General features: G+C 72.7%; 51 protein-coding genes and 2 pseudogenes. 32 read left to right on the plus strand and 21 right to left on the minus strand.

Going from position 1 to position 56,836, the window contains the following annotated elements; translation table 11 throughout:
• Nucleotides 1-148: 148 nt before the first annotated feature.
• The gene (locus SCATT_RS34565; protein WP_014150675.1) at nucleotides 149-745 is read left to right on the plus strand and encodes an MBL fold metallo-hydrolase; all 597 of its coding nucleotides are present in this window, start codon (nucleotides 149-151) and stop codon (nucleotides 743-745) included.
• Between the two features lie 77 nt (nucleotides 746-822).
• Here the strand turns inward: SCATT_RS34565 and SCATT_RS34570 are convergent, their stop codons facing one another.
• Nucleotides 823-1,704 (minus strand): alpha/beta fold hydrolase, encoded by an 882-nt coding sequence (locus SCATT_RS34570; protein ID WP_014150674.1) that lies wholly within the window; start codon nucleotides 1,702-1,704, stop codon nucleotides 823-825.
• Nucleotides 1,705-1,944: 240 nt separating this feature from the next.
• On the opposite strand from SCATT_RS34570, the gene SCATT_RS34575 reads away from it, so the two are divergent.
• Together SCATT_RS34575 and SCATT_RS34580 are read left to right on the plus strand one after the other, a co-directional pair.
• Nucleotides 1,945-2,112 carry a hypothetical protein gene (locus tag SCATT_RS34575; protein ID WP_014150673.1) on the plus strand — a complete coding sequence of 56 codons (168 nt, stop codon included), beginning with the start codon at nucleotides 1,945-1,947 and terminating at the stop codon, nucleotides 2,110-2,112.
• A 266-nt stretch (nucleotides 2,113-2,378) separates the two neighbouring features.
• Nucleotides 2,379-3,221, plus strand: a complete 843-nt coding sequence (locus SCATT_RS34580; RefSeq protein ID WP_014150672.1) for an IS5 family transposase — start codon at nucleotides 2,379-2,381, stop codon at nucleotides 3,219-3,221.
• Between the two features lie 23 nt (nucleotides 3,222-3,244).
• Here the strand turns inward: SCATT_RS34580 and SCATT_RS34585 are convergent, their stop codons facing one another.
• A complete protein-coding gene (locus SCATT_RS34585; protein WP_041823548.1) occupies nucleotides 3,245-3,712 on the minus strand; it encodes a MarR family winged helix-turn-helix transcriptional regulator in 468 nt (155 codons plus the stop codon).
• Between the two features lie 143 nt (nucleotides 3,713-3,855).
• Between SCATT_RS34585 and SCATT_RS34590 the strand changes: the two genes are divergently transcribed.
• The 3 genes from SCATT_RS34590 to SCATT_RS34600 all read left to right on the plus strand — a co-directional run bounded on the left by SCATT_RS34590 (nucleotide 3,856) and on the right by SCATT_RS34600 (nucleotide 7,456).
• Entirely contained in the window at nucleotides 3,856-4,926 is a 1,071-nt protein-coding gene (locus SCATT_RS34590; RefSeq protein WP_014150670.1) for an ABC transporter permease, read from the plus strand.
• A 49-nt stretch (nucleotides 4,927-4,975) separates the two neighbouring features.
• Nucleotides 4,976-5,746, plus strand: coding sequence for a pentapeptide repeat-containing protein (locus SCATT_RS34595; RefSeq protein WP_014150669.1), 771 nt, complete (start codon nucleotides 4,976-4,978; stop codon nucleotides 5,744-5,746).
• A gap of 195 nt (nucleotides 5,747-5,941) precedes the next feature.
• Entirely contained in the window at nucleotides 5,942-7,456 is a 1,515-nt protein-coding gene (locus SCATT_RS34600) for a carboxylesterase/lipase family protein (RefSeq protein WP_014627100.1), read from the plus strand.
• On the opposite strand, the gene SCATT_RS34605 is transcribed toward SCATT_RS34600, so the two are convergent.
• Nucleotides 7,453-8,097: a TetR/AcrR family transcriptional regulator gene (locus SCATT_RS34605; RefSeq protein ID WP_014150667.1), complete on the minus strand. Its 645-nt coding sequence runs from the start codon at nucleotides 8,095-8,097 to the stop codon at nucleotides 7,453-7,455. The two genes, SCATT_RS34600 and SCATT_RS34605, sit on opposite strands and share 4 nt — an antisense overlap.
• A 224-nt stretch (nucleotides 8,098-8,321) precedes the next feature.
• Here SCATT_RS34605 and SCATT_RS34610 point away from each other — a divergent pair, with 224 nt between their 5' ends.
• Both SCATT_RS34610 and SCATT_RS38775 read left to right on the plus strand, forming a co-directional pair.
• Nucleotides 8,322-8,945 carry a DUF6518 family protein gene (locus SCATT_RS34610; protein ID WP_014627101.1) on the plus strand — a complete coding sequence of 208 codons (624 nt, stop codon included), beginning with the start codon at nucleotides 8,322-8,324 and terminating at the stop codon, nucleotides 8,943-8,945.
• A gap of 130 nt (nucleotides 8,946-9,075) precedes the next feature.
• Nucleotides 9,076-9,594, plus strand: coding sequence for a hypothetical protein (locus SCATT_RS38775; protein ID WP_041823543.1), 519 nt, complete (start codon nucleotides 9,076-9,078; stop codon nucleotides 9,592-9,594).
• Nucleotides 9,595-9,718: 124 nt separating this feature from the next.
• On the opposite strand, the gene SCATT_RS40135 is transcribed toward SCATT_RS38775, so the two are convergent.
• The 4 genes and pseudogenes from SCATT_RS40135 to SCATT_RS34635 form a co-directional block, all read right to left on the minus strand.
• Nucleotides 9,719-10,489, minus strand: a complete 771-nt coding sequence (locus tag SCATT_RS40135; protein ID WP_041823541.1) for a hypothetical protein — start codon at nucleotides 10,487-10,489, stop codon at nucleotides 9,719-9,721.
• A 114-nt stretch (nucleotides 10,490-10,603) separates the two neighbouring features.
• Nucleotides 10,604-11,452: pseudogene (locus SCATT_RS40140) on the minus strand (GNAT family N-acetyltransferase); the annotation flags it as partial.
• Nucleotides 11,453-11,470: 18 nt separating this feature from the next.
• The gene (locus tag SCATT_RS34630) at nucleotides 11,471-11,983 is read right to left on the minus strand and encodes an EF-hand domain-containing protein (protein ID WP_014150661.1); all 513 of its coding nucleotides are present in this window, start codon (nucleotides 11,981-11,983) and stop codon (nucleotides 11,471-11,473) included.
• A gap of 179 nt (nucleotides 11,984-12,162) precedes the next feature.
• Nucleotides 12,163-12,747: a TetR/AcrR family transcriptional regulator gene (locus SCATT_RS34635; protein ID WP_014150660.1), complete on the minus strand. Its 585-nt coding sequence runs from the start codon at nucleotides 12,745-12,747 to the stop codon at nucleotides 12,163-12,165.
• 111 nt (nucleotides 12,748-12,858) lie between these two features.
• On the opposite strand from SCATT_RS34635, the pseudogene SCATT_RS34645 reads away from it, so the two are divergent.
• Nucleotides 12,859-13,952: pseudogene (locus tag SCATT_RS34645) on the plus strand (NAD(P)/FAD-dependent oxidoreductase).
• 11 nt (nucleotides 13,953-13,963) lie between these two features.
• Nucleotides 13,964-14,956, plus strand: coding sequence for an aldo/keto reductase (locus SCATT_RS34650; RefSeq protein ID WP_014150657.1), 993 nt, complete (start codon nucleotides 13,964-13,966; stop codon nucleotides 14,954-14,956).
• Between the two features lie 23 nt (nucleotides 14,957-14,979).
• Here SCATT_RS34650 and SCATT_RS34655 read toward each other — a convergent pair whose 3' ends face one another.
• Entirely contained in the window at nucleotides 14,980-15,867 is an 888-nt protein-coding gene (locus tag SCATT_RS34655; RefSeq protein ID WP_014150656.1) for a LysR family transcriptional regulator, read from the minus strand.
• 76 nt (nucleotides 15,868-15,943) lie between these two features.
• Here SCATT_RS34655 and SCATT_RS34660 point away from each other — a divergent pair, with 76 nt between their 5' ends.
• From SCATT_RS34660 to SCATT_RS34680, 5 genes are all read left to right on the plus strand, one after another.
• Nucleotides 15,944-16,663 (plus strand): CTP synthase C-terminal region-related (seleno)protein, encoded by a 720-nt coding sequence (locus SCATT_RS34660; protein ID WP_014150655.1) that lies wholly within the window; start codon nucleotides 15,944-15,946, stop codon nucleotides 16,661-16,663.
• 201 nt (nucleotides 16,664-16,864) lie between these two features.
• Nucleotides 16,865-19,108, plus strand: coding sequence for an MMPL family transporter (locus SCATT_RS34665; protein WP_014150654.1), 2,244 nt, complete (start codon nucleotides 16,865-16,867; stop codon nucleotides 19,106-19,108).
• Between the two features lie 55 nt (nucleotides 19,109-19,163).
• Nucleotides 19,164-20,648, plus strand: a complete 1,485-nt coding sequence (locus SCATT_RS34670) for a streptophobe family protein (RefSeq protein ID WP_014150653.1) — start codon at nucleotides 19,164-19,166, stop codon at nucleotides 20,646-20,648.
• Nucleotides 20,649-20,726: 78 nt separating this feature from the next.
• Entirely contained in the window at nucleotides 20,727-21,467 is a 741-nt protein-coding gene (locus tag SCATT_RS34675) for a response regulator transcription factor (protein ID WP_014150652.1), read from the plus strand.
• Nucleotides 21,464-23,038: a sensor histidine kinase gene (locus SCATT_RS34680; protein WP_014150651.1), complete on the plus strand. Its 1,575-nt coding sequence runs from the start codon at nucleotides 21,464-21,466 to the stop codon at nucleotides 23,036-23,038. The genes SCATT_RS34675 and SCATT_RS34680 overlap by 4 nt, the downstream gene beginning before the upstream one ends.
• Nucleotides 23,039-23,072: 34 nt before the next feature.
• On the opposite strand, the gene SCATT_RS34685 is transcribed toward SCATT_RS34680, so the two are convergent.
• From SCATT_RS34685 to SCATT_RS34695, 3 genes are all read right to left on the minus strand, one after another.
• The gene (locus SCATT_RS34685; RefSeq protein WP_014150650.1) at nucleotides 23,073-24,218 is read right to left on the minus strand and encodes an RNA polymerase sigma factor; all 1,146 of its coding nucleotides are present in this window, start codon (nucleotides 24,216-24,218) and stop codon (nucleotides 23,073-23,075) included.
• 8 nt (nucleotides 24,219-24,226) lie between these two features.
• Entirely contained in the window at nucleotides 24,227-24,634 is a 408-nt protein-coding gene (locus tag SCATT_RS34690) for a YciI family protein (protein ID WP_014150649.1), read from the minus strand.
• Between the two features lie 119 nt (nucleotides 24,635-24,753).
• On the minus strand, nucleotides 24,754-25,713 hold the full coding sequence (locus SCATT_RS34695; protein WP_014150648.1) for a LysR family transcriptional regulator: 960 nt from the start codon (nucleotides 25,711-25,713) through the stop codon (nucleotides 24,754-24,756).
• Between the two features lie 163 nt (nucleotides 25,714-25,876).
• Between SCATT_RS34695 and SCATT_RS34700 the strand changes: the two genes are divergently transcribed.
• Both SCATT_RS34700 and SCATT_RS34705 read left to right on the plus strand, forming a co-directional pair.
• Nucleotides 25,877-26,788 carry an NADP-dependent oxidoreductase gene (locus SCATT_RS34700; protein ID WP_041823538.1) on the plus strand — a complete coding sequence of 304 codons (912 nt, stop codon included), beginning with the start codon at nucleotides 25,877-25,879 and terminating at the stop codon, nucleotides 26,786-26,788.
• Between the two features lie 72 nt (nucleotides 26,789-26,860).
• Nucleotides 26,861-27,910 (plus strand): aldo/keto reductase, encoded by a 1,050-nt coding sequence (locus SCATT_RS34705; RefSeq protein ID WP_041823817.1) that lies wholly within the window; start codon nucleotides 26,861-26,863, stop codon nucleotides 27,908-27,910.
• Nucleotides 27,911-27,951: 41 nt separating this feature from the next.
• Here SCATT_RS34705 and SCATT_RS34710 read toward each other — a convergent pair whose 3' ends face one another.
• Both SCATT_RS34710 and SCATT_RS34715 read right to left on the minus strand, forming a co-directional pair.
• Entirely contained in the window at nucleotides 27,952-28,599 is a 648-nt protein-coding gene (locus SCATT_RS34710) for a class F sortase (protein ID WP_014150645.1), read from the minus strand.
• Between the two features lie 106 nt (nucleotides 28,600-28,705).
• Nucleotides 28,706-29,713 (minus strand): hypothetical protein, encoded by a 1,008-nt coding sequence (locus SCATT_RS34715; RefSeq protein WP_014150644.1) that lies wholly within the window; start codon nucleotides 29,711-29,713, stop codon nucleotides 28,706-28,708.
• A 421-nt stretch (nucleotides 29,714-30,134) separates the two neighbouring features.
• Between SCATT_RS34715 and SCATT_RS34720 the strand changes: the two genes are divergently transcribed.
• Nucleotides 30,135-31,325 carry a methyltransferase domain-containing protein gene (locus tag SCATT_RS34720; RefSeq protein ID WP_014627106.1) on the plus strand — a complete coding sequence of 397 codons (1,191 nt, stop codon included), beginning with the start codon at nucleotides 30,135-30,137 and terminating at the stop codon, nucleotides 31,323-31,325.
• 30 nt (nucleotides 31,326-31,355) lie between these two features.
• Here the strand turns inward: SCATT_RS34720 and SCATT_RS34725 are convergent, their stop codons facing one another.
• The 4 genes from SCATT_RS34725 to SCATT_RS34740 all read right to left on the minus strand — a co-directional run bounded on the left by SCATT_RS34725 (nucleotide 31,356) and on the right by SCATT_RS34740 (nucleotide 33,735).
• The gene (locus tag SCATT_RS34725; protein WP_014150642.1) at nucleotides 31,356-31,604 is read right to left on the minus strand and encodes a hypothetical protein; all 249 of its coding nucleotides are present in this window, start codon (nucleotides 31,602-31,604) and stop codon (nucleotides 31,356-31,358) included.
• A gap of 123 nt (nucleotides 31,605-31,727) precedes the next feature.
• A complete protein-coding gene (locus SCATT_RS34730) occupies nucleotides 31,728-32,048 on the minus strand; it encodes a hypothetical protein (protein ID WP_014150641.1) in 321 nt (106 codons plus the stop codon).
• A 95-nt stretch (nucleotides 32,049-32,143) separates the two neighbouring features.
• Nucleotides 32,144-33,367, minus strand: coding sequence for an RNA polymerase sigma factor (locus tag SCATT_RS34735; RefSeq protein ID WP_014150640.1), 1,224 nt, complete (start codon nucleotides 33,365-33,367; stop codon nucleotides 32,144-32,146).
• Nucleotides 33,364-33,735, minus strand: coding sequence for a YciI family protein (locus SCATT_RS34740; protein WP_014150639.1), 372 nt, complete (start codon nucleotides 33,733-33,735; stop codon nucleotides 33,364-33,366). Before SCATT_RS34740 ends, SCATT_RS34735 begins: the two co-directional genes overlap by 4 nt.
• A gap of 211 nt (nucleotides 33,736-33,946) precedes the next feature.
• On the opposite strand from SCATT_RS34740, the gene SCATT_RS34745 reads away from it, so the two are divergent.
• From SCATT_RS34745 to SCATT_RS34785, 9 genes are all read left to right on the plus strand, one after another.
• Complete coding sequence (locus SCATT_RS34745) at nucleotides 33,947-34,411, plus strand: cupin domain-containing protein (RefSeq protein WP_014150638.1); 465 nt, start codon at nucleotides 33,947-33,949, stop codon at nucleotides 34,409-34,411.
• A 65-nt stretch (nucleotides 34,412-34,476) separates the two neighbouring features.
• Nucleotides 34,477-35,346, plus strand: coding sequence for an AraC family transcriptional regulator (locus SCATT_RS34750; RefSeq protein ID WP_014150637.1), 870 nt, complete (start codon nucleotides 34,477-34,479; stop codon nucleotides 35,344-35,346).
• Between the two features lie 34 nt (nucleotides 35,347-35,380).
• Nucleotides 35,381-35,821 (plus strand): VOC family protein, encoded by a 441-nt coding sequence (locus SCATT_RS34755; RefSeq protein ID WP_014150636.1) that lies wholly within the window; start codon nucleotides 35,381-35,383, stop codon nucleotides 35,819-35,821.
• 686 nt (nucleotides 35,822-36,507) lie between these two features.
• Entirely contained in the window at nucleotides 36,508-41,655 is a 5,148-nt protein-coding gene (locus SCATT_RS34760; RefSeq protein ID WP_014150635.1) for a non-ribosomal peptide synthetase, read from the plus strand.
• A 1-nt stretch (nucleotide 41,656) separates the two neighbouring features.
• Nucleotides 41,657-46,177 (plus strand): non-ribosomal peptide synthetase, encoded by a 4,521-nt coding sequence (locus tag SCATT_RS34765; protein ID WP_014150634.1) that lies wholly within the window; start codon nucleotides 41,657-41,659, stop codon nucleotides 46,175-46,177.
• On the plus strand, nucleotides 46,174-46,353 hold the full coding sequence (locus SCATT_RS34770; protein ID WP_014150633.1) for an MbtH family protein: 180 nt from the start codon (nucleotides 46,174-46,176) through the stop codon (nucleotides 46,351-46,353). The genes SCATT_RS34765 and SCATT_RS34770 overlap by 4 nt, the downstream gene beginning before the upstream one ends.
• A gap of 38 nt (nucleotides 46,354-46,391) precedes the next feature.
• Nucleotides 46,392-47,066, plus strand: coding sequence for a class I SAM-dependent methyltransferase (locus tag SCATT_RS34775; protein ID WP_014150632.1), 675 nt, complete (start codon nucleotides 46,392-46,394; stop codon nucleotides 47,064-47,066).
• 89 nt (nucleotides 47,067-47,155) lie between these two features.
• Nucleotides 47,156-47,938, plus strand: coding sequence for a thioesterase II family protein (locus tag SCATT_RS35765; RefSeq protein WP_014150631.1), 783 nt, complete (start codon nucleotides 47,156-47,158; stop codon nucleotides 47,936-47,938).
• A 34-nt stretch (nucleotides 47,939-47,972) separates the two neighbouring features.
• Nucleotides 47,973-49,184: a cytochrome P450 gene (locus tag SCATT_RS34785; RefSeq protein ID WP_014150630.1), complete on the plus strand. Its 1,212-nt coding sequence runs from the start codon at nucleotides 47,973-47,975 to the stop codon at nucleotides 49,182-49,184.
• A 79-nt stretch (nucleotides 49,185-49,263) separates the two neighbouring features.
• Here SCATT_RS34785 and SCATT_RS34790 read toward each other — a convergent pair whose 3' ends face one another.
• Entirely contained in the window at nucleotides 49,264-50,100 is an 837-nt protein-coding gene (locus SCATT_RS34790; RefSeq protein ID WP_014150629.1) for a LysR family transcriptional regulator, read from the minus strand.
• A 70-nt stretch (nucleotides 50,101-50,170) separates the two neighbouring features.
• On the opposite strand from SCATT_RS34790, the gene SCATT_RS34795 reads away from it, so the two are divergent.
• From SCATT_RS34795 to SCATT_RS34805, 3 genes are all read left to right on the plus strand, one after another.
• Nucleotides 50,171-50,488 carry a hypothetical protein gene (locus SCATT_RS34795; RefSeq protein ID WP_014150628.1) on the plus strand — a complete coding sequence of 106 codons (318 nt, stop codon included), beginning with the start codon at nucleotides 50,171-50,173 and terminating at the stop codon, nucleotides 50,486-50,488.
• Nucleotides 50,485-51,234, plus strand: coding sequence for an SDR family NAD(P)-dependent oxidoreductase (locus SCATT_RS34800; RefSeq protein WP_014150627.1), 750 nt, complete (start codon nucleotides 50,485-50,487; stop codon nucleotides 51,232-51,234). Before SCATT_RS34795 ends, SCATT_RS34800 begins: the two co-directional genes overlap by 4 nt.
• A 232-nt stretch (nucleotides 51,235-51,466) precedes the next feature.
• On the plus strand, nucleotides 51,467-52,753 hold the full coding sequence (locus SCATT_RS34805) for an MFS transporter (RefSeq protein WP_050990265.1): 1,287 nt from the start codon (nucleotides 51,467-51,469) through the stop codon (nucleotides 52,751-52,753).
• Between the two features lie 207 nt (nucleotides 52,754-52,960).
• Here the strand turns inward: SCATT_RS34805 and SCATT_RS34810 are convergent, their stop codons facing one another.
• The gene (locus SCATT_RS34810; protein WP_014150625.1) at nucleotides 52,961-53,977 is read right to left on the minus strand and encodes a LacI family DNA-binding transcriptional regulator; all 1,017 of its coding nucleotides are present in this window, start codon (nucleotides 53,975-53,977) and stop codon (nucleotides 52,961-52,963) included.
• 476 nt (nucleotides 53,978-54,453) lie between these two features.
• Here SCATT_RS34810 and SCATT_RS34815 point away from each other — a divergent pair, with 476 nt between their 5' ends.
• Nucleotides 54,454-54,663: a hypothetical protein gene (locus SCATT_RS34815; protein ID WP_014150624.1), complete on the plus strand. Its 210-nt coding sequence runs from the start codon at nucleotides 54,454-54,456 to the stop codon at nucleotides 54,661-54,663.
• Between the two features lie 69 nt (nucleotides 54,664-54,732).
• Here SCATT_RS34815 and SCATT_RS34820 read toward each other — a convergent pair whose 3' ends face one another.
• Nucleotides 54,733-55,695: a zinc-binding dehydrogenase gene (locus tag SCATT_RS34820; RefSeq protein WP_014150623.1), complete on the minus strand. Its 963-nt coding sequence runs from the start codon at nucleotides 55,693-55,695 to the stop codon at nucleotides 54,733-54,735.
• Between the two features lie 151 nt (nucleotides 55,696-55,846).
• On the opposite strand from SCATT_RS34820, the gene SCATT_RS34825 reads away from it, so the two are divergent.
• Nucleotides 55,847-56,491, plus strand: a complete 645-nt coding sequence (locus SCATT_RS34825; protein WP_014150622.1) for a TetR/AcrR family transcriptional regulator — start codon at nucleotides 55,847-55,849, stop codon at nucleotides 56,489-56,491.
• Here the strand turns inward: SCATT_RS34825 and SCATT_RS38780 are convergent.
• Nucleotides 56,389-56,826 carry an MFS transporter gene (locus tag SCATT_RS38780; RefSeq protein WP_014150621.1) on the minus strand — a complete coding sequence of 146 codons (438 nt, stop codon included), beginning with the start codon at nucleotides 56,824-56,826 and terminating at the stop codon, nucleotides 56,389-56,391. The two genes, SCATT_RS34825 and SCATT_RS38780, sit on opposite strands and share 103 nt — an antisense overlap.
• Nucleotides 56,827-56,836 lie beyond the last annotated feature (10 nt).

The raw sequence follows: 56,836 nt of genomic DNA on the forward strand, positions 1-56,836 counted from the left end.
GAGGTGGCGCGGAGATCCTGCACCGGCCGGGGCGCAGGACGCATGGGCCTGCCACCGTGAACACGTCGCGCCTGACGGGACCCTCCAGCTGCCGCTCGGCGGGTTCTGCGTCCGCACCGGCGACCGTGTCGTCCTGGTCGACGCCGGAGTGGGTGACTTCGACAACGGCAAGTACGTGGGGGGCGCCCTGCCCGCCTCGCTGAGGGCGCACGGGATCGAACCGGGTGATGTGACCGACGTCGTCTTCACCCATCTGCACTTCGACCACATCGGCTGGGCGACCGACCGCGGCGAGGTCGTCTTCCCCAACGCCACCTACCGGGCCCACCGCGCCGACTGGGAACACTTCGTCACCGGACCGTCCGCGGACCCCCACGCCGTCGACAAGCTCACCCCGCTCGGGTCCCGACTCTACCTCTTCGACACGGACTTCACCGTCGCACCGGGGCTCGACGCCCTCCACGTGCCCGGCCACACGCCCGGCTCGACGACCTACGTCGTCTCCTCCGGCGGCAGACGGGCCCTTCTGCTGGGTGATGTGGTGCACTCGGTGGTGCAACTGTCCGAACGCGACTGGCAGGTGATCTGGGACGTCGACCCGGCGGCGGCCTCCGCCGTACGCAATCGCCTGGCCGACGAGGCCGCCGACACCGACGACCTCCTGGTCGCGTCCCACTTCCCCGGCATGCGGTTCGGACGTGTCGTCACGCTCGACGGCTCACGCCGGTTCGTCTCGGTGGAGTAGCGGGCACACGACCTCCGCCGTGCCCTTGACCGGTGGGTCGCCGGGGCCGGGCCGCGCGCCCGGCCCCGGCGCCCGCCTCATCGGCCCCGCTCGACCCTTCGCGGATCACCGCCCTCCTGGGACGGGACCGGTTCGGCCAGGAAGGCGCCGATCTCGCGGGTGACGCGTTCCGGCGCGTCCTCCATCACGAAGTGCCCGGCGTCGGGGACGACGACGAGGTCGGCCCGCGGGATGTCGTCGCGCAGTCGTTCCGCGTAGGTGACAGGCTGCCACTGGTCACGTTCGCCCCACAGGATGCGGACGGGCATGCGCAGGGACGGGAGTTCGTCGGCGATCTCTTCGGTGTAGGTGGAGTCGTAGTGACGTACCTGGTGCTCGAAGAAGGACAGCCGCCCGAGCGGTGATTGGTGTGGCCTCAGGTAGTCGTGGAGGAGTTCGCCGGTCATCAGTGTCGTGTCCGACACGGTCATGGTCAGCTGCCGGGTCAGCAGGGTGTTGAACGCCTCCTGGGACAGGCTGGCGCAGTCGTCGAGTTCTTCGTCGATGATCTTCCGCCAGGTCGCGGAGGGCCAGGAGTCGTAGGAGACGGTGTCGATGAGCATCAGCCGGCGGACGCGCTCGGGGTGGGCGATGGCGAAGCGCTGGGCGATGGCGCCGCCGATGTCGTGGGCGACGAGGTTGACGGTGTCGACGGAGAGTGTGTCGAGGACGGCTTCGAGCAGATCGGTCTGCGCGGCGACCGAGGTGTCGCGGTGTGCGGGCCGTTCGGACAGGCCGTATCCCAGCAGGTCGTAGGCGATGGTCCGGTAGCCGTCGGCCTCGATCCGCGGCACGATGTGACGCCATTCGCCTGCGTGCGAAGGTGTGCCGTGGATGAAGAGCACCGGCTCGCCACGGCCCTGGTCGCGGTAGGCGATGCGTACTCCGTCAGCGAGAAGGTTCGAGGTCAGGAAGGTCACGTTCGCTCCTTGCGGATGCCGCGCGTTGTCGGGTACGGCACGCCCGGGGCCTGCCGGGCGGCAGTTGGGCGGCCGTACGGGATCGGGCGGGGGATCCGGGGTGTCGCGGTGCCAACAGGCCACGGATTCCCGCCCGACACCTTGCGGCTGCCCGGCTGTGACGTGCTCGAACCGGGGGTTCCGTTGATCGCTCGCATACGACCGGGGGCGCCGGGTATGCGCGGGCCAGGAGGTTATGACATGGGACCGTTGCTTCTCGTTCTGTTGCTCGCTCTGATCCTGTTCGGGGCCGGGTTCGCTCTGAAGGTGTTGTGGTGGGTGGCGATCGCCGTGTTGGTGGTGTGGGCGCTCGGGTTCGTCTTCCGGGCCGCCGACGGTGGCGGGCGGCGCCGTTGGTACAGATGGTGAGTGCCACCACGCGTGACGCGGGGCGGGGTCCGGCCGGGAACACCGGCCGGACCCCGCCCCGCGTGCCTGCGCACCTGCCGCACGTGGGGGAACGGGGACGCGCCACCCGGGGGCGAGGGCGCTCGGATCGGGGGAGAAGGTTGTCCGGAACCGGTAACGGGTAAGAGGGAGCGCGGATAGGCGCGATTGTGGTACTTCGGCAGTAAGACAGGCACAGGTCTTGGCGATCATGGAGTTGCGACGCTCTGTGATCACCGGGGAGACCTGTGCCTGTACTGCCAGCGTGGCTGACTGAACCGCTCTGGGACCAATTCGCCGCCCTGCTACCTGAACGATCGACCTACGCGCCGACCCACCCGCTGGGCTGCCACCGCCCACGCATCAGCGACCGAATCGTCTTCGACAAGATGCTGCAGCTGCTGCGATTCGGCTGCTCCTACCAGGCGATCGCCGACACGACGTGCTCAGCCACCACGATCCGCAACCGTCGCGACGAGTGGATCCGGCTCGGCGTCTTCGCCAAGCTCAAGCGGATCGCGCTGGAGTCGTACGACCGGATCGTCGGCCTCGTCCTCGACCATATCGCCGTCGATGGCTCCATCACCAAAGCCCCCGGCGGTGGTGAGGTCGCAGGGCGTTCACCAGTCGATCGCGGCAAACAGGGCTTGAAACGCTCGGGCATGACGGACGGTTATGGAATCCCGCTGGGCCGCGTGCTGGCTGGAGCGAACCGTCACGACTCTCCGCTGCTCGGCCCAACGCTGGACCGCTTGGCCGACCTGGGACCGCTCCCCGACGACATCACCGTGCACCTGGACGCCGGCTACGACTCGGACAACACCCGCGCCCTGCTCGACGAACGCGGCCTGTACGGCCGCGTCGCGAACAAGGGCGAGAAGGCACCTATCCAGGCAAGTCGCAGGTGGCACGTCGAACGGACCCACGCCTGGCAGAACGCTTTCCACCGCCTCGCCCGGTGCTACGAGCGCCGGGCCGCCGTCATCAACGCCTTCTTCGACCTCGCCGACACCATCATCACCGTGCGCAGCCTGATCCGTAGGGCATGGACGTCCCATCGCTGGGGCGAACGGCCGAGCCGTCGCCCATGAGCATGCACCTACCGGCGCGGACCTTACCGAGGCCGACCGTTCGACTGGAGGTCGGTACCGCTGGAGGCGTCTGGCCACGCTTGGTCCAGGGCGCTGTTGAGTGTTTTCAGTGCGGCGATCACCGTGTCGACCTCTGCGTCGGGGAGTCCTGGGAGCAGCTGCCGCAGCGTCGGTTCGGCATCCCGGCTCCTGGCTTCGCGGGCCTGTCCGCGGGCGTGTTCGGCGATCTTGGCGACGGTCCGGCGTCGGTCGGCGGGGTCGGCTCCCAGCTCGACCAGGCCCCGCTTGTTTAGTGCCGCCACCACCGTGGATACCCGGCTTTGGGCGAAGCCGGTGCGCTGGGCGATGGCGCCCACCGGCTGCGGACCAGCGGTGTAGAGGCACTCCAGCACCAGTAGCTCGGTGGGGCCCAGGTCGGAGGCGTCCTTCATCGCCGAGGTCGCCGTAGCGGTAAGACGCCTGCCGAGATGGTGCAGGTCAGCGAGGCTCATGGGGCTGTTCGGCGGCACCGTGCACACCCTCCTTCGGGGAACATCTCCGATGATACATCTACGATAATGCAGCGCAAGAGATGTATCTTGAGAGATGCATGGAGCGCGCCCATGAGGGCGCCCAGACATTCCGAGGAGGAGACATGGTCCGGCCGATAGCCCGAATGCTGCTGTTCCCGTTCGCGATGGCCGTCCTGCTGGTCGGCATCTACACCGCCGCGATGCACGCCCCGACCCCGCACCACCTGAAAGTCGCGGTCGCCGGATCACCGGCGCAGACCAGCCCGCTGGCCGCTTCCCTGCGCACGGCTCTGGGCGACAAGTACGACGTCAGCACCGTCGCTTCCACCGAACAGGCCCGGCAACTGGTAGCGCACCGGGCTGTGGCGGCCGCCTATGTCCCCACGCCGACGCCCGGTGACCGCGACGCGGGTGCGCCCGGCACGGCCTTCGCTCAACCGCCGCATCCCAGCGGTCCTTTGCTGTATATCGCTTCGGCCGCCGGTGCCGCCCAGGTCAACCTGGCTGCCGTGCCGTTCGAGAACGTTGCCGTTCAGCAGCACCAGTTCCTCCAGGTCCGCGACCTGGTACCGCTCAGCACCGACGACACCAGCGACACCAGCACCATGTACGCCGCGATCGGTCTGACCCTGTCGGGCTACCTGTCGGCGGTCATGCTCTCGACCGTCTTCGGCACCGCCCTCACCCGTCGGCGCACGGTGGCCGCCCTTGCCGCCTTCGGCGCCGTCGCCGCGCTCACTGTCTGGCTCATCACCGGTCCGATCCTGGGTGCCGTGCACGGCTTCGCCCCCGCCATCCTCATCACCGGCTGGCTCACCGTGATGGCCGTCGGCCTGGCCACCGTGTTCCTGTCCCGCTTCTGCGGGCGCATGACCCCGCTGCCCGCCGTCGGGATCTTCATGTTCCTCGGCATGCCCGCCTCCGGAGCGGCCCTGCCCATCGCGACCATGCCCGCACCCATCCGCGCCCTGCACGACCTGCTGCCGATGACCTCAACCACCGGCAGCCTGCGCCAGATCATGTACTTCGACAGCGACGGCATCACCCGCTACTGGCTCGCCCTCGGCCTCTGGGCGATCGCCGGCCTCGCCCTGACCCTCGCCCACGACACCCTCAAGGCCCACCGCACCAGCCACCGCAACAACACAACCGCCCAACCCCGACAGACCGCCGAACCCGTCCCCTCCCGCTGACCGCACCCCGCCGTGCACTTACCCCGACACCCACAGCGAGGCCGAACCCATGACCGAAGCACCCCTGCCCTTCCACCACCACGGCCACGACACCGAGCCGGCCGCCCGGCCGGAAGACCCACTGACACTGCTCGCGACCCAAACCGAGCTCACCGGCGTCGACTTCACCGGCCTGGACCTACGCCCGGCCTTGAGGCGCAAGCAGCATCCCCGCACGTTCACCCGCTGCACCTTCACCGATGCCAACCTGCGCGGCTCCCACCTCGCCGAGACCGTCTTCACCGAGTGCACCGCTACGGCAGCCGACTTCACCGGCGCCGTGCTCGATCAGGCCCGCTGGCAGGGCGGCAGCGCCGCCAAGGCCAACTTCACCGACGCCGACTGCGGCGACCTCGCCTGCGACGGCGTCGACCTGGCCAACACCAAGTGGAGCGGCGCCCTGCTCGCCGATGCCACCTTCACCGGCTGCCGCATGATCGGAGCCCGCCTCACCGGCCACCGCGGACTGGGCCTCCAACTCGCCCGCTGCAACCTGGCCGTCGCCAACCTCAACGGCCTGAGCCTGCGCGGCACCCACCTCGTCGGGATCCGCTTCACCGAAGCCGACCTCGGCGGCGTCGACTTCCGCGACTCCACCTTCGAAGACTGCCGACTCGCCGACGCCAACCTACGAGCCGCCGACTTCACCGGCGCCGACCTGCGCGGCGCCGACCTCGGCGAACTCACCCTCGCCACCGCCGCACAGTTCTGCGGCGCCGTCATCTCGCCCAGCCAAGCCGCCCAAATCTGCGCCGCCCTCGGCCTGAACGTCATCGGCTGATCCCCAATGGAAAGACAGGCACGGGTCTCCCTTGGTGATCACAGAGCGTCGCAAGTCCGTGATCGCCAAGACCTGTGCCTGCATTGCCGGCGGGTGCCACCACCACGCCTATCTGCGCGGCCTCTAATTGAGTTGTCCGTCCGGGGGGAGCGTGATGGGGTCGGTGGTGAACGATCGGCACCATTGTGAGGCTCCATGTACATCACCGTCCCCACCACGGCAGGCCGGATTCGCGGACGGCGAAAAGGCGAAGTCACGGGGTTCGCGGGCATCCCGTACGCGGCGCCGCCGTTCGGCCCGCGTCGCCTGCGTCCGCCGCAGCCGCCACAGCCGTGGGAGGGTGTGCGTGACGCGTTCACCCCCGGCCCCTCCGCACCTCAGCCCGGTTATCTTCCGGCCATGGCGGGGCTGTTGGAGGAGGCGGCCGAGCCGGGCGAGGACTGTCTGAGTGTCAACGTGTGGACGCCGAGCCCGGGCCGGACCGGGGGACGGCTCCCGGTGATGGTGTGGATCCACGGTGGTGCGTTCCGCAACGGGGCCGGCTCCCTGCCCTCCTACGACGGGGCGCGACTGGCCGCCGACGGTGTCGTATGCGTCACCCTCAACTACCGGCTGGGCGCGGAGGGTTTCCTCCTGCTGCCCGACGGGACGTCCAACCTCGGCCTCCTCGATCAGATCGCCGCGCTGGAATGGGTCCGGGACAACATCGCCGGTTTCGGCGGCGACCCGGACAACGTCACCGTCTTCGGCCAGTCAGCCGGGGCCATCAGCATCACGGCGCTGATGACCATGGCGCGCGCCCGCGGTCTGTTCCGCCGTGCCATCACCCAAAGCGGTGCCGGACACCACAGCCATCCCGAACACATCGCCCGGCGCGTCACCGAGCGGCTGGCCGCCCTCGCCGGGGTCGAGCCGACCCGCGAGGGCCTGGCCACGGTGTCACCCGAACGCCTGGTGGCCGCCGACGCGGCCCTCGGCCGGGAGATCGCGCAGGCCACCGATCCCGGACAGTGGGGCGAGTCGGCGGGCGGCGGCACCACCGTACTGCCCGTGGTGGACGGGGCAACGCTGCCGCGGCGCCCGATCGACGCGCTCGCCGACGGAGCCGGCCGCGACATCGATCTGCTCACCGGCACGACCAGCGACGAGTTCCGTCTCTTCCTCGTCCCGCTCGGCATCGGCCCGCGTGTCACGGAGGACGTGCTCCAGGGGTTCCTCGCCGGGTTCGGACTCGACCCCGCCGAGGCCCGCGCCGCGTACGCGGCGGCGCACCCCGGTGCGACCCCCGGCGACCTGCTGTCGGCGGCCATGAGCGACCAGGCCTACCGCGTGCCCGCGCTCCGGGTTGCCGAGGCCCGCGCCGCCCACGGAGCGAGCACCTACGTCTACGAGTTCGCGTGGCCCTCGCCCGTTCTCGACGGTGCCCTCGGTGCCTGTCACATGGCGGAGATCGGCTTTGTCTTCGGCAACCTCTCCACCCCTCTCACCGGCGCGGACGCCCCATCGGAACTCTCCGACACCCTGCGCGAGGCGTGGACCTCCTTCGCCCGCACCGGCCACCCCACCGCCCCCGGCACGCCCGGCGGCCGGCTGCCGCACTGGCCCGCCTACGCCGGACGGCGTTCCGTGATGCGCCTGGGCGACGGTGCCCCCGCCGTGTGCGAGGACCCCGCGGCGCGGACACGCCGGCTCTGGGAGGGCCGGCGCTAAGCGCGGCGCGACGACTTCCGTGACGGTGTCTTCGGCAACGGCTCGGACACCGCGTCGATCAGCAGCGGGAGGTATGTGACCGCCAGCTGCTCGGGGGCCAGGCGGTCCGGCTCGACGAGGCTCTGGGCCAGGGAACCCTCGTGGACGGCGGCGGTGAGGCGGGCCAGGGAGTCCAGATCGACGGTCGGCCGGCGTTCGAGGCGGTCGAAGAGGCGGCCGAGGAGGCGGACGATCTCCTCACGCAGCAGGCGGTCGTGGTCGGCGAGCGTGCGTGCCGTGTCGGGGTGGCGGATGGCGTGCAGGGTGAACTCCGTGGACAGCAGATACCAACGGTGTTCGGTCTCGTCCAGGGTGCTCATCCGGGTGAGCACGGCCCATACCGGGTCGTCGGTGTCGTCGATGTCGTCCACGGCCCGCGCCAGCCGCTCCACGACCCGCTGCGCGTGCAGGTCGAACAGGGCGAAGAACAGGGCTTCCTTGGTACGGAAGTTGGAGTGGAACGCCCCGCGGGTGAACCCGGCCCGCTCGCAGATCTCCTCGATGGAGGCCCCGTGGAAGCCGCGTTCGGCGAACGTCTCCAGGGCGGCCTCCAGCAGCCGCGCGGTGGTCTGCGGGCGCCGTTTGGTGGGCCCCTTCGGCACCTCGCGCCTCCCAGGCGTTGACACCTCAACGTTACTCGCCTCACGGTATAGGACCGTATGCGATACGGAGTCGTATCCCAGGTGGGTGCGTACCGAGGGGGAGTCCGCGCCGCGCGTGCTGTGCGGGCGGCCGGAGAGCTATGCATCACATGTATACATCACATGTATAGTTGCGGGAGTACACGGAGGATGTGGCACGTTCGAGCCCGACCGCGGAGGCCGGCATGACGGTACGGAAGAGTGGTCCCGGTGCGTGGGTCGCCGCGGCGACGGCGACGGTCGGCGGGGTGCTGCTCGGCGTGCTCACCAACCTGGCCCAGGGGTGGCTTCCGGGAGACTGGAACCAGCTTGCCAACTCGGCCGCCGTCTGGTCGGCCGTGGCGTTCGCCGCCGGCGCCCTGATCGCCAGGCGGGGCACGCTGCTGCGGGCCGCCCTTGGCGGACTCGGCGCGGAGACCGGGCTCGTCGCGGGGTACTACGGTTACGCCGAGTTCGGGCGCGATGGCATGGGCGCTCTGCTCTTCCCGCTCGTCTGGCTCGCCATGGCATGCGTGGCCGGGCCGCTCTTCGGCGTCGCGGCGTACGCGTGGCGACGCGGCAGAGGTATACGGAGCCGTACCGCCGGCCTGGCCGCGTTCGCCGGACTCTTCGGAATGGAGGCGATGACGGCGGCCCGGGACCTCCACCACACGGCACAAGCCTGGACCTGCGGCACGGCGTTCCTCCTCATCCCCCTGCTCATGGCCCCCACACACCGCGTCCGCGCCCTCACCCTGGCGGCAGCCGTACCCTGCGCGCTCCTCGCCTACGCGATCGTCGGCCTGCCACTCAAGGCCGTGTCGTCCTGAGTGCTCGCCCGGCGTCGACCGGAACGGTCGCTGTCGGCCGATCTCACGCCTGGTCCGGACGAACCGGCACAGCGGCTCATCGGCAACTGTACGCTCAACGTGGCGAGTTGCTCACTCGGGGAGGGACGCGGTGGCAGGAACGACTGGACCGGCGTGGCGTGCGACGGCCGCGACGGTAGCGATCGGCGGCGTGTTATGCGGCATGCTGACAGCGTGCGGCGCCGGCCACTCCGGTAGGCCCGGCGGCACCGGCCACGCGGTTCCGCGCACGCCGTCCACCGCACCGGATTCCGTCACGGCGCTGACCCAGAGCCAAGCGCGAGACGCGCTGCCGGACGCAAGGGCCGTAGCAGGCCTGCGTGTCCTGGGCGCCCCCGACGCGTACGCCGGGGGCAAGGGAACCTGGCTGGGTAACGCCCAGCACGCCCTGGCCAAACCGGCCGTGGGAAACGGAAGCGTTGCCTACGTCGAGAAGGACGGAGGAACTCGCCGTGAATGCATCACCTTCCGCGTCGACACCGTGATGGCCACGACATCCGTCGAGGGCGGCATCGGCGAACCGGTGCTCACCCAGGGGGCGAGGATGTTCGCGGAACGGATCGCGCAGGTGGAAGCCGGCCACCGGGCCACGGCGACCCTGGCCCGGTAGAACCCGTGCGGGCGACCGCTTGGCGACCGGGAACGCCGTCGCCGCCTTCGTCGTGGACCGCGGGTGTCACGCCCTGAGCCGGCTCAAGCGGTTCGGCCGACCCGGGGCCCCCGTCCCCGCCGAGTCAGGTGGCCCGGCGGTTCGTGCCGTGCCGGATCCATACGTTGGGCTCGACGTAGACCGCGCGGTCGTGCGTGGTGTCGCAGCGCACCGGGACGAGGGCGCCCGGGACGTCGAGGTCACCGTCGCTGTCGAAGGGCAGGCCGGTCCACTGCCGCCACTCGGCCAGGGAGCCGCTGACCGTCATCGATGCCGGAGCGACCTTCTCGATCCTGCCACCGGCCCTGACGTGCACGCGCAGCCACGGGTCGGTGGGCAGCCCGTCGTCGCGGCGTCGACGGATGTAGTCGGCCATGGGCACGCGCGGTTCGAGGTGCTTGGCGGTGGGACGAACCGGGGCCAGCAGTACGTCGTGGCCCTGGCGGGCGGCGGCGTCCCGCAACGCGGCCAGCATGCGGTAGGACAGGCCGCGGCCGAGATATCCGGTGTCCACCGTGATCTCCAGCGCGCTGACGGCTGTGGGGGAGTGCCCGCCGTGCCGGTCGTGGAAGGCCCACACGAGCACCTGGTCCCACCCCCGGTCCGGCGTCTCCGTACGGCCGTCCGTCGTCGCGGCGTCGAACGGCGCGCTCAGCCCACGGGCGACGACGCGGTCCCCGTCCGTCGCCACCACGCAGTAGTGGGGGAAGTCCTCGGGCACCCGGCCGAGCAAGGCAGCCGCGACCGGATCGTGCGGGACGAAGGCCGGCCAGGCGCCGACGATCTCGTAGATCCGGGATGCCAACGCCGGACGCTCGGCGAGCGGGGTGATCACGATGCCATCTGTCTTCGTCACGGCGAAACCTTGCCACGGGAACCCCCCTCCTGGCCAAGCGGTTTGCTCGCCCTGCGGCGGTCGGGCGCCGCGCTGTGGTGTGGACGTACGGCCCCCGCGTTCCGGAGCGCCGTAGGAGAAGGTGTATCCGGCGAAGTCGGCCAGGTGGACGAACCCGATGCGCTGGTACAGCGCGTTGCTGGTGGTGTTGGCCGGATCCGCGAAGAGGACGACGTCGGTCGCGCCCGCGGTCAGGGCGGCTCGGCTCACCTCGACGGTCACGGCGGCTGCGTAGCCGCGTCCCCGGCGGTGGGCCGGGGTGTGGACGGGGTCCACCCGGACCATGCCGCCGACCATCGGTGTCGAGCCAGCCATGGAGACCGGCACACCGTCCGGGTCCTCCCAGAAAGTGAAGTGCTTGTCCGCGAAACGGGTGTCGGACCAGGAGCCGGAGTCGATGGCGTCCGCGGTGGCGTTCTCCGCGACCTCCACGCAGAACTCACGGCACCAGCGCACGACGTGCTCCTGATCCTCCTCTCCGGCGGCACGGGCCCGGCCCGCGGCGGACGGCCGCGGTGGGACGAGGGTGCCCAGACGGTAGAGGCGGGACCGCCAGAAGAGTGCCGGTGCCGCGCCTGTGTGCCGCTGCCATGTCCGCGCGAAGGCGGTGGCGGTGTCGTGGTCCGCGATGACGCCGGAAGGGGAGCGCCCGAGGCCGGCCAGGTGATCGGCGAGGGCCCCGGCCTGCCCGGCGGGGAGTGGCGTGACGTTGAGGAAGCCGCGCGGAGTGCGATGGCAGACGGCGCGGACCTCGCCTCCTGACTCCAGCCGGCCGAAGACGGTGGCGTCCGCCCCGCGTGTTCGCAGTTTGTCGATGTACGTCAGCGGTGTGTTGTGCAGGGCGGGGCGGGAGCGCAGGAAGTCCCCGGCCCGGGTGAGGAAGTCGTCGATGTCTTCGGTGAGGTGCCAGCCGTCCGGGCGCATGCCTCATGATGGCACCCGTCAGTAGAGGGCTTGGCCCATCGGGAAGTTGTCGCCGGTGACGTAGGCGCGGATCGCCGCCAGGTAGGCGGTACGGGTGACGCGCCCGTCGCCGTCGGTGTCGAGTGCGTCGAACGCGGCGCGGGCGTTGCCGGGCGGGTTGTTGAGGGCGGTGCGCAGGGTGGTGAACTCGGCCTGGTCCACGGCGCCGTCGCCGTCCGTGTCGACGAGGTCGAACAGCGAGCCGAGCGCGAAGCGGCAGATGGTGTCGAACTTCTCGCCGTCCACCCAGGCGTCGTACTCCTCGAAGGTCAGGCGGCCGTCGCCGTTGGTGTCCATGGCCGTCCATGCCGTGCGTCCTTGGGCGCGGGCGGTGGCGACGAGGGGGTCGTCGTCCGGGCGTCCGGTCGCCTTGACCGCCCGTTCGATGCGGGAGAGGTAGTCGTCGGCCGTGATGACGCCGTCGGCGTCGGTGTCCATCATCGCGAAGACACGCTGGGTGGGGGTGGCCTCGGTGGCGGTCGTGGGGTTCACGGGCCTTCTCCTCCTGCTCGCTGCGGGTGCGACGAGAACTCGTCCGGCCCTTCCTACCCCGCCTGCGGGAAGTTCTGATCCGACTGCGGCCACTCGGGTCAGGCGACGGGAGCGGGAGCGCGTCGACCGGCGCGTCCGGGCAGGCGCGAGCCGTGGGTAGGCAACGCCCACCCGCCGCGTCAGCGGGACGAGCCCCCGTGGGCGCCCAGCACCGCGTCCACGAGGGCGTCGGCGTATGCGGGGGTGACGGGTTCCCCGGAGACGAGGAGGCGGTACCAGGGCGGGGAGATGAGGAGTTCTTCGAGCAGGACGGGGTCCATGGCGGGGAGTTGGCCGGCCGACTGGGCGGCGGTGATGCGTTCCCGGTTGCTGGCCTGGAGGGGGCGCTGGATCTTTTCGCGGAGCATGGTGGCGAGTTCGGCGTCGGTCTGGGCGGCGCCGAGGAGGCCGACGAGGAGTTGCCGTGCGTGCGGGTCGGTGAACAGGTCGGCGAAGCCGCGGATCCAGGTGCGCAGGTCGCGGGCGATGTCGCCGGTGTCGGGGAGTTGCACCGCGGGCTCGACGATCCTGTCCAGGACCACGTCGAGGAAGACCGCGCCCTTGGAGGGCCACCAGCGGTACAGCGTGGGCTTCCCGACGCGGGCACGGGTGGCGATGGCTTCCATGGTCACGGCGGCGTAGCCCTGCTCGCGGCACAGGTCGCCGGCGGCTTGCAGGATCGCGTCCCGGGAGCGGGGCCCTCGGGCGGGGTTTCGGTCGGTCACCCGACCAGGGTAACGGGAAACGTAACGTTCAGTTTTGACACCCCCATCGGTCGGCGGTACGGTCTGGCGCGACGAAACGAAACGTTACGTTTCATCCAAGGGGGGAGACTCATGAGTCGAACAGTCGCGGTCGTCGGCGGGGGCTACGGGGGAGCGGCGGTCGCCAAGGCGCTGGAGAAGGAAGCGGACGTCGTCCTGATCGACCCGCGGGAGGCGTTCGTCAACGCGGCGGCGTCGCTGCGGGCGCTGACCCGGCCGGACTGGGCGGGCAGCATGTTCTTCCCCTCTCCACGCTGCTCACCCGCGGCCGGGTGATCCGGGACCGGGCGGCCTCGGTGGACGCCGGCGGCGTCTCCCTCGCCTCCGGCGCGCGCGTCGCGGGGGACTACGTCGTCCTGGCCACCGGCTCGGCCTACGCGTATCCGGCCAAGCCCGCCTCCGACTCGATCGACGAGGCGCTGGACGATCTCCGCCGCACGCACAAGGAACTCCGCGACGCCGCCAGGGTACTGATCCTCGGCGCCGGACCCGTGGGTCTGGAACTCGCCGGGGAGATCAAGGAGGCCTGGCCCGATAAGCACGTGACCGTCGTCGACCCGGCCGGGGAACTCCTGCCCGGCTTCCGGCCCGAGGTGGTCGAAGATCTGCACGGCCAACTCGCCGCGCTGGAGGTGGAGTTGCGCCTCGGCACCGGGTTGGCGCAGCTTCCGGACACCGAGCCCGGCCGCTCCGGTGACTTCACCGTCACCACCACCGGCGGGGAACGGGTCACCGCGGACATCTGGTTCCGCGCGTACGGGACCAGCACCAACAGCGGATACCTCGCGGACGGCAGGCTCACCCCGCGCAACGAGCGGGGACAGGTCCCGGTGGACGAGTTCCTCAACGTCAAGGGGTACGAGCACGTCTACGCGGTCGGTGACATCACCGACGTCGCCGAAGCGAAGATGGCCGGCTACGCGATGCGGCACGCCGAGGTGGTCGCCGAGAACATCACCGCCCAGCTGAACGGCGAGCGGCCCACGGCCACGTACCGCCCGCTGCCCCACCCGATGATCCTCCTCCCGCTCGGGACCCGCGGCGGGGTCGGCCAACTCCCCTCGCCGGAGGGACCGTTCGCCGCGACCAGGGAGATGGTCACCGAGATCAAGGGCGCGGACCTGTTCACCGCCCGGTTCGTCGAGCAGTTCGGCCCCACCGCCTGAAGGGAGGCGCCATGCAGTACACCCGCCTCGGCCGCAGCGGCCTGACCGTCTCCCGGCTGGTGCTGGGCACCATGAACTTCGGGCCGCAGACCTCCGAAGCCGACAGTCACACCATCATGGACCGTGCGCACGAGCACGGCATCAACTTCTTCGACACCGCCGACGTGTACGGCGTCCAGCCGGGGGACGGCGTCACCGAAGACATCATCGGCCGGTGGTTCGCCACCGGCGGCGGCCGACGGGACCGGACCGTGCTGGCCACCAAGGTCTACCTGCCGACAGGAGACGGGCCCAACGACTCGTCGCTGTCCGCACGGCACATCCGCCGTGCCTGCGACGCATCGCTCAAGCGGCTGCGGACCGACCACATCGACCTCTACCAGATGCACCACATCGACCGGAACATGCCGTGGGAGGAGATCTGGGAGGCCTTCGGCGTCCTGCGGCAGCAGGGCAAGGTGCTCTACTTCGGGTCGTCCAACTTCGCCGGCTGGCACCTCGCCCAGGCGCAGGAAGCCGCCCGGGAACGCCACCTGCTCGGACTCGTCTGCGAGCAGTCGAGATACAACCTGATGACCCGCTGGGCCGAGTTGGAGGTGCTGCCCGCCGCACGGTCGTACGGGCTCGGCCTGATCCCCTGGGGGCCGCTCAACGGCGGCGTGCTCGGCGGCGTGCTGCGCAAGCAACGGGAGGGCGGCGTCGCCCGCAGCGGCTCCGGACACGCCGCCACCTCCCTCGCCCGCCACCAGGAGGCCGTCGCGGCGTACGAGGACCTCTGCGCCGGCATCGGCGAGGACCCGGCGCACGTCGGGCTGGCCTGGCTGCTCGCGCAGGACGGCGTCACCGGTCCGGTCATCGGGCCGCGAACCGTCGACCAGCTCGACAGCTCACTGCGCAGCCTCGAACTCACCCTCGACGACGGCTTCCTGGCCCAGCTCGAACGCCTCTTCCCGCCACCGGGCCCCAACGGAGCCCGGCCGGCCCCGGAGGCGTACGCCTGGTGACACCCCCGTGGTGAACGCCACCGTCACCGGGACGGGCGCAGCGCGTCGGCGAGTTCGGCAGCCGCCGCACCAGGGGCGCGGGGGTGGAGGAGTTCGACGCGGTGCACGATCCGGGGTTCGGTGATCGGCACGGCCGTCACCCCGGGCATGCCGGTGGCCGCGGACAGCGCCGCCGTGGTCAGTCCGCCGCCGGCGGCCACGAGGGCTCCGAGCCCTGCGAAGTCACCGCCCAGGAAGGCGAGTTGGGGCCCGAACCCGTCGGTCTGCGCGACGGCGCGCAGTTGGGTGAGGGCGACGGTGACGTCGGGCGCGTCGATCCAGCGGGCGGCGGACAGGTCGGGCAGCCGCAGCCCCCGGCGTCCGGCGAGCGGGTGGGCGACGGGCAGCAGGACGGCAAGGGGCTCCTGGGCGACGGCGAAGGCGGTCAGCGGACCGGCGTCGGGCAACGGCAACGGATCACTGGGCGCCACCGCGCCGTCGACCAGGGCGGCATCGGCCGCCCCGGTCGACACCGCCCGTACCGCCTGGTCGCGGTCGCACACCCGCACCGATACCGCGCGCAGCGGGGCCGCGGTCCTGGCGCCTACCAGGGCGTCCGCGACGGCGGGAGTCAGCGCACCCGGGGTGCACACCACCGCGAGGCGCCCGGGACGCACCTGCCGCAGCCGCGCGACGTCCGCCCGCGCCGCGTCCAGACGCAGCAGCAACGGCCGGGCGTGCTCCAGCAGCCGCCGCCCCGCCTCGGTCGGGGCGACGGGACGCCGGGTGAGCAGCGTCGCGTCGAGGTCGGCTTCGAGGGCGGCGATGTGCTGCGACACGGCCGACTGGGTGTAGCCCAACGCCCGGGCGGCGGCGGAGAAGGAGGACTCGTCGACCACGGCGACGAACGTACGCAACTGCTGCGGATCCATGGCCATCAGTATTACTGATACTCGATGCGTGGATCATCGTTGGACGTGATGCGACTTCGCGGCCGAGGATGGCCGCATGACACACACCGCCCGTATCGCCCTGGTCGGCGACCGCTCGCCGCACGTCCGTTCCCACACCCGCGTCCCCGTCCTGCTCGACGCCCTCCGCGAGCGCGACCACCTCGACCTGGACGCCTACTGGATCCCCACCGAGGAGGCGACCGACCTGGCGGCGCTCGCCGCGTTCGACGCGATCTGGGTGCTCCCCGGCAGCCCCTACCGCAGCGAGGCCGGAGCGCTCACCGCCGTCCGCACCGCCCGCGAACACCGCGTCCCACTGCTCGGCACCTGCGCCGGCTTCCAGCACGTGCTGCTGGAGTACGCCCGCAACGTCTGCGGCCTGACGACGGCGGCGCACGCCGAGAACACACCGGAGACCGAACCGGAGGACGCGGTGGTCGTCCCGCTCGCCTGCTCCCTGGTCGGTCACGAGGGCACCGTCGACCTGACCGCCGGCTCACTCGCCGAACAACTCATCGGCGCCGAACGCTCCATCGAGCGCTACCACTGCAACTTCGGCGCCAGCCCGCGCCACGTCGCCCTGCTGCGCGACCACGGCCTGCGCTTCACCGGCGCCGACAGCGCAGGCGAGGTGCGCATCGCGGAACTGCCCGGCCACCCCTTCTTCCTCGCCACCCTCTTCCAGCCGGAACTCGCCGGCGACGGCGCCGTCCCGCACCCCATCATCCGCGGCCTGGCCGCCGCCGCCGTGACCCACGCGACGGTCACGGCCTGACCAAAGCGGCCTCGACGGGCCGGCCGGCGCCTGGGAATTCCCTGTGCGCCGGCCCGGCCCGAGCGGGTAGGCCGGCCCCGGTGGCCGCCACGGGCGGGCGGGTTCTCAGAAACCTCTCAGGAACTCTCCGGAACCGGACAGGGAAGGTTGCCAGGCTTGGGCGCTCCATGACGATCACGATCTGACCTGGAGTCGTTTCCCGTGGCCTCATTCCTGTGCAAGCTGGGCCGGTTCTCCTTCCGGAGACGCTGGTTCGTCGTGGCGTTGTGGGCCGGTCTGCTGGTGGTGGCCGGAGTGCTGGCCTCCCGGGCCCCGGCGGCTCCTCCCAACGACTTCTCCATGCCCGGCACGGAGGCACAACAGGCGTCCGACCTGCTGGAAGCGCGCTTCCCCGAGATGCACGCGGGCGGCGCCTCGGCCCGCGTGGTGTTCCGGGCGCAGACCGGCAAGGTGACCGACCCGCAGTCCGAACGGGCCGTGCGGGAGACCGTCCGGGCACTCGGCGCCGATCCCCAAGTCGCCCAGGCGACCGACCCGTTCAGGACGGGATCGGTGAGCAAGGACGGCTCCACCGCCTACACCCAGGTCTCCTACGAGGTGTCCGCGGCCAACCTGGCGGACTCCTCCCGGACCGCGCTGCTGGACACCGTCGAGCACGCCCGTTCCCCGCGACTGACCGTCGAGGCCGGGGGCAACGCCGTCTCCGGGACACCCGGCGGCGGCCACTCCTCCGAAGCTCTCGGCCTGGCCGTGGCCGCCGTGGTCCTGGTGCTCACCTTCGGCTCCCTCCTGGCCGCCGGACTGCCGCTGCTGACCGCGCTGTTGGGTGTCGCCATCGGCGCGAGCGCGATCAAGGCACTCTCCGCCCCGCTCGGTCTCGGCACGACGACCACCGGTCTGGCCACCATGATCGGCCTGGCCGTGGGCATCGACTACGCGCTCTTCGTGGTCTCCCGGTACCGCGCCGAACTCGCCCGCACCGACCGCCGGGAGGACGCGGCCGGGTACGCCGTGGGCACCGCCGGCTCGGCCGTGGTCTTCGCCGGGACGACCGTGGTGATCGCGCTGCTGGGGCTGTGGGTGGTGGGCATCCCCCTGCTCACGCAGATGGGGTTCGCCGCGGCCGGTACGGTCGTGCTCGCGGTGCTGATCGCCGTCACCCTGATCCCCGCGCTGCTGGGTGTCGCGGGGCGGGGCATCGGCCCGGCACGCCCCCGGCGCCGTCCTCGACGCGGGCCGGACGGGACGGCCGGCGCCGGACTCGGGGTGCGCTGGGCGGGCTTCGTCGTCCGCCGGCCGGTCGTCGTGCTGCTGACCGGCGTCGCCGCGCTCGCCGCGATCGCCGTTCCCGCCGCGTCGCTGGAGATGGGGCTCTCCGGCGACGGGAGCAAACCGGTGTCGACCACGCAGCGCAAGGCGTACGACCTGGTCGCCGACGGCTTCGGCCCCGGATACGACGGCCCGTTCACGGTGGTCGTCCAACCCCACGGCGGCGACGCCCGCACCGCCGCCGGGAAGGCGGCCCACCACATCCGCGCCCTGGACGACGTCGCGGCGGTCGGCAAGCCCCGGCTGAGCGCGTCCGGTGACACCGCCGTCCTCAGCGTCGTACCGGCGAGCGCGCCCGACAGCGCGGAGACGACCGGACTCCTGCGCGCGCTGCGCGACCCGGCTCTGGCGAACGACGCGGACGCCCGTGTCCTGGTCGGCGGCACGACCGCCATGAACGCCGACGTGTCGCAGAAGCTGTCCGACGCCCTGCTGCCGTATCTCGCCCTCGTGGTGGGTCTGGCGTTCCTGCTGCTGATCGCCGTCTTCCGGTCCGTGTTCGTCCCCCTCAAGGCCGCGCTCGGCTTCCTGCTGTCGGTCCTGGCCGGGCTGGGCGCCGTCGTCGCGGTCTTCCAGTGGGGCTGGCTGAGCCAGGTCTTCGGGGTCGACCAGCCGGGTCCGGTGATGTCGATGATGCCGATCTTCATGGTCGGTGTGGTCTTCGGACTGGCCATGGACTACGAGGTCTTCCTGGTGACGCGGATGCGGGAGGCGTACGTGCACGGCAGGGGGCCGCTCGACGCGATCCGCGACGGCTTCCGGCACAGCGCGCGGGTCGTCACGGCAGCGGCCGTGATCATGATCGCGGTCTTCGCCGCGTTCATGGGCTCCGGCGAGCAGATGATCAAGACGATCGGGTTCGGCCTCGCGGTCGCCGTCCTCTTCGACGCCTTCGTGGTCCGGATGGCGCTCGTACCGGCCGTGCTCTCCCTGCTCGGCGACCGCGCGTGGCGTCTGCCGCGTCGACTGGACCGCCTGGTACCCGACTTCGACGTGGAGGGTGAGCGGCTGCCGCGCGAGCGGACGGCGACCGAGGTGCCGCGGTCCGGGGACGACCGGCCGGCCCTGGCGACCGGCGAGGCCGTCGAAGCCGGGCGGCACGGCGCCGGTGGCTGACCGGGCCCGCACCGCCCGCCGCGCAGCCGCCGCCGACACACCAAGGAGCCACCCCATGCCCGCGACTCCCTGGCACGACAACACCACGCCACCCCGAGGAGGTTGGCGCCAAGCCCTGGAAGGAGCCCTCGCCGTCCTGGCCGCGACAGCGGTGATGGCGGTCACCGCGTGGACCGCGCTGCTCGCCCTGGGAGCCGGTGCGATCGCGCCGCTGTCCCGGCTCGTACCCGCGGCGGTGAGCATGGCCCTCGGCGGCCAGGTCGCCCTCGCGTCGGCGTCCGCGCCGTCCGCACCGGCCGGCGGGCTGCTCGGAGCGCTGGGCGGATCCTCCGGCGGCGGCCTGGCCATCGGCGTCCAGGGGGAGGCCGGCGCCGTGCCCTTGATGCTGACGTTCGTGGGGACCGCCGTCCTGGGGGTGGTGTTCTTCCGGCCCCTGCGCCGCCGCGCCCGCCCCGCGCCCGCCCTGTTGTGGGCCCGGGCGGGCGGGGCGCTGGCCACCGCGGGGGTGCTGCTGCCGGTGGCGGCGTGCCTCGCGCGCGGCACGGCACGGCTGCCCGAGGGCATCGCGGGCCGGCTCGGCAAGGGCGGCGGCGGTGGCGGACCGGGCGGGTTCGGCGGCGGTGCGGGCGCGCTGTCCTCGGTGGCCTTCCACGCCGACGTGGCGGCGACCACGTTCCTGGGACTGCTGTGGGTGGTCGCCGTCCTCGGCATCGGCTGCCTGGCGGCACGGCGTACGACGCTGCCGCGGCCGGTGGCGCTCAGCCGGCTCCGGCACATGTGGCACCCCGTCGCCTCGGCGCTCACCGGCACCGTCACCGTGCTGTGCTGCCTCGTCCTCGCGGTGGCGGTGCTGGCCGGGGCGGCGGCCCTGACCGGCCGGGAACAGGCGGCCAAGGCGGCGGGCGCGCTGCTGCTGGCCGGCCCCGATCTGCTCGCCGTGCTGCTGACCTCGGGCCTGGGGGCCTCCTGGGAGGCGGGTGTCCGGCGGGAGCAGGGCGACGGCGGCGGACTGCTCGGGATGCTCGGCTCGGGGGCCGCCGGCGGCGCGGGCCCGGACCGCTCGTTCGACCTCAGCGGCTGGCCGGGCGCCGGGGTGCCGCTGTGGCTGACCGGGCTGGCGCTGCTCGTCTGCCTTGTCGTCCTCGTCGGCTACCTGACCGCGGCCCGTACGCCGGCCCGCACCCCGCGCGAGGCGGCGGAGGCGCTGCTGGGCCGCCACGCGGAGGCGGCCCTGCGCACGGGTGTCGTGGTCGCCGTCTCGGCGATGGCCTGCTGCCTGCTGTCCCGGGGATCACTGCGGATCGGCTTCACCGTGATGGGCAGCGAGACGGGCGGGATGACGGCCGCCCTCGACGGCACGGCGGGGCTGTGCGGCCTGACCGGATGCGTGCTCGGCGCGCTCGCCTCCTACGCGGGGAGCCGGCTGCACGCGCTACGGGCCGCGCGCCGCCCCCCGGCGGACCCTCCCCGCAAGCGGACCCCGCGCTCCGGGGAGGAACGCCGGACCGACCGCCCGGTGTCGTCCGGCCCGGCCCCCTGAGACCCGTGTGATCTCCTGGAGAAGACCCCGGCACCACAAGAAGCAGACCGCGTGAGAGGTCCGTGAGGCAGCGCACCTATGGCGACACCGTATCCCCCACCCCGTCCGGCAGGCCGCAAGGACCGTCTGCTGGTCGTGGACGACGAGCCCACCGTCCGGGAGCTGCTGCGTACGGCGCTGCGCTACGCCGGCTTCGACGTCGACGCCGCGGCGACCGGCCGGCAGGCCCTCGACCTCGCCGAGCGCTGCCCGCCCGACCTCGTCCTGCTCGACATCATGCTGCCGGACATGGACGGCTTCGAGGTGATCCGCCGACTGCGCGCCCAGCCCCGGTCCGCCACACCGGGGCACGGCGGCGGCACGCCCGTGCTCTTCGTCACCGCGCGCGAGACCCGCCAGGACCGCCTCAACGGCCTACGGCTCGGCGGCGACGACTACCTCACCAAACCGTTCGACCTGGAGGAACTCATCGCGCGGATCAACGCCGTCCTGCGCCGCACCAGGGGCGAACCACCGGCCCGGCTCGTCGTCGGCGACCTCGAACTCCTCCCCGAGGGCCACCACGTCTCCCGCGCCGGACACACCGTACGGCTCTCCCCGACCGAGTTCCGGCTGCTGCACTTCCTCATGGCCAACGCGGGACGCACCATGACGAAGCATCAGATCCTGGAGAGCGTCTGGGCCTACGACTTCGGCGGCGACCCCAGCATCGTCGACACCTACATCAGCTACCTGCGGCGCAAGGTCGACACCCGGGAACCCAAACTCATCCACACCGTGCGCGGCGTCGGATACGTCATCCGCGGACCGAGGCCATGAGGCGGCGTTCCCCGCTGCCCCGACTCCGTCGGCCGCTGCGCCGGATGTCGCTGCGCACCCGACTGCTGTGCCTGTCCGTCGCCCTGGTCGCGGTGGGACTCGCCGCGACCGGCGTGGTGGTCAGCACGGCGCTGCGCGGCTACCTCCAGGACCGGATGGACGACCGGCTCGTCCTGACCGCGCGGATCGCCGCCCGCCTCACCCCGCCGTCCGGCGCTCTCGCCCAGGGGGTGAGGCCGCTGAGCCTGCTCGGCGACACCACCCTCACCTACGTCGACGACGACGGCGCCACCCGCAAGGCATACGGGGCGAGCACGGCCCCGCCCGGCGGCGGACCGGACCTGCCGGTGCCGGACCGCGAGCGCGTACTGGCGCGCGGGGGCCGCCCGTTCACCGTCCCCGCGAAGCACGCGGGCCATGACTGGCGGGTCGTCGCCCTGGCCCAGCCCAGCCGGCGCTTCCCGCCCGCCGGGAGCACCGGTCCATCGGGCAGCGTCGTCGTGGCGACACCACTGGACGAGGTCGACCGCACCGTCGCCAAGACCCAGGCGCTCTCCCTCACCGCGGGGCTCGTCCTGCTGGCCGTGCTCACCGTGGTGGGATGGTTCGCGGTCCGCTCCGGCCTGCGCCCGCTGACCCGCATCGAGGAGACCACCACCCAGATCGCCGACGGTGACTTCTCCCGCCGGGTGCCCGAACTCGCCGACCCCCGCACCGAGGTCGGCCGCCTGACCACGTGCCTGAACCGGATGCTCGACCACATCGACACCGCCTTCCGGGCACGGGCCGACGCCGAGTCGAGGATGCGGCGCTTCTTCGCCGACGCCGGCCACGAACTCCGCACCCCCCTGGCCGGCATCAAGGGCTACACCGACCTGTACCGCATGGTCGCCGCACCCACCCGCCGCGACATCGACCGGACCATGACCCGCATCGCCGAGGAATCCGCACGCCTGGCCCGGCTCGTCGAAGACATGCTGCTCCTGGCCGGCCTGGACGAGGACGCCCACCGGCCCTGGGCCGACGCGCCCCGGCACCCGGCCTTCCCCCTCGACCTCGCCCCCATGGACCTGCGTACGCTGGCCGCCGACGCACTGCACGACGTACGCGCCCTGGACGCCGGCCGCCCCGTCACCCTCACCGGCCCCGGCGGCGGCAGACCCACCACCGCGCCCGCCCTGGCCGACGAGGCCCGGCTGCGCCAGGTCGTCACCAACCTCGTCGGCAACGCCGTCGCCCACACCCCCGCCGGCACCCCCATCCGCATCGGCGTCGGCACGACCGACCAGGACGCCGTCCTCGAAGTGGCCGACCAGGGCCCCGGCCTCACCCCCGAGCAACGCGCCCGCGTCTTCGACCGCTTCTACCGCGCCGACGACTCCCGCACCCGCGGCACCGGCGGCTCCGGCCTCGGCCTGGCCATCGCCCACGCCCTGGTCACGGCACACGGCGGTCGCATCGACCTGCGCACCGCCCCCGGCCAGGGCTGCACCTTCCGCGTCCTGCTCCCCTCGCTCGCGCCGGGAGCCGCCCACGGCGACGAGGTTCCGGACGGCGACGGAACCGGCTGAGGGCCGCGGCCTGCCCCTGCGTCGCGGAACGCCGTCAGCGGCTCCGGCGGGCGTTGAGGCGGGCGGCCTGGCGTGTCAGGTGGTCGCGTTCGGCGAGGTCGGGTGCCTTGTGGGCCGCCTCGGCGTACAGCCGGGCCGCCGTGGCCAGGTCGCCGTCGCGTTCGTGGAGGTGGGCCGCGACCGCGGTGTGGCGGGGCAGGGCGGGGTCCACCTCGGCGAGCGCCGCCAGGCCGGCGCGGGCTCCGTCGGCCTCCCCGACGGCGACCGCGCGGTTGAGCCGGACGACCGGGCTGCCGGTCAGACGCAGCAGCTCGTCGTACCACTCGACGATCTGCACCCAGTCGGTCTCCTCGGCGGTGCGCGCGTCGGCGTGGAGCGCCGCGATGGCGGCCTGGGCCTGGAACTCGCCCAGCCGGTCGCGGACGAGGGCCGCCTGGAGGATCCCGATGCCTTCGGCGATCGACGCGGTGTCCCACCGGCCGCGGTCCTGCTCGGCGAGGGGCACCAGGCTGCCGTCGGGCGCGGTCCGGGCGGCGCGCCGGGCGTGGTGGAGCAGCATGAGGGCGAGCAGCCCGGCCACCTCGGGGTGGTCGACCCGGGCCGCGAGCTGCCGGGTGAGCCGGATCGCCTCGGCGGCGAGGTCGACGTCACCGGAGTAACCCTCGTTGAACACGAGGTAGAGGGCGCGCAGCACGGTGGCGACGTCGCCGGGCCGGTCGAACCGCACGCCGGCCACGGTGCGCTTGGCCCGGCTGATCCGTTGGGCCATCGTCGCCTCCGGCACCAGATACGCCTGAGCGATCTGACGGGTCGTCAGTCCACCGACGGCGCGCAGCGTGAGCGCGACCGCGGACGACGGCGTCAGCGACGGGTGGGCGCACAGGCAGTAGAGCTGGAGCGTGTCGTCCACCGCGGGTGCGGTCCCGGGCGCGGGCTCGTCGCCGACGCGGTCCTCACGCCGGCGGCGGGCCGCGTCCGCCCGGGTCGCGTCCAGGTACCGGCGCCAGGCCACCGTGACCAGCCAGCCCTTCGCGTCCCGCGGCCGGTTCGCGGGCCAGACGCGGACCGCCTCGACCAACGCGTCCTGCACCGCGTCCTCGGCCGCCGCGAAGTCGGCTCCGCGGTGGACGAGGACGCCGATCACGCTCGGCGTGAGCCCCCTCAGCAACGCCTCGTCCATCGCGGTGGTCACTCCGTGATGGTGGGCGGTGTGGTCAGGAACGGGCGTACCTCGAGCCACTCGTGGATCGGCCTGCCGCCCGCTCCCGGCGCGGCCGACAACTCCCCGGCCAGCTCGACGGCGCGCTGGTAGCTGTCGACGTCGATCACCATCCAGCCGGCGATGAGGTCCTTGGTCTCGGCGAACGGCCCGTCGGTGACCGGCGGGCGCCCCTCACCGTCGTAACGCACCCACGCCCCCTCGGGAGCGAGCGCCTGACCGTCGACGAACTCGCCGGTCTTCTCCAGCCGGGCCGCGAAGTCGTTCATGTACCGCATGTGCGCCGAGATCTCCTCCGGCGTCCACCGGTCCATCGGCACGTCGTTGACCGGAGCCGGCGCGCCGCGGTAGTGCTTCAGCAGCAGGTACTTGGCCATCGTGATTCTCCTCGGTGCTGGTGCGGCCCATTGTGGTCGCGTTCACCCCGGGGACGGAGCCGGACGCGGGTTCTCGACATCGCCGGGCGGAATTTTTCTGGACGGAACGGTGGGGGCCGTCAGCCGGAGCTTCGCAGGAGGTGGCGGTCGGCTTCGGGGAGCCAGCAGTCACCGGCGGGGCGTCGGTGCCAGTGGTGGTCGTGCGCGTAGGTGTGGACGAGTTCCAGTACGCGGTCGAGGGTGGGCGGTGAGGGGGTGGTGGGGTTCCAGACGGCGTGCCAGGGGTAGAGCGGCACGGGGCCGACGAGGGGGCGGGCGGTGAGGCCGCCGGGGAGGTCGCCGGTGGTGAGGCCGAAGGCGGGGTAGCCGCGGGCGGCGACCGTGGCGTGGATGGACGCGCGGCCGTGTCCGCGGACGCGCAGGGCGACACGGAGGCCGAAGGCGGTGACGGCCTCCTCGATCCAGTCGCGCCACTCGGCGGCCTCGTCGGCGGTGTGGACGAGCAGCGGGTGGTCGGCGAGGGCCGCGAGGGGCACCTGGTCGCGGGCCGCGAGGGGGTGGTCCGCCGGGAGGAGGACGCCGAGGGGTTCGAGGCGCACGGGCATGGTGGCGAGAGCGGCGCGAAGGGGCCGGCCGAGGCCGTGGACGCGGCCGAAGGCGAGGTCGAGGTCGCCGGAGAGCAGGCGGGGCACCGCGGCGGCCAGACCCTGACTGTGGACGACCTCGAACGGCAGGCAGGGGGACCGGGTCCGCAGGTGCTGGACGAGGACGGAGGGGGTGAGCCCTTCGGTGAGCACGTCGACGCGCAGCGGTGCCTGGGTACGGGTGAGGTCGTCGACGAGGCGTCGGGCGTCGGCGAGCAGGCGCCGTCCCCGCTGCACGAAGACCTCACCGGCCGGGGTGAGGGCGACCTGGCGGCGGTCGCGGGCGAACAGCGTGACGCCCAGACGCTTCTCCAGCGCGGTGATCTGGGCGGAGAGGGTCTGCTGGGCGATGGTGAGCCGGGCGGCGGCCCGGCCGTAATGCAGCTCCTCGGCGAGGGCGACCGCGTAGCGCACCTGGCGCAGATCAAGGTCCACCACCTCACCGTAACAGCGTACGGCTGTCACGTGTCCGGTGAAGAGTGTTGGACCCGACTCCAGGGGAGGCCGTTGACTGGTAGGCGAAAGGGGCCGGACAAGCCAGGAACGAAGGGTGCGTCCGGCAAGCAATCGCTCTATCGAAGGTTAGGCGGCGAGCCTGATGAAGGCAGTGGTGATGGACTCCTACGGCACCCCCGATGTGTTGCGGGTGGCGGACCTCCCCGATCCGCGGGCCGGGGCGGGTCAGGTGCGGGTGCGGATCAAGGCGGCGGGGCTCAACCCGATCGACGCCAAGATCCGCCGGGGAGAGTTCGACGCCGTGTACGACATCTCCTTCCCCGGGCAACTGGGCAACGAGTTCGCCGGGGTGGTCGACCAGGCCGGCGCGGGCACCGGGTTCTCGGCCGGGGACGAGGTGATCGGGTTCGTGGACATGGCCGCGTACGCGGAATACGTCGTCGTCCCCGCCGAGAACCTCACCCGCAAGCCGAAGGAGCTGGGGTGGGAGACGGCCGCGGCGATCGGCGCCGTCGGCCAGGCGGCGTTCAACGCGCTGCGCACGCTCGGGGTGACGGCCGGGGAGACGCTCCTCGTCCACGGCGCCGCCGGCGGGGTCGGCGGCGTCGTGACTCAACTCGCCCGCGCCCGGGGGGTCATGGTGATCGGTACCGCGCGCGCGGACCACCACGACCACGTCCGTTCCCTCGGCGGCATCCCGGTCCACCACGACGAGCGGCTGGAACAGCGGGTACGCGAGGCGGCCCCCGACGGTGTGGACGCCGCGCTCGACCTCACCGGGTCCGAGGGCGCGATCACCGTCTCGATCGCCGTCACCCGGGACAAGAGCCGCATCGTGACCCTGGCCGCTCCGCAACTCGCCCGGCAGTACGGCATCACCATGATGTTCGGCACCCGCTCGGCCGAAACCGTCGCCCGCGTCGCCGAGTCGGCCGCCCGTGGCGAACTCCACCTGCCGGTCGCCCGGCGGTTCCCCCTCTCCCAGGCGGCGGAGGCGCACCGGGCGCTGGAGGCGGGCGGCCGACTCGGCAAGCTCGTCCTCACCCTTGACTGACCCCTGGCACGCGCGGCCGGGCCAACGCGTCCCGCCCGCTTGACCAGGACTCGTAGAGTGTTCGCCATGACCATGACCTATCGCCATCTCGGCCGTACCGGTATCGAAGTCAGCACCTACTGCCTGGGCACCATGATGTTCGGCGCGGTCGGCAACCCCGACCACGACGACTGCGCCCGCATCCTCAACTCCGCGCTCGACCAGGGGATCAACTTCGTCGACACCGCGGACATGTACTCCGCCGGCGAGTCGGAGGAGATCGTCGGCAAGGCATTGCGCGGCCGTCGCGACGACGTCGTACTGGCGACGAAGGTGCACTTCCAGATGGGCGAGGGCCGCAACCGCAGCGGCAACTCACGGCGTTGGATCGTCAAGGAGGTCGAGGAGAGCCTCCGGCGGCTGCGAACCGACTGGATCGACCTCTACCAGGTGCACCGCCCCGACCACGCGACCGACATCGAGGAGACCCTCGGCGCGCTGAGCGACCTGGTGCACCAGGGGAAGATCCGGGCCTTCGGCTGCTCGACGTTCCCGGCCGAGGAGATCGTCGAGGCCCACCACGTCGCCGAGCGGCGCGGGCTGATGCGTTTCCGTACCGAGCAGCCGCCGTACTCCCTGCTGGCGCGTGGTGTCGAGGCCGCGGTGCTGCCGGTCTGCCGGCGGTACGGCATGGGGGTGCTGACCTGGAGCCCGCTCGCCTTCGGTTTCCTCTCCGGGAAGTTCCGCAAGGGGCAACCGATCGACATGTCCAGCGGACGTCCCGCGCTGGCCCCGGCCCGGTTCGACCCCACGCTGCCGCAGAACGCCGCCAAGCTGGAGGCCGTCGAGCGGCTGGTGGAGGTCGCGGAGGGCATCGGCTGCACGCTGCCCGAACTCGCCGTCGCCTTCACCGTCGCCCACCCCGCCGTCACCTCGGTGATCGTCGGCCCGCGCACCATGGAGCAGCTCGACGCCCTGCTGAAGGGTGCCTCGGTCGCCCTCGACGACGCGACGCTCGACCGGATCGACGAGATCGTGCCGCCCGGCACCGATCTGTACGACCCCAACGCCGCCTGGCCCCCGCCCGCCCTCACCGACCCCGCCCAGCGCCGCCGCCCCCTCGTGGAGCGCGCCGCCGGCTGAGTCGGCGGACGTGCCCGACACCCGGGCCACGAGCGGGCAGTTCAGGTCCGGGTGCTGGTCAGGTCGGCGTAGATGATGATGTTGTCCGGGTGGTGGCCGTCGGTGATGGGGCCGCCGCAGGTGATCAGGCGCAGTTCGGGCCGGTCGGTGTTGCCGTAGACCGCCCGGGTCGGGAAGTGGGCCTTGTCGACCTGCTGCAACCGCTGGACGGTGAAGGTCAGGACGGAGCCGTCGGCGCGGCTGACGGTGATGGGGTCGCCGACGCGGACGCGGGAGACGTTGCACATCACCGCGGGGCCGTCGACGGTGTCGAAGTGGCCGATGAGGACGGCCGGGCCGGTCTGCCCGGGTGTGACGCCGCCGGTGTACCAGCCGATGTCGTCGGCCTGTGCGGTCGTGGGGACCTGAACGGTGCCGTCCGGTGCCAGGCCCAGGGGGAGGACGGGTCCGGTGTCGACCCCGGCGGACGGGATGCGTACCCGTACCGGTTTCGAGGCGGGCAGCGCCGCGGGGTGGTTGTCCGGGGCGGCGGTGGAGGTGGCGGGGGAGTGGGCGATGGTGGCCCGGTAGGGGCCGTCGATGCCGCCGCCGGCGAGCGCGTGGAGCAGTGTCCAGCAGCCGAGCAGCAGCGCCGCGGCCGAGAGCGCGACGAGTGCCAGGAACCGGCGGGGACGGGCGGGTCGGGACACGGACACGGCTCCTGTGACGGTGAGGGAACGGGTTGTGGTGTTCCGGCGTGCCGCGCCCCGGGGCGGAACACCGCCCGCGGGGCCCGTTCGTGAGGTGACCGCCGGGTCAGCCGTCGGCTCGTGCGGCGCGACGACGGCGGGCCACCGCGACGCCCAGTCCGGCCGCCCCGGCCGCGGCCACCGCGGCGCCGGTCAGCGCGGCGGTGTCGTCGTGGCCGGATCCGTTCTCCACCCCGGCGGCGACCGCGCCGACCGGTACCACCGTCGTCTGGGTGGCGGTGGTGGCCCCGCCGGCCGCAGCGGTGCCCGCCGGCGTGGTGCCGGCCGGGCACTTCGGCAGCGCCGGGAACGCGTGTCCGGGACCCCACGGCATGGAACCGCCCTGCGACCGCTGGAAGAACTCCGGCGCACCGCCGATGTCACGGATCCGCATGCCGGTGTCGAGGTTCTCCGGGTGGGCGCGGTCGACGACGGCCAGGATGTGTCCGTCGGAGGTCCGCAGCGTCGCGCGCGGACCGGCCGGGCCGTTGCTGAGCAGCACCTTGTACGGCGGGAAGACCGAGGCGATCGTCGTCGTGGCGGTGCAGTCGCGCGGCTCCGGGGCCGTGCTGCTCAGCCACCAGGAGGCGATCCAGCCGGTGGCCGCGTTCAGCACCACGTGCATGCCGTGCAGGTCGATGGCGTCGTCCCGGCCGTGCGTCTCCAGGATGCCGGCCAGCGGCTGCCCCTTCTTGCCGGGGATCTCGGCCCGGTAGAAGCCCTTGCCCTTCATCTTGCTGACGAACGCCCGCTCGCCGTCGACCAGGGTGAAGACACTCGCCCCGGAGGAGGGGCCGGCCGGGGCCGAGTGCGTGCCGCTCGCCGGGGTCGCCGCGGAGGCGTGCGGTGCGGGCTTCGCGGACGCGGCGGCGCTCGGCGTGCTGCTAGGCGTGCTGCTCGCGCCGGGCGCGGCGGAGGGGCTCGCGGCGGCGCCGGCGGTGGTGTCCGGCGTGGTGGTACCGGCAGCGAAGGCACCGGAGACCGGGCCGAGGACGGCGGCGGCGACGGCCACCCCGATCAACGTGGCGCGGACCGCGCCGCGGCGGCCCGCGCGGACGCCGGAGGTGATGGACATGCAAACTCCCCGTGAATGGAGAAGAGGTCGTTGTGGATGGCCGCTCCTCGTGTTCGTGTGGGGCCGGTCAGTCGGTGCGGTGAGACCAACCCTATGAAGGCTCTTTGACAGGCCCTTCCACGAACTGTCACAGAAAGTCGACGGGAATCGGACCCGCTGGATCCGGTCCCGGCCGTCCGGTGGTACACGGGCGCGCACTCGTCCGGGTGCATTCGCGTTGTGCGCCCTACCCACCGACGGGCGGCCGGAGTTGACTGGGTGCCACGAACCGGGTCGAGGAGGTGCCGCAGATGGATCCGATGCTCCGGGCCGACAACAGGGACGGTGGTGAGGGCGGGGACAACCTGCCTGGTCAGCCGTGGCAGCCGGAACCGCCGTCGCCGGACGGCGAAACGCCCCAGGGCGGCGGGAAACACCGGAAGTGACACAACATCAGCTCGGGCGACGGCCGGCTCGCGTCGAGTTGGGCCGCCGCCTGCGCGCCGCCGGCGTACTGACCGACGACTGGACGGCGGCCTTCGAGGCCGTGGACCGGGCCCTGTTCCTGCCGGACGTCATGTGGGCGCACGACATGGACACCCGCCGGAACCAGGCCGTCGACCGCTCCGCCGACCCGGAGGGCTGGCTGCGGGTCGCCGACTCGGACGTGCCGATCGTGACGCAGTGGGACGACGGCACCCACGAGGGCCCGGACCCCGGCCGCGTGCCCACGAGTTCGTGCAGCATGCCCTCGGTGGTCTTCCGCATGCTGCGCGACCTCGACGTGGCCGACGGAGACCGGGTGCTGGAGGTCGGCACCGGTACCGGTTACAACGCGGCGCTGCTGGCGTACCGGCTGGGCGACGGGAACGTCACCAGCGTCGAGGTCGACCCCACGGTCACCGCGACCGCGCGGAAGGCCCTGGCCGAGGCTGGGCGCCACCCCCGGGTGATCTGCGGCGACGGGCTGCGGGGTTGGCCCGGCGGGGCGCCGTACGACCGGATCGTCGCCACCTGCGGGACGCGGTCCGTCCCGGCGGCGTGGCCGGCCCAGACCCGCCCCGGCGGGATCGTTCTCGCGCCGTGGGGAACGGACTTCACCAACCAGGACGCGCTGGCGCGGCTCGTGGCGGCCGGCGACGGCAGCGCGTCGGGGCGGTTCACCGGCGGGGTGGAGTTCATGAAGGCGCGGTCGCAGCGGCTGGTGTGGCCGCGGTTCGAGGAGTACCTGCCGGACGGCTTCCCGGCGGAGGCCACCGTCACGAAGACGGATCTGTCACCGTTCTCGATGGTCCCCGGCGGGCCCTTCACGGCCGCGCCGTTCGCGGTGGGGCTCGCCGTGCCGGACTGCGCGCACACGGTGCAGCGCGGCGACGGTGAGGCGCTGGTGTGGTTCATCAGCCTCACCGACCGGTCCTGGGCCGCGGTCCGCCGGCCGGCCGAGGGCGACGAGGGCACGGTGTACCAGTCGGGTGCGCGCCGTATGTGGGACGAGGTGGTGGCGGCGTGGCGTTGGTGGGACGCGGCCGGCCGGCCGGGGGTGGAGCGATTCGGGCTGACGGTGCGGGCGGACGGCACCCACGAGGTGTGGCTGGAGGCCGACGGACGGCGGGTGCCGGTGGGGGGTGGGTGAGTCGGTCACCGGCCGCTCCGCGGGGCCGCGTCAGCCCACGTCGGGGCCGAAGCCGTTCGTCCGGATGAAGTCCCACACCGCGGCGATCTGCTCCTGCGTCAGCCCCGCGCAGGCGCCGGTCACGTGCATCGCCTCGGCGGCCCGGGTGGCGAGGCAGATCGACACGTGCCGCGTCTCGTCGAGGTCCAGCTGGTGGAGGAGAAGGCTGATGCCTCGGGCGTCGCCCTCCAACGCGCAACTGATGGCGGTGTCGGCCGTGAGGAGCAGAGGATCGTCCATGACCCCATCCTGGTCGACCACCGGGCACATAGGGGCCGTAACGGCGTCCACAGCCACGTTTGTGTGATCCCGCGCACGGTTGTGGGAGCCGCGCGGTGCCCATCGTCGGTCGCCGCGCAGCCCCTATTGAGGGATCGTGATGGTGGGGGCGAGGATCGGAATGATGTCGGTGCCATGACCGGGGTTGGAGAGGACGATGTTGGGGATGCCCAGGTCTCCGCACTGATTGACCGGCGACGTGCCGGGAAGGGCGGCGGCCAGACCCGTGACGCTCCCGGCGCCGCTCGTCGTGGCCGCGCGCGGCCCGTGTCCGGTCGTGTTCCGGCAGGAGTTGGAGTGCGCGCTGTTCCCGACGCCGATGACGGAGGTGGCGGCGGCACCGCCGGCGCCACCTGCCACCGTCGTCACCGCGACCATGACGACAGCCGCGCTTCGCCTGACCATGGACGTTCCTCCTGTCATCCGCTTCACGCCCTGCTCAACGGACGTGAACCCCGTTGGACACGCGCTCCTTAGCGGCCCGGCGGCGACCGGGCGCTTCAATGCGGTGGCCGGGCGGCGACCGCGGCGGCCCGGGATTCCAGGTGGCGTTGTTCGGCGGTGCTGGCGGTGGACTTGGCGGCGCGCCGGTAGTGCTCGTACGCGCCTGCCGTGTCGCCGGCCTTCTCCAGCAGATGCGCGCGTACCGACAGCAGTCGGTGGTGGCCGCGCATGCGCGGGTCGTTGTCGAGGGTGGACAGCAGGGCGAGCCCGGCCCGAGGGCCCTTGGTCTCGGCGAGCGCGATGGCGCGGTTGAGGGTGACCATGGGGTTGGGGGCGATCCGTTCCAGGATCAGGTAAAGGGTGTGGATCTGCGGCCAGTTGGTCTTCTGGGCCGTGGCCGCGTCGGCGTGCGTGGCGGCGATGGCGGCCTGGAGTTGGTACGGTCCCAGCGCCGGGGCGGCCAGCGCCGCCTTGGCGAGTCGCATGCCCTCGTCGATCAGCGCGCGGTCCCAGGTGGTGCGGTCCTGCTCGTCCAGCGGCACCAGGTCGCCGGTGGCCGTCGTACGTGCCGAGTGGCGGGCGTGGGTCAGCAGCATCAGCGCGAGCAGCCCGGTGACCTCGCTGTCCTCGGGCAGTTGCGCGTGCACCGTCCTGGTCAGCCGGATCGCCTCGTGTGCGAGGTCGGCGCGGTGCAGCGTGCTGCCCGAGGAGGCGGTGTAGCCCTCGTTGAAGATCAGGTAGAGCACGTGCAGGACGACCCGTAGCCGTTCGTCGAGTTCCCAGGCGTCGGGCAGAGCGAAGGTGCCGCCGGCGGCCTTGACGCGTTGTTTGGCCCGGCTGATCCTGGCCGCCATCGTGGCCTCCGGCACCAGGAACGCGCGGGCGATCTCGGCGGTGGTCAGTCCGCCGACCGCCCGCAGCGTCAGGGCGGTCTGGGAGGCCGGGGTCAGGGTGGGATGGCAGCACAGGAACAGCAGGACGAGTGTGTCGTCGGTGTCCGGCACCTCGGCGGGCGGGGGCTGCGTGAGGGTCGCGGCCTGGCGCCTGCGGCGTGCGTGGTCGCTGCGGATCTGGTCGACGAGCCGACGGGAGGCGACGGTCGACAGCCAGCCGCGCGGGTTGTCCGGCATGCCCTCGGCCGGCCATTGCACGGCGGCGGCGAGGACGGCCTCCTGCACGGCGTCCTCGCAGTCCTCGAACCGGCCGTGCCGTCGTACCAGCGCGCCGAGGACCCGCGGCGCGAGCTCACGCAGCAGGTCCTCGATGTCCGGTGCGGTCATGCTTCCAGGTGCCCGTCGGCGAACATCACCTGGCGCACCTCGACGCCCAGGCCCTCGATCGCGGCGTCGGGGATCCGCGCGGCCAGCGCGATCGCCCGGTCCTGGTCCTCGCAGTCGACCAGGTAGAAACCGCCCAGGTGCTCCTTGGCCTCCAGGAACGGGCCGTCGGTGACCACCGGCCGGCCGTCCCGTACGGTCACCACGGCCGCCTGGGACGGATCGACCAGGGCCTGCGTGGTGATCAGCTCGCCGGACCGCTTCAGCGACTCGATGAACCTGCCGTGGCCCTCGCCGATCGCCGCCTTCTCCTCGTCGGTCAGCGCGTCCAGCACCGCCGGGTCGATGTGCAGGCTGATCAGGAACTGCATGCCGTACTCCTCGTGGTCCGCGAGCCCCGGAGGGGGCCGTTCACCTGGTGGTCGGAGTCGCCGCCGCCGTCTTGACACCGGCACCGGGGCAATCTCGCACGAGTTTCCGCGGAAGGCCACCGCCCGCGTCGGCGCTGCTGTCCGTGCCCACGGGCCCGGGCCCGGCATGATCGGCGAGCGCACCCCGCGTCCAGGTCCGTAGGGTGGTGACATGACGGTGCACGACGCGTCGATCGTCATGCCGGACGGCGGTGAGGTCATCGAGTTCGGACCGATCCGGATGCGCATCCTGGAGGACGGAAGCGCGACCGGGCACCGCCTTGCCATCAGCGAGGTGACGCTCGCCCCGCGCGGCAGCGGTCCCGTCCTGCACCGCCACGCCCGGCACGACGAAGGCTTCTACATCCTCTCCGGCACCGCGCGGTTCACCATCGGGGAACGCGAGCGCGACGTGCCGCCGGGGACGCTGGTCGTCGTGCCCCCCGACGTCCCGCACACCTTCGCCAACCCCACGGACGAACCGGTCGTCTTCCTCGCCACCTTCAGCCCGGACCTGTTCGTGCGGTACTTCCGCGAGGTACGCGACGCCCTCGCCGACGGCCGGGAGCTGACCGGGCAGGCCGAGCGGCGGCTCCTGAGCCGCTACGGCACCACACCGGTCACCGGCCACACCTGACCGCCGTGCGTACCCGAGCCCGAGGACGGCCCCGGATGTCAGCGGTCGGGTCGATACTGAACCTCATGGACACCGAGGCCGTCGACGAATCGGTCCGCGCCCGGCCGGCGCCCGCGTTGCGGCCGTACGTCGCCGGGTACACCGGATACCGGCAGGAACGCGTTGCGCCCGGACTCCACCGCGGACTGCCGTCGCCGTGGCTCACGCTCATCTTCACGCTCGACGACCCGCTGACCGTCAGCCGCCACCCCGACCCGCGGCAGGCCCCGGGTACGTACGACACCGTGCTCGGCGGGCTGCACACCCGACCGGCGCTCATCAGCCACGACGGCCGCCAGTCGGGCATCCAGCTCGCGGTGCGCCCGCTCGGCGCGCGAGCGCTGCTGGGGTTGCCGGCCGGGGAGCTGGCGGACACCGACGTGCCCGCCGACGCCGTGCTCGGTCCGGTGGCGGCGTCTGCGCGGGAACGGCTGCGGGACGCGGCGACCTGGCGGCGGCGGTTCGCCGTGCTGGACGAGGTCCTGCTGTCCCTGCTGCGACGTGAAGCCGTGGCGCCGCCCGCGCCCGAGGTGGTGCGGGCCTGGTGGCTGCTGATGCGCGGCGGCGGTGCCGTACCGGTGGCGGCGCTCGCCGAGGACGTCGGGTGGAGCGCCCGGCACCTGTCGGCGCGGTTCCGGCGGGAGACCGGCCTCGGCCCGAAGACCGCCGCGCGGGTCATCCGCTTCGACCGGGCCCGCAGGCAGCTGATGTCTCCGGGCGCCGTGCCGTCGGTCGTGCCCCGGCTGGCGGAGATCGCGGCCGTGCACGGTTACTTCGACCAGGCACACCTCGCGCGGGAGTTCCGGTCGCTGGCCGGCTGCCCGCCGAGCCGCTGGCTTGCCGAGGAGTTCCGAAACGTCCAAGTGCCCGGACCGCCGGCGCGGCGAGGCTGGTGACCACAGTCCGACGACCCGAGGAGATGTGATCGTCATGGCCGGTACGCCACCCCCACCCCAGGTCTGGCCCGTCCTGCGGGCCCGCGACGCCGATGCCCTCATCCGCTTCCTCACCGACGCCTTCGGGTTCCGGGAGACGGTCCGCTACGGCGACGGGGACCACGTCGACCACGCCGAGCTGTCGTGGCCGGAGGGGGGCGGCGTCATGCTCGGTTCCGTCCGCGACGACCCCGCCGACCCGTGCCCGCTCGCTCCCGGTGCCTTCGGCGCCTACGTGGTCACCGCCGACCCCGACGCCCTGTGCGCCCGCGCCCGGGCCGCGGGCGCCGAGATCACCTCCCCCCTCCACGACACCGACTACGGCTCCCGTGACTTCTCCGCCCGCGACCCCGAAGGCAACCTGTGGTCCTTCGGCACCTACCGGGGTCACCCCGGCGCGGGGACGGACGCCGCCGGCACCGCGCGGGACGCCTGAGCGCGCCGTTCTCACGACGGGCGAGCGACAACGGCCGTAAGTCGCAGGGGAGTTGGCGTCGCCTTGTCGCGGTCGGTGACCCTCCGACTCGCGTGTCGTCCCACTCCGTGGACGGTATGTCCACGATCCGTTCCCCCGCCGCGCCGATCCCGCGGCGGGCCGGCGAGTCCCCCGGCCACCCGCCCGCCGACCTGTCGCCATTCCCGCGGGCGGGTGCCGCGGCCGGTGCCGCGTCGGCTTGAAGGAAGCGGCCCGATCCGGCCATCGTCGGATACGGACGACGATCCACGCCCGTCAGCGCCGCAGGCCATCCGTGGAAACGGACGGGCGGTTACCGAGCGCGATGGTAGGAATCCGGTCACCGGCGCGAAGAGGATATTGATTTATGATCGATGGTCAGTGCAAAGTCTTTTCGGGCCAGGCGACGATGTTGTGTCCGTGGGACGACGCAGCTTGGCCGCGACCGGTACCCACGGTGTCCGCAGCCAGCGATGACGGTACGGGATCGGCGGAACACGGAAGGCGTTGTTCCGCTGCGTTCCCGTACCTCGACGGCACCGTGTCTTCACCCTTCCGTCTCCGTTGAACAGCGCATCCACCCGCCGACGGCCATGGCGCGGCCATGACCGTGAGGCGGGACGGCACGTCGTGCAACTCTCCTTTCGGATCGGTAGGGAGACTTCGAGATGCCCGCACGGTTCAGCATTCCCCTCACCGCATGGCCGCCCGGGGCGGTGGCCGTGCGGTGCGACGGACGTCCCCCGGTCACCTACGCCGAACTCGACGCCCGCTGTGCCCGGTTGGGGGACCGGCTACGGGAACGCGGCGTCGGCCCGGAGACCGTCGTCGCCGTCTCCGTGACCGAACGCGCGGACACCCTGGTGGCGTTGCTCGCCATCCTCCGCGTGGGCGGCGTGTACCTGCCGCTGGACACCACGGCACCGGTCGAGCGGCGCCGTCAGGTGCTGGCGGACAGCGGCGCCACGGTGGTGCTGCGCGACGGCCCCCACCCCGGCGCCGAACCCGTCGCGGAGGGGCGGGCCGATCCGCCGGCGGCCGGCACCGACCCCACGGACGCCGACACCGCGTACCTCCTCTACACCTCGGGGACCACGGGGCGGCCCAAGGGCGTGTGCGTCCCCCGAGGGGCCTTGGCGGCGCACCTGCGGGACATGGCCGAGCGGCTGGAACTGGTGGCGGACGACCGTGTCCTGTGGTTCGCCGCCCCGCACGTCGACGTCGCGCTGGAACAGGCGCTGACCCCGCTGATCGTCGGCGCCACCGTGGTGACGCGCGGCCCCGGGCTGCTGTCCTTCGGCGAACTGGCCGACCTCGTCGACCGCCACGCGGTCACCGTCGCCAACCTGCCGGGCGGCTACTGGAACGCGTTCGCCTCGTCCCTCGACGGACAACGGGCCGCGGCCTGCCGGGGCTTGAGACTGATGATCTCGGGCAGTGAACGCATGTCGGCCCGCGCGGTGGCCGACTGGCAGCGGCTCCTGCCGGACGTGCCGTTGCTCAACGCCTACGGTCCCACCGAGGCGGTCATCACCTCGACCCTCTTCCGCCTCCCGGCGGGGGTGACACCACAGGACGAGATCCCCATCGGGACCGCGTGCGGCGGGCGCGGACTGTACGTGCTGGACGAGCGGAAGACACCGGTCCCCGACGGGCGCACCGGCGAGCTCTACATCGGCGGCGCGCCACTGGCCCGGGGATACCTGGCCCGGCCGGAGACGACCGCCGAACGCTTCGTGCCCGACCCGTGGGCGGACTCCCCGGACGCCCTGATGTACCGCACCGGCGACCTGGTCCGGAAGACCGACGACGGGGTCCTGGAATTCGTCGGCCGCGCCGACGACCAGGTGAAGATCAGAGGGTTCCGGGTGGAGCCGGCCGAGGTGCGGCTGGTGATGGAACGCCACCCCGCGGTACGCCACTGCGCCGTCCTGGGGCGGACGACTCCCGACGGCCGCACCACCCTGGTCGCCTACGTGGTGGCCCCCGACGCCACACCGGCCCAACTGGTGTCCCACGCGGGCGAGTTGTTACCTCCGCACATGGTGCCCACCGTCGTGCCGCTGCCCGCCCTGCCACTGACCGCCGACGGCAAACTGGACCGGGCCGCGCTCCCCGAACCCGCCCCGGCCACCCAGGACGCCGCCGGGCACACCCCCGATACCGCGCCGACCGCCACGCAGAAGGCACTGGCCGAGACATGGTGCCGGATGCTGGACGTGCCCCGGGTCGGCAAGGACGACAACTTCTTCGCCCTGGGCGGCGACTCGCTCGCCGCGCTGCAACTGGCCGCCGAACTCATCGCCGAGTACGGACCGGGCCTGCCCGCCGAAGCCGTCTTCTCCGCGGCCACCCTGGCCGAACTGGCCGACGTCCTGGACCAGGTCGCGGGGGAGAGCAGGGCACAGTCCGCCACGCCGCAGCCCCTGCCCGACGGCGCGACCACCGACCGGCCCGAGGACGACGGCCTGTCCGCGGGCCAGCGTTCACTGTGGTTCCTGGAGCGCTGGGCACCCGGCACGGCCACCTACAACGTGCCGTGGGCGTTCCACCTCGACGGACCGGTCGACCACACCCTGCTCGAAGGGGCCCTGCGCACGGTGGTGGCCCGGCACGAGGTGCTGCGCTCCGTCTTCACCGAAGACCTCGGCGCCCCACGGCGCGTGATCCGCCCGGAACTGACGATCGACCTGGACCTGGTGGAGCCGGCCACCACCCCGCCGTCCGGACCGGGCGGTGACCACCAGCACGACGAGGCGGTCACCGCCTGCCTGCGGACCGCCGCCGAGACCCCGTTCGACCTGGAGAACGGCCCCCTGCTGCGAGCGGTACTGGTACGCACCGGCGAGCGCCGGGCGATACTGCTCACCGTCTTCCACCACCTGGTCTGGGACGAACTGTCGCTGGCCGTCTTCGAGCGCGAACTCGCCGAGGCGTACGGCGCCGCCGTGGAGCGGCGCCGACCCCGGCTGCCGCAACTGGCCGCCGGCTACGACGACTTCGTCTCCTGGCAGACACGCAGGGCCGCCTCCCCGACCCACCGGGCCGGACTCGACCACTGGGCCCGACGTCTCGCCGGAGCGCCGACCCTGCTGCGTCTGCCCACCGACCGGCCCCGTCCGGAACACCCCTCGTACGACGGCGCCACCGTCGAGTTCGCGCTGCCCACGCCGGTCGCCTCCCGCGTCCGCGCCCTGGCCCGGCAGGAGGGCGCCACCCCCTTCCTCGTCCTGCTCACCGCCTGCGCGGCGACGCTGCGGCGGTACAGCGGCCAGGAGGACATGGTGCTCGGCACCCCGGTGGCCGGTCGCGGCAAGCCCGAGTTCGAAGAGCTGATCGGGAACTTCGTCAACCTGCTGGCGTTGCGCGTCGACCTGTCCGGGCAACCCACGTTCCGCCAGGCGCTGCGCCGCGTCCGCACCACCGTGCTGGCCGACCTCGGCCACCAGGACGTGCCGTTCGAGGCCGTGGTGGACCGGGTGCTCGGCCACCGCCCGACCTCACACGCGCCCCTGGTCCAGGCCGTCTTCGAGATGCACCGCCACAGCGACGACGGATGGCGGGCCGGACCGCTCACTGCCCGTCGCGCGCTGCTCCCCACCAGGACGGCGAAGTTCGACGTCAGCTGGCAGGTCACCGACGACCAACGCGGCTTCCACGGAGTGGTCGAATACAACACCGGGCTCTTCGACGAAGACACCGTGCGCGACCTGGTCGAGGAGTGGAAGGCCCTGTTACGCGACGCGGTGCACGAGCCGGACACCGCGCCCCGCGCCTGGCGGGAGGCCACGGCGCCACCCGCGTCCGAGCCGGCACCGAGGAGGACCGACATGGATGCCGCACCAGTGGAGGACCGGCCGGGCAGCCCGGCGCCCGCCGCCGACGGCACGCACGGATCCGCCGCCCACCACCACGGCGATACGCCACCGGACGAGCGGACCCTGAACCACCTGCTGCGTTCCCGGCCCGCCGGGGACCCGGAACGTCCGGCCGTGGCCATCGACGGGGCACACCTCAGCCACCCGGAGCTGACCGCGGCGGCCAACCGCCTCGCCCACCGGCTGCGTTCACTCGGGGTCGGCCCCGGGGTCGTGGTGGGCGTGCTGGCCGAACGCTCCCTCGACCTGGTGGTGGCGCTGCTCGCGGTGGTGGCGTCCGGCGGCGCCTACCTCCCGCTCGACCCCGAGTCCCCGGCCGGCCGCCTCGACCACATGGTCACCGAGGTGGCCGCCCCGGTGGTGCTCGCCCAGCGCCGGTTCGTCCCGCTGCTGCCCGCGGGGAAGGCCACCGTGCTCGACCTCGACGACCCGGACCGGTGGGCCGAGGAGTCCGACCAGGACCCGGTGCCGTCGGCCGGACCCGAGGACCCCGCCTACGTGATCTTCACCTCCGGCTCCACCGGGCGGCCCAAGGCGGTCGCCGTCTCCCACCGGGCCATCCACAACCGCCTGGCGTGGATGGACCGCTGGTCCCCGCTGACCGCGGACGACGTGGTGCTGCAGAAGACACCCTTCGGCTTCGACGTGTCGGTGTGGGAGTTCTTCTGGCCGCTGATGACCGGCGCGCGCCTGGTCCTGGCCCGGCCCGGCGGCCACCGCGACCCCGGCTACCTGCGCGATCTGATCAACGCCGAGCGGGTGACCACCGTGCACTTCGTGCCGTCGATGCTCCGGGTCTTCCTCGCCGAGCCGGGTGTCGAGGGGTGCCGGTCGCTGCGCCGTACCGTGTGCAGCGGTGAGGAACTGCCGCCCCGGCTGGTCGACGACTTCCTCCGCCGGATGCCCGGGGAACTGCACAACCTCTACGGCCCGACCGAGGCCGCGGTCGACGTCAGCGCCTGGCGGTGCCGGCCGCTGCCGCCGACCGCCCGCACCACTCCGATCGGCCGCCCCATCAGCGGCGTGCGGCTGCACGTCCTCGGCCCCGACGGCGAACCGGTGCCCCCCGGCACCCCCGGCGAACTCCACATCGGCGGGGTGGCCGTGGCCATCGGCTACCTCAACCAGCCACGGCTCACCGCCGACCGCTTCGAACCCGACCCGTTCGCCGACGACGGAAGCCGGCTCTACCGCACCGGCGACACCGCGCGGCTGCGCGAGGACGGGGAGCTGGAATACCTGGGCCGGCTGGACGACCAGATGAAGATCCGCGGCCAGCGTGTCGAACCCGGCGAGATCGAAACCGTACTCGAAGGGCACCCGGCGGTCTCCACCGCGGTGGCCGTCCTCGTACCCGACGGGGAGGACCACCGGTTGCAGGCATACGTGGTGACGGCGCCCGGCCGCGAGGTCGACGCCGCGGAACTGCGGGCCCGGGCCGCGTCCGTACTGCCCGACCACATGGTTCCCACGCACTTCCGCCGCCTGACCGAGGTGCCGCTCACCGCCAACGGCAAGGCGGACCGCTCCGCGCTGCGGGCCGGGGACGCCGGGGAGCCACTGCCTTCCGGCGCGTCCGTGCCCGGGACGGACGACACGGACGGCGACGAACCGGTGGTGCACGTGCTGAACCGCATCTGGTCGATGGTGCTCGACCAGCCCGGACTCCACCGGGACCAGGACCTGTTCACCTCGGGGGCGCACTCGCTCAACGCCCTGCGGGTACGGGCCAGGATCGCGGTGGCGCTCCACACCGACGTACCGCTGCGCGCCATGTTCGAGTCGCGGACCGTCGCCCAGCTCGCCCGGTCCGTGCGGGCCAGCGCCGACTCCGTCGAGGAAGTGGAGCGACGCGCCTCGGCGGTGGCCTCGCTGCCACCACTCGGCGACGCCGAGTGGGTGCGAGCGGTGACCGAACTCGACAGCGAGGTGAGGTGAGATGAGCGCTTCCTGGCAGCCCATCACCCGGGCCGGTGAGACGACGGCACCGCTCTCCTCGGGTCAGCGGTCCTTGTGGTTCCTCGACCGGTGGGCACCGGGGACGGCCACCTACAACCTGCCGTGGGTCCGACGGCTGCGCGGCCGGCTCGACCCGGCTGCGGTGGAACGGGCCCTGCATGGCGTCGTGGCACGGCACGAGGCGCTGCGCACGGTGTTCTCGGCGGCCCTCGGCGAGCCGAGACAGGTCGTCCGCCCCGAGGTGGTCGTACCGTTCACCACGCACGACCTCACCGCCGACCCGGACCCCGAGTCCCACGCGGCGCGGTTGCTGCACGACGTGGTGCGCCGGCCGTTCGACCTGGAGCGGGGGCCGCTGCTGCGCGGCTGCCTGCTCAGGACGGGTCCGGACCGGTGGATCCTGGCGGTCGTCGTCCACCACATCGTCTGGGACGAGTTGTCCACGTCCGTCTTCGAACGGGAGTTGTCCGAGTTCTACGCCGCGGCCGAGCACGACCGTCCGCCGGCCCTGGAACCGCTGCCGGTGCAGTTCGCCGACTACGCCCGCTGGCAGCGGGAACGGATGACCGGCGCCGCCTTCGAGCGTCAACTGACGTACTGGCGGGACCGGTTGGACGGCGCTCCCGCGTCGCTCGCGCTGCCCACCGACCGCCGCCGTCCCGCGACCCAGACCTTCCACGGCTCCACGGCCACCGTGCCGCTCCCCGAGGGCCTGCTGGACCGCGCCCGCGACCTGGCCCGACGCGAGGGCGCCACCGGCTTCATGGTGCTGCTGGCCGCCTTCGCCGCCCTGGTGCACCGCCACACCGGCCAGGACGACCTGGTGATCGGCACCCCGGTGGCCGGCCGCGACCGGCTCGAACTGGAGGGCCTGCTCGGGTACTTCGTCAACATGCTGGCGCTGCGGATCGACACGGGGACGCAGCCGGCCTTCAGGCACCTGCTGGAGCGGGTCCGCGACGGTGTGCTGGAGGACTTCGACCACCAGGACGTGCCGTTCGACGCCGTGGTGGACCGGGTGCTCCCCGACCGGTCGGGCGGCCGTTCCCCGCTGGTGCAGGTGGTCTTCGGCTACCACGACGGCCGGGGCGCGGAATCGCTGCGGCTCGCCGACGCGGTCGCGAGCCCGATGCCGATCGACACCGGCACCGCCAAGTTCGACCTGATCTGGTCGGTCTGCGACGAGGACGCCGGGGCGCGGGTGGAAGTGGAGTACAACACCGACCTCTTCGACGAGGCGACGGTGGTGCGCATGGCGCGGCGCTGGATGCGGCTGCTGGAGGGGGTGCTGGCCGACCCCGGGGTCGGTATCGGCGTCGTCGACCTGCTCACCGACGAGGACCACGCGGTGGTCCAGCCGGTCGCCGCGCCCCGGGTCCCGGCGGGCCCCCGGCTGCACGAGGCGTTCGAGCGGGTGGCGGCCGAACACCCCGGCCGCACCGCGGTCACCCACGGCGACGAACACCTCACCTATACCGAGCTGAACGCCCGCGCCAACCGGCTGGCCCGGTACCTCCGGTCGCGCGGCGTCGAGCGGGGAGACCGGGTCGGCCTCTGCCTGGAACGCGGCCCGGCCCAGGTCGAAGCGGTCCTCGCGGTGCTCAAGGCCGGAGCCGCCTACGTGCCCGTCAACCCCGCCGACCCGGCCGAACGGCAGGAGGTGGTCTTCGGCGACGCACGGGTCCGGCTGGTGCTGCGCGACGAGGACGTGGCCGGCGCGGTGGCGTCGGGATCGTGGTCGCCGGAGAACCTGTCACTCGCCGGCTCCGCCGACGACTCCGCCTACGTCATCTTCACCTCCGGCTCCACCGGCCGCCCCAAGGGCGTGGAGGTCGCGCACCGCAACGTCACCGCCCTCTTCGACGCGGTGGCCGGGCGGTTCGCCTTCGGCGCCGACGACGTGTGGACCGCGTTCCACTCGTACGCCTTCGACTTCTCCGTGTGGGAGACGTGGGGCGCCCTGCTCCACGGAGGGCGGCTGGTCGTGGTTCCCCTGCCGGTCGCCCGGGCCCCCGAGCGCTTCGCCGAACTGCTGGTACGGGAACGGGTCACCGTCCTCAGCCAGACCCCGTCCGCGCTGGCCCAGCTGACCTCCGCGTCGGCCGGACTCCCCGTTCCGCTGGAGGACCTGCGCTGGGTGGTGCTGGGCGGCGAGGCGTTGCAGCCGCACCACGTCGCCGCCTGGTTCGAGCGGGCCAAGGCACCGGCGGCCCGGTTGTGCAACATGTACGGGATCACCGAGACCACCATTCATGTGACGGCACATCAGATCGAGTCGGCGCACGCGTTCCAGCACAGCGTAATCGGCCGCGCGCTGCCACACCTGTCCGTCGCGGTGCTCGACCCGCACGGCGCACCGGTGCCCATCGGTGTGGTGGGCGAGATGGTGGTCGGCGGCGCGGGCGTGGCCAAGGGCTACGTCGGCAACCCGGAGCTGACCGCCCAGCGGTTCGCCCCCGGACCGGTGCCCGGCGACACCACACCGTGGTACCGCACCGGCGACCTGGCCCGATGGCGTCCGGACGGCACCTTGGAGTACCACGGCCGCGGCGACGACCAGGTCAAGATCCGGGGCTTCCGCATCGAACCGGGCGAGATCCGCCACGCGCTCCTGGCACACCCGCGGATCCAGGACTGCGTGGTGGTCGCGCACCAGGACCCGGACACCCCGCCCCACCTGGTCGCCTACGTGGTCGGCGAGGCCGGCCCCGCCGAGGTCCGCACCTTCCTCGGCGCACGCCTCCCCGCCCATCTGGTGCCCTCCGTCATCATGCCGCTGGACCGGCTGCCGCTGACCTCCAACGGCAAGGTCGACCGGCGCGCGCTGCCCCGGCCCCGGGCCGACGTCGGACGCGGCACCCGCCACACCCCGCCCGAAAGCGACGCGGAACGGCTGATCGCCGAGGCCTGGCAGGAGGTCCTCGGGGTCGACGACATCGGCCGGGAGGACAACTTCTTCTCCCTCGGCGGCGACTCCATCCGCAGCGTCCAAGTGGCCGGAACACTCCGCGAACGCGGCTACGAGCTGGACCTGGAGGCGTTCTTCACCACCCCCGTACTGGCCGAACTGGCACCCCAGCTGCGACGTGCCGAGGGGCCCGCCGACACCGTCGGCCAGGCACCGTTCGCACTGGTCCCGCCGGCCGACCGCGCCTTCCTGCCCCCCGGGCTGGACGACGCCTACCCCATGACCGCCATGCAACTCGCCATGGTCTACCACATGGAGGCCGACCCGGGACGCCGCCCCTACCAGAACGTCAACAGCTACCGGATGTCCGGCGACTTCGACGAGAAGGCGTTCGCCGCCGCCCTCACCGAGGTCGTACACCGCCACCCGGTGCTGCGCACCAGCTTCGACCTGGTCTCCTTCAGCGAACCGATGCAACTGGTGCACCGGGACGTGTCGGTGCCCCTGGTCGTCGAAGACCTGCGCGGGGTGGGCGAGTCCGCACAGCTGGCCCGCGTCACCGACCTGGCGCTGCGCGAATGGGCCGTCGCCTTCGACCTGGCCACCGCACCGCTGCTGCGCGTCCTCGTCCAACGCCTGGCCGAGGACGTCTACCAGCTCACCCTGGTCGAACACCACGCCATCCTGGACGGCTGGAGCTTCACCTCGGTCTTCGCCGAACTCCTGGAACGGCACGCCGCACTGCGCGACGACCCGGACAGCCCTCCGCCGCCGCCACCCGCCTCCCTCTTCCGCGACTACGTGGCCCTGGAGGCGCGGGCCAAGGCATCAGCGACGTCGCGGGAGTTCTGGAAACGCCGGATGACCGGGGTCCGCCCGACCCGGCTGGGCACCGGGCGGCACACGGCGGGACGCGGCGCCGACACCGGCGTGCTGGAACGCACCCTGCCGGCCGCGCTCGCCGCCCGCGTGCCGTCGTTCGCCGCCGCCAACGGGGTCGGCGCCAAGAGCGTCGCACTGGCCGCGCACGTGGCGGCGATCTCCCGGCTGGCCGGCACCCACGAGGTGGTCACCGGGCTGACCGTCAACGGCAGGCTGGAGGACGGTGCGGGCACCGAGGCCCGTGGTGTCTTCCTCAACACCGTCCCGCTGCGCGTACCGCTCGACGGACACACCTGGACCTCGCTGGTGCGTGCGGTGCACCAGCAGGAGAGCGAGATCACGCCGCACCGCAGGACACCGTACAGCGAGATCGCCAGGCACCTGGCCGATCCCACCCTGGACTGCAGCTTCACCTTCAACCGGTTCCACGCACTGGGCCGCCTCGCGGAGGGGCGGACCCGCATCGTGGACCCGCGGCTCGGCGTGGAGCCGACGGTGCGCCGGGAACCCAACCACTTCGCGCTGAACGTGGCGTTCGTCCAGGACCCGGCGTCCGACCGGTCGATGCTGATCGTGGACAGCGCGGACACCGCCGTCACCACCGGACAACTCCACGGCTACGTCGCCGACTTCTTCGCGGCCATCCAGCACATGACCGAAGCACCGGACGGCTTCGTCACCACGTGGCGGGGCGGGGAGGGGACCCGATGAGCGAGCGGCAACCGCCGGCCACCTACACCGTGGTGGTCAACGACGCCGGCCAGTACTCGGTGTGGCCCGTCCACCGGGCGGTGCCCGGCGGCTGGCGTGAGGTCGGCGTCCGCGGTGACCGGGACAGCTGCCTCGACCATGTCGAGAAGGTATGGGCCGGCCCGCGTCCCGCCTGACACCCGCCCCGCCGCACCCACAACCCGAGGAGTCAGTCATGTCCCGCCAGAAAGGCACCGGACCCGGTGCGTTCAGCCCCGAGGGCGACCCCGTCGAGCTGTACTCGATCCTGCGTGCCGGACGGACCCCACGCGTGGTGGACGGCGCGCTGCCACGCCACGCCTCGGTGCTGGAGCTCGGGGCCGGGACCGGGCGCCTCACCCACCCGCTGATCGCCCTGGGCCACCAGGTGGTCGCGGTCGACCACAGCGCCGAGATGCTGGCCAGGATCGAGGGGGCCGAAACTGTCCACGCCGAGATCCCGGACCTGCGGCTCGACCGCACCTTCGACGCCGTGGTGCTCGGCTCCTGCCTGGTCAACCTCACCGACGCCGAGGTGCGCTACGAGATGATGGCCACCGCCCGCCGCCACGTCCGCCCCGGCGGCAGCGTCCTGATCGAACGCGCACTGCCCGAGTGGTTCACCGGCGTCGGCGAACCCCGGGTCTGGGACGACATCACCGCCACCTTGCTGAAGGTGGACCAGCTCACCCCCGACCTGCTGCGCGCGGTGATGGAGTACCGCTGGCAGGACCGGCGTTGGACCCACCTCCAGATCGTCCAGTTCCTCGACGAGGGCACCCTCGACACCTACCTGGAGGCGGTCGGGCTGCGCCGCAAGGAGTGGCTCACCGAGGACACCTCCTGGCTCGCCGCCTCCCCCGTCGACTGACGGCCGGCCCGGCACGGCCGGTCGACGATCCGCCCGCCGCTCCCCCCGGAATCCGGCCTGGACCCGTCCCACGTAAGCGAGGCGTCTTCGTGCACACTTCCCGAACGATCCCCCGGACCGAGGGAGACTGGTTCTGGCTGCCGGACCACCGCCCGCACGCCGCCGTCCGGCTGCTCTGCTTCCCGCACGCGGGCGGTGACGCCACCGCCTTCACCACGCTCGGCCGGCTGCTGCCCGAGGAGATCGAGGTGTGGGGGGTGCGGATGCCCGGGCGGGGCGGCCGGGCCCGCGACCCCTACCCGGAGAGCTTCGAGGACCTGGTCCAGGCGGTCGCCGACGCCGCGCTGCCCCACCTCGACCGGCCCTACGCCGTCCTCGGCCAGAGCGTCGGCGCCCTGGTCGGCTACGAGGCGGCCCGCAAGCTCAGCGCCCAACTCAACCCCACCGCCTGCTTCGTCATCGGGTTCGCGCCCCCGCACACCTGGCGCGAACCGCCCGGTTCCGGCGGCGAGGACGACGCCCGCGAACTGGCCGACTTCATGCTCCGCAACGACGAACGCGCCGGCGCGGTCGTCACCCACCCAGCACTGGGCGAGATGGCGCAACGCGCGCTCCTGGCCGACATGGGCCTGGCCCGCACCTACCGGGACGCCGGCACCGGCCCACTGGACTGCCCCGTCCAGCCCGTCCTCGGAGCCGACGACGAGGCGGTGACCGCTGGCGAGATGGCGGAGTGGAAACGATGCTTCACCGGCAGCCGGCCGCTGGAGGTGGTGGAGGCCGGACACCTGGTGCTCCAGTCCGGCGAGGCCGCCGTACGGCAGGTGGGCGCCGTCGTCCAGGACGTGCTGCTGCCGTCCCTGTACCAGTGAGCCACCGCCGACGGCGGCAGACTTGAGGAGCAGCATGAACACCGTAACCGGCGTGACCACGTTCCCCGACCTGACCGACCCCGCGTTCTGGGCACGCGACGACAGCCACGCGGTCCTTCGTGAGCTGCGCCGCCGATCGCCGTTGTGGCGACTGGAGTCGGAGGCGGAAGGGCCGCTGTGGTGTGTGCTGTCGCACGCGCTGGCCAACGAGGTGCTGGGCGACGCGGCCCGGTTCAGCTCGGAACGCGGCTCACTGCTGGGCACCGGCCGGGACCGGGCGCCGGCCGGCGCGGGCAAGATGATGGCGCTCACCGACCCGCCACGCCACCGGGACCTGCGCGGCCTCGTCCTGCCGTTCTTCTCCAAGCGCAAGGCGGCCGAACTCGGCGCACGCGTCGCCGACCTGACCCGCCAGGTGGTACGCGACGCGCTGGGGACCGCGCGCACCGACTTCGTCCGGGACATCAGCACGACGGTCCCGCTGACCGTCATGTGCGACCTGCTCGGCGTCCCGGACGAGGACCGCGACCACGTGGTGGCCATGTGCGACCGCGCGTTCCTCGGCGACACCCCCGAGGAACGCTCAGAGGCACACCAGCAACTGCTGCCCTACCTGTTCGCCCTCGGTCTGCGCCGCCGGACCGACCCCCGCGACGACATCATCAGCCAACTGGTCACCCACGAGGTGGACGGCCGGCGTCTCCCGCTGGACGAGGCCCTGCTCAACTGCGACAACATCCTGGTCGGAGGGGTGCAGACGGTACGCCACACCTCGACCATGGCGATGCTCGCGCTGACCCGCCACCCGCACGCCTGGCAGGCCATGCGCGCGGACGGCTACGACCCGGAAACCGGCGTCGAGGAACTGCTGCGCTGGACCTCGGTCGGCCTGCACGTACTGCGCACCGCCCGGCACGACACCGAACTCGCCGGACATCACATCCGGGCCGGGGACCGCGTGGTCGTCTGGACCCCGGCCGCCAACCGGGACGAAGCCGAGTTCCACCACCCCGACGACCTCCTCCTCGACCGCACCCCCAACCGTCACCTGGCCTTCGGCTGGGGCCCCCACTACTGCATCGGCGCCCCCCTGGCCCGCGTGGAACTCGCCTCGCTCTTCGCCGCGTTGACCGAAGCCGCCGAACACGTCGAAGTCCTGGAACCCCCGGTACCCAACCGGTCCATCATCAACTTCGGCCTCGACGCCCTCGTCGTCCGGCTCCACCCCCGAGGGGCGGCCGGCTGAGAGTCCGGGGACCCACGTCACTCTTCCGCGGGCCGAGGCGTCGGAGGTGGGTCCGGCGACGCCGACCGGACAGGGCAGGTCACGGCCGTCCGAGCGCAGCGGCCACGAAGGAGGCGACCATCGGCCGGTGGTCCTGCTCGTTCCAGGCGAGTACGAGGCGGCTGGGCGGGGCGTCGGCCACCGGGATGCCGACCAGGCCGGGTGGGAGGGGTTCGACCAGGGAGCGGGGGAGGACGCCGATCATCCGGCTCACGGTGATCATCTGGAGCAGTTGGACGACGTCGGCGACCTCCGGGCCGGTGCCGTCGCCGCCGGGGACGCCTTTCCAGCGCGGCAGTGTCTCGCCCTCCAGGTCGCGGATGCGTACCGAGGTGTGTCCGGCCAGCCGGTGCCCGGAGGGGACGATGACGACGCGGTCCTCGGTGCGCAGCGTCTCGTGGGCCAGGCCGTCGAGGTCGTCGAAGGGCACGTAGAGCAGTCCGACGTCGGCCCGGCCGTCGCGCAGGAAGTCGGTGCGGTCGGCGGGGCCGCTGAAGAGGATGTCCACCCGGCGGGCGTCGGGCTGGTGGGCGTATTCGGCCAGGATCCCGGAGAGCAGGCCCGCGTCGCCGCCGGGCTTGAGGACGAGCCGCAGGTGGGCCTGGGTGTCGCCGGCGTGCCGGGCGTGCCGGATAGCGGCGCCGACCGCGTTGAGCGCGTGCCGGCCGTGTTCCTGGAGCGCCTTCCCGGCCGGGGTGAGTGCGACGTGCCGGCTGTTGCGGACGAACAGCGGGACGCCGATCCGGCTCTCGATCCGCCGGATCGCCTTCGACAGCGCCGGCTGGGCGATCGAGAGCCGTGCGGCGGCCCGGCCGAAGTGCAGCTCGTCGGCGAGCACGATGAAGTACTCCAGCTCACGGGTCTCCAGTTCAGCCATGCCTACAGGTTATCGCTCACTGTCTGACAGGTCTTGGACACCAGCGGCCGGAGCCGTCAAGAATTGCCGCATGATCACCCACACGATGATCGTCTCCTTCGATCAGCCACTGCCCGACGCCGAGCTGGATCAGTACCTGGCGGATATCGAACGAGCGATGCTCGACACCGGCTTCACCGACTCCGTCACCACCCGGCGCCACCTCCCCGTCCCCGGCGAGGACGCCATCCCCGCGCTGATCGCGACCGCGATCGTGCAGGTCACCGTCGCCGACATCGAGGCGCTCGGGAAGGCGTTCGCCGCACCCGGCATCCACGAAGTCATCGACCACTGGCAGTCACGCCACCCCTACAAGGTCGCCTGGGCCAACCACGAGGTGATGGCGTGAGCGGCGTGTCCCGCAAGGCCGGACTGGTCACCGGCGCCGGCAGCGGGATCGGCCGTGCCACGGCGCTGGAACTCGCCCGCGGCGGCGCCGCGGTCGCCGTGTGCGACATCGACGCGGACACGGCGGCCGAGACCACCGAGCTGATCAGGAAGGACGGCGGCGACGCACTGGCCGTCACCGTCGACATCGCCGACGAGGACGCCGTGCGGGCGGCCGTCGAGGCCACCGTCACCGCGTTCGGCGGCCTCGACTTCGCCGTGAACAACGCCGGCCTGGCCTCCCACCACCGCCGGCTCGACGAGATGACCCTGGCCGAGTTCGAGCGTGTGGTCCAGGTCAACCTGGCCGGGACCTTCCTGTGCATGAGGTACGAACTGCCCGCGCTGCGGCGGCGCGGCGGCGGCGCGATCGTCAACATCGCCTCCAACGGCGGCCTGTACGCGATCCCCACCGCCCCCGCCTACGTGGCCGCCAAGCACGGCATCGTCGGCCTCACCAAGGTCGCCGCGGTCGACTACGCCCCGGCCGGCATCCGCGTCAACGCCGTCTGCCCCGGCCCCACCCTTACCCCCGGGTTCGAGAAGGCGGTCGGCACCGACATGATCGCCATGCAGGAATCGATCACGCCCCTCGGCCGGCTGGCCACGCCCGAGGAAGCCGCCGCTGCGGCGGTCTGGCTCTGCTCGGACGCCTCCTCCTACGTCACCGGCATCGCCCTGTCGGTCGACGGCGGACGGCGGGCCTGAGGGCCCCGGCCGGCTCGCTCCACGATCGACCAGGCCGTCCCCGGCACGGGTCGGCGGACAGGTGACGGCGGCCCTCCACACCCGGGGGCCGCCGCCCCGGCCGTCGTTCGTCCAGCCCGAAGACCCGGCCGCGTCGATGACCGGCGCCCACCCCGGCAACCGCCAACCACCAGCGCCCGCAGGGCCCATGGCCGCCGTACCGGACGAGAACACCCGCAACGGAGTCGGATCATTGAGCACACCAGCGTTCGCCCGAGGCACCTCGGCGCGGACCGGCACAGCACTCGCCGTCGGCATGGCGGTGATGACACTGGAAGGCTTCGACCTCGTCGCCTTCGGCGCGACCACACCACTGCTGCTCCATTACCACCCCTGGCACCTCACCGTCGCCCTCGTCGGCCTGCTCGGCAGCCTCACCCCCGTCGGCATGCTCGTCGGATCCCTGCTGGTCGGCCAGTTCACCGACCGGCTCGGCCGGCGCCGGACGACCCTGGCCAGTATCGCGGTCGTCAGCGCCGGGATGTTCGCCTGCGCCATGGCACCCCTGCCGTCGCTGTTCGGTGCCGGCCGGTTCGTCGTCGGGCTCGGCGTCGGCGCGATCTATCCGGCGATGGCCCCGCTGATCTTCGAACTCGCCCCTGACAGACGCAAGAACCTCTACTCGGGGATCGTGCAGTGCGGAACCGCCATCGGCGGCTCGTTCGCGGCGCTGGCCGCCAACACCTTGCTGAGCGGGCACGGTTTCCAGCTGGAGTACGTGGTCGGCGGCGTCGCCGGTCTGCTCCTGCTGCCCGCGGCCTACGCCTGGCTGCCCGAATCCACCGAATACCACCAGGCGATGAAGACCTCCGCCCCGGCTCCCGGCAGCGGCGGGGTACGCCTGGTGCTGAAGCCGCCGTACCTGCGCACCACACTGCTGTTCTGCGCCATGGCGGCCCTGTCGTTCCTGCTCATCTTCGCGATGAACACCTGGCTGCCGCAGCTGATGCAGGCGGCCGACCATCCGCTGCGGTCCTCGCAGACCTTCCTGATGCTGCTGAACCTCGGTGCCACCGTCGGCGGGCTCGCCATGGCGTTGCTGGCGGACCGCGCCGGGTCGAAGGGGCCGGTCACGGTCAGTTTCGTCCTCGGAGCCGTGGCGATCGTCGCCATGAGCGCCAAGCTGCCGTCGGCGGTGCTCTACGCCGTCGTGATCATCGGTGGCTGCGGCGCGGTCGGCGTCCAGGGGCTGATCAACGTCTACATCTCCCGCAGCTACCCGGTGACCGCCAGGGCCGGCGCCGTTGGCGTCGCGCTCGGCGTGGGGCGTATCGGCGCGATCGCCGGCCCCACGCTCGGCGGCTGGATCCTCGCGGCCGGCCTGGCTCCCCGGTGGAACTTCGTGCTCTTCGCGGTACCCGCCGTCCTCGGCGCGCTCCTCGCCCTGGCCGTCGGCGGACGAACGCCCCAGGACCAGGGCGGCGGTACCCCCGCCCCCGCGCCGCGCGCCAAGGAGGCGACGGCCGGACGGACCCTGTGAACGAAGACACCGCCGATGCGGTGGCCTCGATCGAGAGCGCCGAACTCCCACGCGAGGTGACGGCGCAGACCGCCCATCCGAACGCCGGACGGGCGCCGCGCGTCACGGGGTGAGCACCGACCGTCCGCGCAGACCGCCCTCGGCAAGGTGTCCGCGACGCGCCGCGGGGCCGACCGGCCGAGTGCCGTGGTCCGGCCCGGCCGCCGGTCAGCGCGGCGGCCGGCCCGTACTGCCACGGGGGATGAGACGTGCGTGCTCCTGACGGACGTCGGCCACCCGCTCGCCCGCGATGTGGGCGAGCAACACCCGGGCGGCGCGGGCCCCGTAGGCGTGGATGTCCCGGGTCATCGCGGACAGGGGCGGCCGGACCACCTGGGTGAGCGGAGAGTCGTCCCAGGCCACCAACGACACGTCTGCGGGGATGTCCATGCCCAGCTCCTGCGCCACCGACAGGGCCGCCACCGCCATGATGTCGTTGTCGAAGACCAGCGCTGTCGGCCGCTCCGGCGCGATGAGCAGCCCCCGGGCCGCGCTGGCGCCGGCCTCACCGGTGTAGTCGGTGTGCACGACGACCGGCTCCGGCAGACCGGCCTCCCGGCACGCCTCGCGCAGGGCCGCGTCCCGCACCGCGGTGTGGGCCAGGTGCGGCAGCCCGGCGACCCGGGCGATACGCCGGTGCCCGAGGACGTTCAGGTACTGCACGATCTCCCGGACACCGGCGGCGTCGTCGGACCACACGGTCGGCAGTGCCCCGGACACCCCGGGCGGGCCGACGACCACGGCGGGCAGGCCGAGTTCGGCGACCGCCGCCACCCGGGGATCGGTGATGTGCAGGTCCACCAGGAACACCCCGTCCACCCGGCCCTCGCCCCACCACCGCCGGTAGATCTCGATCTCGGTCCCCGCGCCGTCCGCGATCTGGAGGGTCAGCGCGTAGGAACGGTCGGCCAGCGCCGCCTCGATACCACTGATCAGCTCCATGAAGAACGGCTCGACACCCAGGGTTCGCGCGGGCCGGCACAACGTCAGCCCCACCGCTTGCGCCCGGGCGCCGGTGAGCGCCCGGGCGGCGCTGTTGGGCCGCCAGCCGAGTTCGGCGGCGATCGCCTTGATCGACGCGCGGGTCGCGGCGGACACCCCGGGCCGGTCGTTGAGGGCGTACGAGACGGCGACCTTCGACACCCCCGCTCGCTCGGCGATGTCCGCGATCGTCGGTCGTCTCACGCGCCACCTCGCCCTCAACCGGTCGGTCGTGCAGGGGGTGACCCTACTCTCCTCGCCTCACCGACGCCGGTCCCCTCGCGTTCCCGCGCCGGACGGCCGAACCCACCTCGCCAGGACGGCCGTGCCGTCATCGCGTCAACAACCGCGCGCCCGGCCCGACTTCTCACCGCACCCCCAACTCTCCCGGGCCCCGCCGCGGCGGCCCGGGCCCGCGTACGCCCCTCGGTGTCCGGCCTTGCGCGACCGGACACCGCGAGCTGGTGTCGACGTGGGGGGCGTCCAAGGGGTGAGCCGGCTGTCGCGGCTGCGGGATTCCGGCGTGTGGGGGTACGGGAGGCGCGCGGCGGCGGAGCACGCGCCTGAGCTTTCCGGCCACGGCAGGCACGGATACGGCCAACCCGCGGCAACCCGCCCACCCCGGTGGCGGGTTCGGGCTACACCGGAACGCGACAGACGCTGACCTGGGGGTGGGGCGGGTGCTGACGGTCGACTTGGCGGTATTCCTGGCGGTCATCGTCATCGTGCGGCTACGCCGCCGCACCCAGGCCCGTACCCGCTTCGACGAGAAGCTGACCGTCGCCATCGTCCTCGCCCTCGGGGTACTGATCGCCCCCACCGCCCTCGGGCACAGCATCGCCAACGTCCTCGGCCAGCTCGCCCACGGCGTCGCCCAGGCACGCCCTTGAGCCGGTGATCCCGGCGGCGGGCCGGGCGGGCGTACCCCGTGGCGCCAACACCGCCGTCCCCTCCCTGGCTCAGGGGACCAGGACGGCCCTGCCGAACACCTGCCCCGCGTCCATCGCGCGGTGGGCCGACGCTGCCTGGTCCAGCGGCAGCGTCCCGTGCACGACCGTGCGCAGGCGCCCGTGTGCGGCGTCGGCGAACTGGGACGCGCGCACGGCCTGCCTGCCGGGGCCGGGCACGGTGTCGGCGCTGAAGGTGGCGAACGACAGCGAGCTGCGGAAGGCGTCCATCAGCCGCATGCCGAAGTCCGCCGGTGGCTGACCGCCGACCACACCGACCGCCATGTAGCGCCCGTTGGGGTTCAATCTGCCCAGGAACGAGGGGAGTTGGGGTCCGCTCACGACATCGAGCACCACGTCGAAGCCCGCCGGTGCGTCCGGGCCCCCCGCGCCCGAGCGGTCGAGCACATGCGTCGCCCCCAGGTCCCGCAGACGTGCGCCACGCTCCGCCGATGAGGTGGTGACCGCCACAGCGCCCGCGCCGCCTGCGGCCGCGAGTTGGACCGCCGTGATCCCGATGCTGCCCGCCGCACCCCGCACCAGCACCGACTCACCGGGTGTGAAACGCGCCCGCTCCAGTGCGAAGTGGGCGACCACACCGGAGCCGCCGAGGGTCACCGCGGCGGCGCCGGTCAGGCCGTCGGGCAGCGGAAGGACATCCCCGACCCCGGCGACGGCCTGCTCGGCGTACCCTCCGGACAGCCCGGTGAACGCCCACACCCGCCGCCCCACCCACGAGGCGTCGACGCCCTCTCCCACCGCGGTGACACGTCCCGCGACCTCACTGCCGAGGAGATGACCCTCCTGGAAGCCGTGCGCGGCGAGCGTTCCCCGGCGGATCACGGCGTCCACGCCGCCCACCCCGATCGCCTCCGTGGTGATCCTCACCTGCCCCGGGGCGGGCACCGGCACCGCCACGTCGACGACCTCCAGGCCGTCGGGGTCTCCGAACGCCCTGATGACGACGGCTTTCATCTCTGCTCCTCGGATCGGTGAAGGGACGGGGTACCGCAGCCGCGACCGTGGGCGCCGAGCCGGCCCCCGCAGCCGGGACGCCGGACGGGGCGGCGGCACCGCCTTCGGACCGTAACGGACGCCCCCTTCCGCTTGAGTAAAGTGAGAGACGATGACCGGCCGCTTGCCTCACCCCGCGCGCTCCGACGCCCGCGACAACCGTGCCCGCATCCTGGACGCCGCCCGCGCGGTCTTCGGGGAGAAGGGACTGGACGTGCCGATGCGAGAAGTCGCCCGGCACGCGAACGTGGGCCCCGCCACGCTGTACCGGCACTTCCCGACCAAGCGGGACCTGATCGCGGAGACCTTCGCCGAGCAGCGGCGGGCCTGCCACGCCATCGTCCGCGACGCCCTCGCGGACCCGGATCCGTGGCACGGGTTCCGGAGCCTGGTCGAGCGGATCTGCGAACTCCACGCGCACAGCCGGGGGTTCGCCGACGCCTTCATGACGGCCTTCCCCGAGGCCATGGACTTCGCCGCCGACCGGGAGCGGACCTTGCGCGCGGTCACCGTTCTGGCCCGCCGTGCCCGCGACACCGGCCGGCTCCGCCCCGGCTTCGTCGTCGACGACCTGGTCCTCATGCTCATGGCCCACCGTGGCGTCGGCGACACGCCGCGAGCCGACCGTCTCACGGCCTCCCGCCGTTTCGCCGCCTACATGATCGAGGCGTTCCGCGCCGCACCGGAGACGGAAACCCCCGCACCGCTGCCGTCGGCCCCACGCCTGCGTTCCGCGCCGACACGCGAAGCACCGTGACGGGAAAAGGGGTCAACGAGACCGAGCAGAAGCATGGTCCGGATCGACGGGCTCAGGTGCATGACGGCGGTGAGCGCCCCGGCCAGCGCGGCGAAGAGCGAGAACGTTGGCGCCTGCCCGGCGCTGTCCAGCAGCAACCCGGCGAGCGGCGGACCGACGGGCCCGGCCGCCAGCATCGCGGTGCTGACGACCCGCCCTTGCAGTCCGGGCGGCGTGACGTCGATCTGCGCCGCGAAAAGTGTGGCGTTCGCCGGCGTGGTGATGAAGAACATCACGGCCAGCAACGCGCCGACTCCATAGGTGTTGCGCACCTGCCCGAGCAGCGCCAACGCCACACCGTCTGCC

Source organism: Streptantibioticus cattleyicolor NRRL 8057 = DSM 46488, from assembly GCF_000240165.1.
GTDB classification, from domain to species: Bacteria; Actinomycetota; Actinomycetes; order Streptomycetales; family Streptomycetaceae; genus Streptantibioticus; species Streptantibioticus cattleyicolor.

Coding starts and splice junctions, on each gene's coding strand:
- SCATT_RS34820 (WP_014150623.1), bottom strand. CDS start 55,695: ATGAAAGCCGTCGTCATCAGGGCGTTCGGAGACCCCGACGGCCTGGAG.
- SCATT_RS34575 (WP_014150673.1), top strand. CDS start 1,945: ATGGGACCGTTGCTTCTCGTTCTGTTGCTCGCTCTGATCCTGTTCGGG.
- SCATT_RS34670 (WP_014150653.1), top strand. CDS start 19,164: ATGCCCGCGACTCCCTGGCACGACAACACCACGCCACCCCGAGGAGGT.
- SCATT_RS34610 (WP_014627101.1), top strand. CDS start 8,322: ATGACGGTACGGAAGAGTGGTCCCGGTGCGTGGGTCGCCGCGGCGACG.
- SCATT_RS34590 (WP_014150670.1), top strand. CDS start 3,856: ATGGTCCGGCCGATAGCCCGAATGCTGCTGTTCCCGTTCGCGATGGCC.
- SCATT_RS34700 (WP_041823538.1), top strand. CDS start 25,877: ATGAAGGCAGTGGTGATGGACTCCTACGGCACCCCCGATGTGTTGCGG.
- SCATT_RS34745 (WP_014150638.1), top strand. CDS start 33,947: ATGACGGTGCACGACGCGTCGATCGTCATGCCGGACGGCGGTGAGGTC.
- SCATT_RS34655 (WP_014150656.1), bottom strand. CDS start 15,867: ATGGATCCGCAGCAGTTGCGTACGTTCGTCGCCGTGGTCGACGAGTCC.
- SCATT_RS34600 (WP_014627100.1), top strand. CDS start 5,942: ATGTACATCACCGTCCCCACCACGGCAGGCCGGATTCGCGGACGGCGA.
- SCATT_RS34790 (WP_014150629.1), bottom strand. CDS start 50,100: ATGGCTGAACTGGAGACCCGTGAGCTGGAGTACTTCATCGTGCTCGCC.
- SCATT_RS34760 (WP_014150635.1), top strand. CDS start 36,508: ATGCCCGCACGGTTCAGCATTCCCCTCACCGCATGGCCGCCCGGGGCG.
- SCATT_RS34595 (WP_014150669.1), top strand. CDS start 4,976: ATGACCGAAGCACCCCTGCCCTTCCACCACCACGGCCACGACACCGAG.
- SCATT_RS34715 (WP_014150644.1), bottom strand. CDS start 29,713: ATGTCCATCACCTCCGGCGTCCGCGCGGGCCGCCGCGGCGCGGTCCGC.
- SCATT_RS34705 (WP_041823817.1), top strand. CDS start 26,861: ATGACCTATCGCCATCTCGGCCGTACCGGTATCGAAGTCAGCACCTAC.
- SCATT_RS34685 (WP_014150650.1), bottom strand. CDS start 24,218: ATGGACGAGGCGTTGCTGAGGGGGCTCACGCCGAGCGTGATCGGCGTC.
- SCATT_RS34740 (WP_014150639.1), bottom strand. CDS start 33,735: ATGCAGTTCCTGATCAGCCTGCACATCGACCCGGCGGTGCTGGACGCG.
- SCATT_RS34765 (WP_014150634.1), top strand. CDS start 41,657: ATGAGCGCTTCCTGGCAGCCCATCACCCGGGCCGGTGAGACGACGGCA.
- SCATT_RS34770 (WP_014150633.1), top strand. CDS start 46,174: ATGAGCGAGCGGCAACCGCCGGCCACCTACACCGTGGTGGTCAACGAC.
- SCATT_RS34730 (WP_014150641.1), bottom strand. CDS start 32,048: ATGGTCAGGCGAAGCGCGGCTGTCGTCATGGTCGCGGTGACGACGGTG.
- SCATT_RS34585 (WP_041823548.1), bottom strand. CDS start 3,712: ATGAGCCTCGCTGACCTGCACCATCTCGGCAGGCGTCTTACCGCTACG.
- SCATT_RS34755 (WP_014150636.1), top strand. CDS start 35,381: ATGGCCGGTACGCCACCCCCACCCCAGGTCTGGCCCGTCCTGCGGGCC.
- SCATT_RS34675 (WP_014150652.1), top strand. CDS start 20,727: ATGGCGACACCGTATCCCCCACCCCGTCCGGCAGGCCGCAAGGACCGT.
- SCATT_RS34825 (WP_014150622.1), top strand. CDS start 55,847: ATGACCGGCCGCTTGCCTCACCCCGCGCGCTCCGACGCCCGCGACAAC.
- SCATT_RS34650 (WP_014150657.1), top strand. CDS start 13,964: ATGCAGTACACCCGCCTCGGCCGCAGCGGCCTGACCGTCTCCCGGCTG.
- SCATT_RS34735 (WP_014150640.1), bottom strand. CDS start 33,367: ATGACCGCACCGGACATCGAGGACCTGCTGCGTGAGCTCGCGCCGCGG.
- SCATT_RS34680 (WP_014150651.1), top strand. CDS start 21,464: ATGAGGCGGCGTTCCCCGCTGCCCCGACTCCGTCGGCCGCTGCGCCGG.
- SCATT_RS34750 (WP_014150637.1), top strand. CDS start 34,477: ATGGACACCGAGGCCGTCGACGAATCGGTCCGCGCCCGGCCGGCGCCC.
- SCATT_RS34690 (WP_014150649.1), bottom strand. CDS start 24,634: ATGGCCAAGTACCTGCTGCTGAAGCACTACCGCGGCGCGCCGGCTCCG.
- SCATT_RS34795 (WP_014150628.1), top strand. CDS start 50,171: ATGATCACCCACACGATGATCGTCTCCTTCGATCAGCCACTGCCCGAC.
- SCATT_RS34725 (WP_014150642.1), bottom strand. CDS start 31,604: ATGGACGATCCTCTGCTCCTCACGGCCGACACCGCCATCAGTTGCGCG.
- SCATT_RS34785 (WP_014150630.1), top strand. CDS start 47,973: ATGAACACCGTAACCGGCGTGACCACGTTCCCCGACCTGACCGACCCC.
- SCATT_RS34660 (WP_014150655.1), top strand. CDS start 15,944: ATGACACACACCGCCCGTATCGCCCTGGTCGGCGACCGCTCGCCGCAC.
- SCATT_RS34775 (WP_014150632.1), top strand. CDS start 46,392: ATGTCCCGCCAGAAAGGCACCGGACCCGGTGCGTTCAGCCCCGAGGGC.